Annotated in this window: 60 protein-coding genes and 2 tRNA genes (1 of these 62 only partly in view); 26 read left to right on the top strand and 36 right to left on the bottom strand. The window is 61.9% G+C overall.

Features of this window, described 5'->3' with window-relative positions:
* Positions 1-538, bottom strand: the start of a protein-coding gene (locus HY556_02680; protein MBI4392689.1) for a DEAD/DEAH box helicase. 1,526 nt of this gene lie to the left of the window's left edge; the window shows 538 of its 2,064 coding nt (coding positions 1-538); the start codon lies at positions 536-538; the stop codon falls past the left edge of the window.
* A 96-nt stretch (positions 539-634) separates the two neighbouring features.
* On the opposite strand from HY556_02680, the gene HY556_02675 reads away from it, so the two are divergent.
* Both HY556_02675 and HY556_02670 read left to right on the top strand, forming a co-directional pair.
* Positions 635-781 carry a hypothetical protein gene (locus HY556_02675; GenBank protein MBI4392688.1) on the top strand — a complete coding sequence of 49 codons (147 nt, stop codon included), beginning with the start codon at positions 635-637 and terminating at the stop codon, positions 779-781.
* A gap of 181 nt (positions 782-962) precedes the next feature.
* Complete coding sequence (locus tag HY556_02670; protein MBI4392687.1) at positions 963-2,372, top strand: fibronectin type III domain-containing protein; 1,410 nt, start codon at positions 963-965, stop codon at positions 2,370-2,372.
* A 105-nt stretch (positions 2,373-2,477) separates the two neighbouring features.
* Here the strand turns inward: HY556_02670 and HY556_02665 are convergent, their stop codons facing one another.
* Positions 2,478-2,789 (bottom strand): HU family DNA-binding protein, encoded by a 312-nt coding sequence (locus HY556_02665; GenBank protein MBI4392686.1) that lies wholly within the window; start codon positions 2,787-2,789, stop codon positions 2,478-2,480.
* 141 nt (positions 2,790-2,930) lie between these two features.
* Between HY556_02665 and HY556_02660 the strand changes: the two genes are divergently transcribed.
* From HY556_02660 to HY556_02640, 5 genes are all read left to right on the top strand, one after another.
* Positions 2,931-3,440: a DinB family protein gene (locus HY556_02660; GenBank protein MBI4392685.1), complete on the top strand. Its 510-nt coding sequence runs from the start codon at positions 2,931-2,933 to the stop codon at positions 3,438-3,440.
* A 261-nt stretch (positions 3,441-3,701) separates the two neighbouring features.
* Positions 3,702-4,604, top strand: a complete 903-nt coding sequence (locus HY556_02655) for a DsbA family protein (protein MBI4392684.1) — start codon at positions 3,702-3,704, stop codon at positions 4,602-4,604.
* A 102-nt stretch (positions 4,605-4,706) separates the two neighbouring features.
* Positions 4,707-5,585, top strand: a complete 879-nt coding sequence (locus HY556_02650) for a carbon-nitrogen hydrolase (GenBank protein ID MBI4392683.1) — start codon at positions 4,707-4,709, stop codon at positions 5,583-5,585.
* A gap of 76 nt (positions 5,586-5,661) precedes the next feature.
* A complete protein-coding gene (locus HY556_02645; protein ID MBI4392682.1) occupies positions 5,662-6,672 on the top strand; it encodes an agmatine deiminase family protein in 1,011 nt (336 codons plus the stop codon).
* Between the two features lie 257 nt (positions 6,673-6,929).
* Positions 6,930-7,220, top strand: coding sequence for a hypothetical protein (locus HY556_02640; GenBank protein ID MBI4392681.1), 291 nt, complete (start codon positions 6,930-6,932; stop codon positions 7,218-7,220).
* A gap of 75 nt (positions 7,221-7,295) precedes the next feature.
* Here the strand turns inward: HY556_02640 and HY556_02635 are convergent, their stop codons facing one another.
* The 5 genes from HY556_02635 to moaA form a co-directional block, all read right to left on the bottom strand.
* Positions 7,296-8,804, bottom strand: coding sequence for an exo-alpha-sialidase (locus HY556_02635; protein ID MBI4392680.1), 1,509 nt, complete (start codon positions 8,802-8,804; stop codon positions 7,296-7,298).
* Positions 8,805-8,853: 49 nt separating this feature from the next.
* Positions 8,854-9,558, bottom strand: coding sequence for a lipoate--protein ligase family protein (locus tag HY556_02630; protein MBI4392679.1), 705 nt, complete (start codon positions 9,556-9,558; stop codon positions 8,854-8,856).
* 10 nt (positions 9,559-9,568) lie between these two features.
* Entirely contained in the window at positions 9,569-9,976 is a 408-nt protein-coding gene (locus tag HY556_02625; GenBank protein ID MBI4392678.1) for a hypothetical protein, read from the bottom strand.
* Positions 9,977-10,158: 182 nt separating this feature from the next.
* A complete protein-coding gene (locus HY556_02620) occupies positions 10,159-10,512 on the bottom strand; it encodes an iron-sulfur cluster assembly accessory protein (GenBank protein MBI4392677.1) in 354 nt (117 codons plus the stop codon).
* 172 nt (positions 10,513-10,684) lie between these two features.
* Complete coding sequence (gene moaA, locus HY556_02615) at positions 10,685-11,656, bottom strand: GTP 3',8-cyclase MoaA (GenBank protein MBI4392676.1); 972 nt, start codon at positions 11,654-11,656, stop codon at positions 10,685-10,687.
* Positions 11,657-11,922: 266 nt separating this feature from the next.
* On the opposite strand from moaA, the gene HY556_02610 reads away from it, so the two are divergent.
* From HY556_02610 to HY556_02595, 4 genes are all read left to right on the top strand, one after another.
* Entirely contained in the window at positions 11,923-12,879 is a 957-nt protein-coding gene (locus HY556_02610; protein MBI4392675.1) for a hypothetical protein, read from the top strand.
* A gap of 1 nt (position 12,880) precedes the next feature.
* The gene (locus HY556_02605) at positions 12,881-14,029 is read left to right on the top strand and encodes a hypothetical protein (GenBank protein ID MBI4392674.1); all 1,149 of its coding nucleotides are present in this window, start codon (positions 12,881-12,883) and stop codon (positions 14,027-14,029) included.
* Between the two features lie 116 nt (positions 14,030-14,145).
* The gene (locus HY556_02600; GenBank protein MBI4392673.1) at positions 14,146-15,306 is read left to right on the top strand and encodes a hypothetical protein; all 1,161 of its coding nucleotides are present in this window, start codon (positions 14,146-14,148) and stop codon (positions 15,304-15,306) included.
* Between the two features lie 155 nt (positions 15,307-15,461).
* Positions 15,462-15,968 carry a hypothetical protein gene (locus HY556_02595; GenBank protein MBI4392672.1) on the top strand — a complete coding sequence of 169 codons (507 nt, stop codon included), beginning with the start codon at positions 15,462-15,464 and terminating at the stop codon, positions 15,966-15,968.
* A gap of 108 nt (positions 15,969-16,076) precedes the next feature.
* Here the strand turns inward: HY556_02595 and HY556_02590 are convergent, their stop codons facing one another.
* Both HY556_02590 and HY556_02585 read right to left on the bottom strand, forming a co-directional pair.
* On the bottom strand, positions 16,077-16,349 hold the full coding sequence (locus HY556_02590; GenBank protein MBI4392671.1) for a hypothetical protein: 273 nt from the start codon (positions 16,347-16,349) through the stop codon (positions 16,077-16,079).
* A 197-nt stretch (positions 16,350-16,546) separates the two neighbouring features.
* Positions 16,547-17,110: a thioredoxin family protein gene (locus HY556_02585; protein ID MBI4392670.1), complete on the bottom strand. Its 564-nt coding sequence runs from the start codon at positions 17,108-17,110 to the stop codon at positions 16,547-16,549.
* A gap of 60 nt (positions 17,111-17,170) precedes the next feature.
* Between HY556_02585 and HY556_02580 the strand changes: the two genes are divergently transcribed.
* On the top strand, positions 17,171-17,452 hold the full coding sequence (locus tag HY556_02580; GenBank protein ID MBI4392669.1) for a NifU family protein: 282 nt from the start codon (positions 17,171-17,173) through the stop codon (positions 17,450-17,452).
* A 677-nt stretch (positions 17,453-18,129) separates the two neighbouring features.
* Here the strand turns inward: HY556_02580 and HY556_02575 are convergent.
* Positions 18,130-20,169 carry a sodium-translocating pyrophosphatase gene (locus HY556_02575; GenBank protein MBI4392668.1) on the bottom strand — a complete coding sequence of 680 codons (2,040 nt, stop codon included), beginning with the start codon at positions 20,167-20,169 and terminating at the stop codon, positions 18,130-18,132.
* 213 nt (positions 20,170-20,382) lie between these two features.
* Here HY556_02575 and HY556_02570 point away from each other — a divergent pair, with 213 nt between their 5' ends.
* From HY556_02570 to HY556_02555, 4 genes are all read left to right on the top strand, one after another.
* Positions 20,383-21,243, top strand: a complete 861-nt coding sequence (locus HY556_02570) for a transketolase (GenBank protein ID MBI4392667.1) — start codon at positions 20,383-20,385, stop codon at positions 21,241-21,243.
* A 13-nt stretch (positions 21,244-21,256) separates the two neighbouring features.
* On the top strand, positions 21,257-22,111 hold the full coding sequence (locus tag HY556_02565) for a deoxyribonuclease IV (GenBank protein ID MBI4392666.1): 855 nt from the start codon (positions 21,257-21,259) through the stop codon (positions 22,109-22,111).
* Between the two features lie 148 nt (positions 22,112-22,259).
* Entirely contained in the window at positions 22,260-23,372 is a 1,113-nt protein-coding gene (locus HY556_02560) for a hypothetical protein (protein ID MBI4392665.1), read from the top strand.
* Positions 23,373-23,467: 95 nt separating this feature from the next.
* A complete protein-coding gene (locus tag HY556_02555) occupies positions 23,468-24,349 on the top strand; it encodes a universal stress protein (protein MBI4392664.1) in 882 nt (293 codons plus the stop codon).
* A 60-nt stretch (positions 24,350-24,409) separates the two neighbouring features.
* Here HY556_02555 and HY556_02550 read toward each other — a convergent pair whose 3' ends face one another.
* Together HY556_02550 and HY556_02545 are read right to left on the bottom strand one after the other, a co-directional pair.
* On the bottom strand, positions 24,410-26,257 hold the full coding sequence (locus tag HY556_02550; GenBank protein MBI4392663.1) for a hypothetical protein: 1,848 nt from the start codon (positions 26,255-26,257) through the stop codon (positions 24,410-24,412).
* A gap of 34 nt (positions 26,258-26,291) precedes the next feature.
* On the bottom strand, positions 26,292-27,785 hold the full coding sequence (locus tag HY556_02545) for an ATP-binding protein (GenBank protein MBI4392662.1): 1,494 nt from the start codon (positions 27,783-27,785) through the stop codon (positions 26,292-26,294).
* A 107-nt stretch (positions 27,786-27,892) separates the two neighbouring features.
* Here HY556_02545 and HY556_02540 point away from each other — a divergent pair, with 107 nt between their 5' ends.
* From HY556_02540 to HY556_02515, 6 genes are all read left to right on the top strand, one after another.
* On the top strand, positions 27,893-28,666 hold the full coding sequence (locus HY556_02540) for a hypothetical protein (protein ID MBI4392661.1): 774 nt from the start codon (positions 27,893-27,895) through the stop codon (positions 28,664-28,666).
* A gap of 408 nt (positions 28,667-29,074) precedes the next feature.
* A tRNA-Arg gene (locus HY556_02535) sits at positions 29,075-29,148 on the top strand.
* Between the two features lie 147 nt (positions 29,149-29,295).
* Positions 29,296-31,275: a DUF2075 domain-containing protein gene (locus HY556_02530; GenBank protein ID MBI4392660.1), complete on the top strand. Its 1,980-nt coding sequence runs from the start codon at positions 29,296-29,298 to the stop codon at positions 31,273-31,275.
* A 269-nt stretch (positions 31,276-31,544) separates the two neighbouring features.
* Positions 31,545-32,093 carry a PD-(D/E)XK nuclease family protein gene (locus tag HY556_02525; protein MBI4392659.1) on the top strand — a complete coding sequence of 183 codons (549 nt, stop codon included), beginning with the start codon at positions 31,545-31,547 and terminating at the stop codon, positions 32,091-32,093.
* An 83-nt stretch (positions 32,094-32,176) separates the two neighbouring features.
* Entirely contained in the window at positions 32,177-32,896 is a 720-nt protein-coding gene (locus tag HY556_02520) for a hypothetical protein (protein MBI4392658.1), read from the top strand.
* Positions 32,871-33,686 carry a nucleotidyl transferase AbiEii/AbiGii toxin family protein gene (locus HY556_02515; protein MBI4392657.1) on the top strand — a complete coding sequence of 272 codons (816 nt, stop codon included), beginning with the start codon at positions 32,871-32,873 and terminating at the stop codon, positions 33,684-33,686. Before HY556_02520 ends, HY556_02515 begins: the two co-directional genes overlap by 26 nt.
* Before the next feature lie 214 nt (positions 33,687-33,900).
* Here the strand turns inward: HY556_02515 and HY556_02510 are convergent, their stop codons facing one another.
* The gene (locus HY556_02510; protein MBI4392656.1) at positions 33,901-34,179 is read right to left on the bottom strand and encodes a hypothetical protein; all 279 of its coding nucleotides are present in this window, start codon (positions 34,177-34,179) and stop codon (positions 33,901-33,903) included.
* Between the two features lie 61 nt (positions 34,180-34,240).
* On the opposite strand from HY556_02510, the gene HY556_02505 reads away from it, so the two are divergent.
* Positions 34,241-34,558 (top strand): helix-turn-helix transcriptional regulator, encoded by a 318-nt coding sequence (locus HY556_02505; protein ID MBI4392655.1) that lies wholly within the window; start codon positions 34,241-34,243, stop codon positions 34,556-34,558.
* 195 nt (positions 34,559-34,753) lie between these two features.
* On the opposite strand, the gene HY556_02500 is transcribed toward HY556_02505, so the two are convergent.
* Positions 34,754-35,539 (bottom strand): hypothetical protein, encoded by a 786-nt coding sequence (locus HY556_02500; protein ID MBI4392654.1) that lies wholly within the window; start codon positions 35,537-35,539, stop codon positions 34,754-34,756.
* Positions 35,520-36,143 (bottom strand): hypothetical protein, encoded by a 624-nt coding sequence (locus HY556_02495; protein MBI4392653.1) that lies wholly within the window; start codon positions 36,141-36,143, stop codon positions 35,520-35,522. Before HY556_02495 ends, HY556_02500 begins: the two co-directional genes overlap by 20 nt.
* Positions 36,144-36,557: 414 nt before the next feature.
* Here HY556_02495 and HY556_02490 point away from each other — a divergent pair, with 414 nt between their 5' ends.
* The gene (locus HY556_02490) at positions 36,558-37,454 is read left to right on the top strand and encodes a pirin family protein (GenBank protein MBI4392652.1); all 897 of its coding nucleotides are present in this window, start codon (positions 36,558-36,560) and stop codon (positions 37,452-37,454) included.
* Between the two features lie 12 nt (positions 37,455-37,466).
* Here HY556_02490 and HY556_02485 read toward each other — a convergent pair whose 3' ends face one another.
* From HY556_02485 to amrB, 16 genes are all read right to left on the bottom strand, one after another.
* Positions 37,467-38,357 carry a DMT family transporter gene (locus HY556_02485; GenBank protein MBI4392651.1) on the bottom strand — a complete coding sequence of 297 codons (891 nt, stop codon included), beginning with the start codon at positions 38,355-38,357 and terminating at the stop codon, positions 37,467-37,469.
* Between the two features lie 123 nt (positions 38,358-38,480).
* Positions 38,481-38,678: a 30S ribosomal protein S27ae gene (locus HY556_02480; protein ID MBI4392650.1), complete on the bottom strand. Its 198-nt coding sequence runs from the start codon at positions 38,676-38,678 to the stop codon at positions 38,481-38,483.
* A gap of 5 nt (positions 38,679-38,683) precedes the next feature.
* The gene (locus tag HY556_02475; protein MBI4392649.1) at positions 38,684-39,031 is read right to left on the bottom strand and encodes a 30S ribosomal protein S24e; all 348 of its coding nucleotides are present in this window, start codon (positions 39,029-39,031) and stop codon (positions 38,684-38,686) included.
* Entirely contained in the window at positions 39,031-39,513 is a 483-nt protein-coding gene (locus HY556_02470; GenBank protein MBI4392648.1) for a DUF359 domain-containing protein, read from the bottom strand. The genes HY556_02475 and HY556_02470 overlap by 1 nt, the downstream gene beginning before the upstream one ends.
* A 25-nt stretch (positions 39,514-39,538) precedes the next feature.
* Positions 39,539-39,718: a DNA-directed RNA polymerase, subunit E'' gene (locus tag HY556_02465; protein ID MBI4392647.1), complete on the bottom strand. Its 180-nt coding sequence runs from the start codon at positions 39,716-39,718 to the stop codon at positions 39,539-39,541.
* A gap of 4 nt (positions 39,719-39,722) precedes the next feature.
* A complete protein-coding gene (locus HY556_02460; GenBank protein ID MBI4392646.1) occupies positions 39,723-40,382 on the bottom strand; it encodes a DNA-directed RNA polymerase in 660 nt (219 codons plus the stop codon).
* 10 nt (positions 40,383-40,392) lie between these two features.
* On the bottom strand, positions 40,393-42,558 hold the full coding sequence (locus HY556_02455) for a sodium/proton-translocating pyrophosphatase (protein ID MBI4392645.1): 2,166 nt from the start codon (positions 42,556-42,558) through the stop codon (positions 40,393-40,395).
* Between the two features lie 60 nt (positions 42,559-42,618).
* Entirely contained in the window at positions 42,619-43,359 is a 741-nt protein-coding gene (locus HY556_02450) for a hypothetical protein (protein MBI4392644.1), read from the bottom strand.
* A 192-nt stretch (positions 43,360-43,551) separates the two neighbouring features.
* Positions 43,552-43,956 (bottom strand): hypothetical protein, encoded by a 405-nt coding sequence (locus tag HY556_02445; GenBank protein ID MBI4392643.1) that lies wholly within the window; start codon positions 43,954-43,956, stop codon positions 43,552-43,554.
* A 9-nt stretch (positions 43,957-43,965) separates the two neighbouring features.
* Entirely contained in the window at positions 43,966-45,285 is a 1,320-nt protein-coding gene (locus HY556_02440) for a translation initiation factor IF-2 subunit gamma (GenBank protein MBI4392642.1), read from the bottom strand.
* A 70-nt stretch (positions 45,286-45,355) separates the two neighbouring features.
* On the bottom strand, positions 45,356-45,772 hold the full coding sequence (locus tag HY556_02435; protein MBI4392641.1) for a 30S ribosomal protein S6e: 417 nt from the start codon (positions 45,770-45,772) through the stop codon (positions 45,356-45,358).
* A 169-nt stretch (positions 45,773-45,941) separates the two neighbouring features.
* Positions 45,942-47,036, bottom strand: a complete 1,095-nt coding sequence (locus HY556_02430) for a type 2 isopentenyl-diphosphate Delta-isomerase (GenBank protein ID MBI4392640.1) — start codon at positions 47,034-47,036, stop codon at positions 45,942-45,944.
* Between the two features lie 243 nt (positions 47,037-47,279).
* A complete protein-coding gene (locus HY556_02425; protein ID MBI4392639.1) occupies positions 47,280-48,050 on the bottom strand; it encodes an isopentenyl phosphate kinase family protein in 771 nt (256 codons plus the stop codon).
* 55 nt (positions 48,051-48,105) lie between these two features.
* Positions 48,106-49,035 carry a mevalonate kinase gene (gene mvk, locus HY556_02420; GenBank protein MBI4392638.1) on the bottom strand — a complete coding sequence of 310 codons (930 nt, stop codon included), beginning with the start codon at positions 49,033-49,035 and terminating at the stop codon, positions 48,106-48,108.
* 199 nt (positions 49,036-49,234) lie between these two features.
* A complete protein-coding gene (locus tag HY556_02415) occupies positions 49,235-49,816 on the bottom strand; it encodes a hypothetical protein (protein MBI4392637.1) in 582 nt (193 codons plus the stop codon).
* A gap of 72 nt (positions 49,817-49,888) precedes the next feature.
* Positions 49,889-50,836 (bottom strand): AmmeMemoRadiSam system protein B, encoded by a 948-nt coding sequence (amrB, locus tag HY556_02410; protein MBI4392636.1) that lies wholly within the window; start codon positions 50,834-50,836, stop codon positions 49,889-49,891.
* Here amrB and HY556_02405 point away from each other — a divergent pair.
* Positions 50,816-51,148, top strand: a complete 333-nt coding sequence (locus HY556_02405) for a MarR family transcriptional regulator (GenBank protein MBI4392635.1) — start codon at positions 50,816-50,818, stop codon at positions 51,146-51,148. The two genes, amrB and HY556_02405, sit on opposite strands and share 21 nt — an antisense overlap.
* Positions 51,149-51,182: 34 nt before the next feature.
* Here the strand turns inward: HY556_02405 and HY556_02400 are convergent, their stop codons facing one another.
* From HY556_02400 to HY556_02390, 3 genes are all read right to left on the bottom strand, one after another.
* Positions 51,183-51,821, bottom strand: a complete 639-nt coding sequence (locus HY556_02400) for a 30S ribosomal protein S2 (protein ID MBI4392634.1) — start codon at positions 51,819-51,821, stop codon at positions 51,183-51,185.
* 200 nt (positions 51,822-52,021) lie between these two features.
* Positions 52,022-53,257 (bottom strand): phosphopyruvate hydratase, encoded by a 1,236-nt coding sequence (gene eno / locus HY556_02395; protein ID MBI4392633.1) that lies wholly within the window; start codon positions 53,255-53,257, stop codon positions 52,022-52,024.
* Entirely contained in the window at positions 53,254-53,463 is a 210-nt protein-coding gene (locus HY556_02390; protein MBI4392632.1) for a hypothetical protein, read from the bottom strand. The genes eno and HY556_02390 overlap by 4 nt, the downstream gene beginning before the upstream one ends.
* Positions 53,464-53,771: 308 nt before the next feature.
* On the opposite strand from HY556_02390, the gene HY556_02385 reads away from it, so the two are divergent.
* A tRNA-Pro gene (locus HY556_02385) sits at positions 53,772-53,844 on the top strand.
* On the opposite strand, the gene HY556_02380 is transcribed toward HY556_02385, so the two are convergent.
* The gene (locus HY556_02380) at positions 53,826-55,133 is read right to left on the bottom strand and encodes a site-specific integrase (protein MBI4392631.1); all 1,308 of its coding nucleotides are present in this window, start codon (positions 55,131-55,133) and stop codon (positions 53,826-53,828) included. The genes HY556_02385 and HY556_02380 overlap by 19 nt on opposite strands.
* 130 nt (positions 55,134-55,263) lie before the next feature.
* Complete coding sequence (locus HY556_02375; GenBank protein MBI4392630.1) at positions 55,264-55,566, bottom strand: hypothetical protein; 303 nt, start codon at positions 55,564-55,566, stop codon at positions 55,264-55,266.
* Positions 55,567-56,250 lie beyond the last annotated feature (684 nt).

Genomic DNA, 56,250 nt, shown 5'->3' with positions numbered 1-56,250 from the left:
CCTCCGCCTCGGAGACGGCCGCCGCCTTCCGGTTCGCCTCACGGGCGATCTCCATGGCGCTCGCAAGTGCTTTGAGGTCGGCTTGACCGTCTTTGGCGAAAACGGGATTCGCTAGCACCCACGCGTCGAACGTCGCATAGGCGTTAGCCAGCGCGCTTCCACCCACGGCGGGGTCGGACTTGGCCGCTTCGATGAACGCGGCCGGGTCGAGCGGTCGCTCGGATTCATAAGTGAGTCTTGGGCCGGTGATGCTGGCGACGACCGCCTCGCCCGCTTCGGGCGCCAATTCCCAACGCGTCAACTTCGAGGCGCGTTCCAAGCGGGGAAAGTCGACGGCCTTGATCCACCGTCTCCAAGTGAGCGTCCCCGGCACCTGCTCGCTTTCAGTCCTGCAGCCCATGGTCTGAAGTAGTTTCCAAAGGCGCGTTTCTTCGCCCGAGATCTCTTCCAGGCGAAGGATGAGGCGGTCCCCCTCAGGGCGGTAACGAAGACGCACGGGGAGGGCGAAGACGCCGAGCGTGATGAAGGTTCCCAGCATGATTCCCGCAATCCCATCGGGGGGAAGTCGGGACGCACGAGGAGCGCCGGGACGTGAAGTTAATAGACCAGAAGCCCTACCATGTGCCGTGGCACCATGAGTTGGCGATCCAAAGACCACGTCCGGACCGAGATGTTCGACGCCAAGTGTTCCAAGTGCGGCGAGATGACGCGTGTGCCTTTCGACCCGAAGACGGGGCGTGTCGTGATGTGCTCCAATTGCCGGCTCATCTACATGCCGTGATGCGTTTGGCGGCCCGAGCCCGCCCTTGACCAATTGGTCTTTGGTGTGCCGCGAAACGCCATGTGGATTTCCAGGGAGCGCTCCGGTCCAACGGCGAACCTGCCTCGTCATAGGAATTCACTAGCAACCCGTGGTTTGCATCGGGCGTCGGATTCAAGGCGGTCGGGTCGTATCCAAGGCCATGGCGGTCTCCCCCCGACTCGTCCTCTTCGTCGTCGCCTTGCTTCTCGTCCCGCTCGCGCCAAGCGTGCCTGCGACCGGCGGTTGCCCCGAAGGCGCACCGGTGAACGATTGCTTCGACGCACCCATAGACCACTTCGGCATGCCCCTTTACGGCGACAACGCGGGGGCGACCACCGAACCGGGGGAGCCGGCCCCGTGCGGAAACGCCGGAAAGACCCTGTGGTTCCGGGCCGAACCGATCTCCGAAGGCCAGATGCATGTCCAACTCGACGCGCAATGGTACGCGACGCTCGCCGTCTACACGGGCGCCGCCGTCGATTCCCTTTCACTTCTCACCTGCGCCACGTCCTGGGAGGACGAAGGAATCCACTCGCCCGAGGTCTGGTTCGACTGCACTATCGGAGAGACCTATCGGATCCAAGTGGGCGGGATGGACGCCTCCACGATCGACTTCGCGCTCTACGCGGGTGGATGCGCCTTGGAGCCCACGGTGCCGACGGAACCTCGCTGGAGCGGTGCTTTCACGCCCGTCGGCGGCAACCGCAACATCAGCATGAGTTGGGTCGGGCCCTGGTGGGACGGAGGCGACACGGTGAACCTCACGCACTACAACGTCTACCGGGCACCCACCTGTGCGGGCGCGTTCTCGCTAATCGGCAGCCCCGTGAACCGGGGCTATCGTGACGATGGACTCGAGCCGGCCTCGACGTGGTGTTACAGGTTGACGGCGGTCAACTCTGTCGGCGAGAGCGAGCCGACCACGAGCCGCTCCGCGACCGTCTGGGACTATTCGCGTCCCCCGGCGAGCATCATTGTCGCTCCATGCGGTGACGGCGAATTGAAGGTGACCTGGAGCGCGTCACCGGACCAGATTCCCTCGAAGCCCCCCTTCCTCGGCTACAGCGTCTACGGCGCTGAAGCGGCCGAGGGACCCTTTGCACTTATCGGATCGACGGCCACCAGCACCACGAATCTCACTGAAGGCGGCCTCGGGCAAGGCGTCACGCGTTTCTATCGCGTCACCTCGTTGACCGTCGTCGGCGAGGGGGCCGCGAGCGCAGTCGCAAGCTCCACGACGTGGCTTCCGCCGGGGCCACCGCGCGACGTCATCGCCCGCTTCTCCGCAGTAGGGATTCCGCCGCTCGGCGTCACGGTATCATGGTCGCCACCCGTTTACGCCCCTGGACTCACGGGTTACGAGATCTATCGTGCGTCAAGCGGTATGGCGCAAGGCCAACTGGTGGGGCTAACCGCCCCGGACGACACGTCGTTCACCGATGGAGGCCGCGGCCCCTTCCTCACATACTACTACTTCGTGAAGGCGGTGAATCCCGCGGGAAGGAGCGGTGAGTCGACGAGATCCTGCATCGTCGTCCCCTTCGAGACGGCGTCCGCGCGTTGCGAGTAGGAACGAAACGCGGCGGCGAAGAATGGGGGAAAAAGAAAAAATATCGGGCGGGGCAAGTGCCCCACCGCGGTGGTTGAACGATTTGTAACGCGAGGTCTGTTTCCTTTACTTGCCGCCGAAGCCCTGCTTGAAACCTTTCCCGGGCCTGAACTTGACCTTCGTCTGTGCGGGCTTCGACTTCGTCACGTAGGGTTCCTTCGTGAAGGGGTTGATGGCCTTCTGGCCTCCCTTCTGGGCGGGCTTCACGGTCTTCGCGAAGATGCCGATGCCCGTGATGGACACGCGGTCGTTCTTCTTCAAGAGGGCCGCGATGCCGTCGAACGTGGTCTTGATGCCTTCGCGCGCGTCGCGGGGCTTCATTCCGGTCTTCTTCGACACGTATTCTGCAAGGTCTGAGATCTTCGCTGTTTTTGCCATGGTGTCTTCCTCCGACAAGGCGCAAAACACCTGTTTGCATTTGAATTCGACGGCGGTACAGCCCTTCCGACGCGTGGAAGAGGACCGGGGGCCGGGGCTGGTGTCGGTAACCATGATTACCCACGTGCGTGTTCCAAGGTCATGGCCATATCCGTCCACCGGATGCTCGCCTTCTCGGACGCCTTGCAGGACAAGTGGTGGCCCGCCATGAGAGCGGCCCCCGCCGAACTCCTCGTAAGCCCCGTGGATTTCTCGTTCATGACGCCGCTTGGCATCATGACGCACATCGCGAACATCGAGAACTACTACAACGACGCGTTGGAGGGTGAGAAGATGATGGTCGCCCGCCACTCGACCAAAGAGTGGGGGGAACTCGTGCCCGTCGAGGCGTACTGGCGCGCGGCCCGCTCGCGCACCCACAAGAACGTTGACGGGCTCTCGGAAACCGACCTCCTGCGACAGATACCCATCGAAGTCGAGGGGTTCGCGAAGAAGGACTTCACGGTACAGGATTTGGTCTTCACCATCTTCACCCACGAACAGTGGCACCGGGGCGAGGTGCTAGCGGCGTTCTGGTCGAAGAACGTGGAACCGCCGAAGGTCGACTACCCGCGCTACGCGACCCCGTTGGGTAGACCCGCCATGGGATAGACGACGCGAACGCGGGGAACGACCCGGGACGTTAGCCCGGTCGGGCCCGCGTCGTCGCGGGTGGACCCGTGACAAAAGGCGATTCTATCGTGGCCATCGAATAGTGGGACCTCGGCGCCGCAGGGTTGTGCCTTCGCCGCGGCGCGATCCTCGCGGTTCATCGTGGCGGCATGAGCGTCGCCGCGCCATCCTGGCAGCACTACCTTCCGGTGTCATCCTCGTAACCGAAGCCTCTATTAGGCGTCGCGGCTAGCTGCTCATGTGGATAAGATGACGCCTCCGGAAAGTGGCGCCGAGATCGCGACACCCAGCCAGTGGGCGCTCGGGTACTTGAAGGAGATGAACGACGACCCCGAGCCCGTGCCGCGGGGAAAAGTCCGGGTCGAACTCCTGACCGACCCGTGGAGCATCTGGTGCTGGGGTTTCGAACCCGTCCGGCGCACGATCGAACTCCGTTACCCCGGGATAGAATTCCGCTCGGTCGTCGGCGGCATGTTCGAATCCATGCCGGACCCCAAGGTGGTGGGCTTCGACATAGAACGATTCTTTGCGACGGTGCAGCGCACGACCGGCATGCCCATCCGCCTCGACGCGGTCCGCACCGATCGGCCCGAGAGCACGTATCCGGCATGCATCTTCACCCACGCGGTCCGCCTCTTGTCGCCCGGGGCGGAAGCACAATACCTCCGGGCGCTACGCGAGGCAGCTTATCTGGACGGGCGCAACATCTCACGTGCCCAAGTGGGGCTCGAGGTCGCCGAATCAATCGGCATCGATGCCGCGGCCTTCACGGAGGCGATGGAGTCCGGGGAGCCCACTCGCGAATTCGAAGAGCGGGTCCGCCGCTTCCAGGCAAGCGGGCTCGAATCGTATCCGACCATCATGGTGCGTAGCGGTGACAAGACGGGCAACATCGTGGGTTTCCAGAGTCTTCCGGCGCTCCTTTCGACTCTTGAGACCTTCGCCGGCAAGCTACTCGTCGCGCGCGAGGCACCCCGGTTGCCGGATTTCATCGGTGAGACCGAGCGGATAGCGACCCGCGAAGTCGCAGAGGTCCTCGGCACAAGCATCGAAGAGGCCTACGAGATGCTTCGCGACCTGGAGGACGCCGGGGAACTGCATTCGGAACGCCACCCCACCGGCGACGTATGGGAACGTCAATGAGACGGGCGTCGAGCAACGGACGGACGCGGTCCTGAGACGGGGCCCAAGAACGGGCGTGACTTTGGGAACACTTTAAAGATGGATTCGACGGTAACAGGCGCGATGCATAAGCCGCGACCGACCTCGGTCACGATCGGACTCGTCCAGGCGAAGGCCGGCACCGACCCCGTGAAGAACATGGAACGCTCGATGCAGGCCGTGCGCGATGCGGCCCGTCGCGGGGCCGAGATCATCTGCCTCCAAGAGCTCTACCGCTCGCTCTACTTCCCACAGACGCACGACCCATCGTTTTTCGACCTCGCCGAGACGATCCCAGGACCGTCGACGGAGGCCTTCTCAAGGCTAGCCGCCGAACTCGGCGTCGTCCTCATCGTGCCCCTTTTCGAGAAGCGGGCCCCGGGGCTCTACCACAACAGCGCCGTGGCCATCGACGCGGACGGGAAGATGCTCGGCACGTACAGGAAGATGCACATACCCGACGACCCGGGGTTCCAGGAAAAGTACTATTTCGCCCCCGGGGACGCCGGCTACCGGGCCTTTGACACGCGATTCGGACGCATCGGCATCCTCATCTGTTGGGACCAGTGGTATCCGGAGGCGGCGCGACTCACGGCGCTACAGGGCGCCGAGGTGCTGTTCTATCCCACGGCGATAGGCCATTCCGAAGCCGACCGCAGTGTCGCCGACACCCAGCGGGAAGCCTGGGAGACCATCCAGCGTTCGCACGCGATCGCCAACGGTGTCTTCGTCGCGGCGGCGAACCGCGTGGGCCAGGAAGGGTCGACGACGTTCTGGGGCGCGAGCTTCGTCGCGGGCCCGTTGGGACAGGTGATCGCCCGGGCAAGTGGCGACAAGGAGGAGACGATCGTGGCGCGTTGCGACCTTGCCGACATCCAGAGGACGCGGCACGGTTGGCCGTTCCTGCGCGACAGGCGCATAGATTCCTATTCGAGGATCTCGTCGAGGTACGGCGATGAGTAGGCGACCGTCGGGCGGGAAACGGTCAATACAAGGATCCGTTGGTGCCCCGCAGACGCCCGCCTCCCTCGGATTCTCGATGCCGGCCGAGTGGGGACCACATGAGGCCACGTGGTTGTCGTGGCCGCACGATCCCGTCACGTGGCCTGAGCGCGTCCCGCAAGTGGAGAAGGTGTTTCAACAGATGATCAAGGCGCTTTCTCCAAACGAGCGGGTGGATCTCCTGGTCCACGATTCGACGACGCACGAAAAAGTCGCCTCGTGGCTCAAGAAGGATGCGGTGAAGAACGTCCGCATCCACGACATCGGCACCGCCGATTCCTGGATCCGCGATTACGGGCCCATTTTCCTCACACGAGAGGGGCAAGGAAGGCGCGAGGCATGTTACACGGATTGGATCTTCAACGCCTGGGGCGACAAGTACGAGGAATTGAAGCGCGACGACGACATCCCAAAACGTCTGAAGGCGACGATAGGCGAGGCGGAGCTTTTCGAGCCCGGCATCGTCCTCGAGGGGGGAAGCATCGACGTGAACGGCGAGGGGACGCTGCTCACGACGGAACAGTGCCTTCTCAACAAGAACCGCAACCCGACCCTCGGGAGCGGCGAGATCGAGGGATACCTCCGCGCTTTCCTAGGCGTTTCGAACATCCTCTGGCTCTCGGACGGGATCGAAGGCGACGATACGGACGGGCACATCGACGACATAGCTCGTTTTGTAGACCCTAACACCGTCCTCGCGGCCTCGGAGCCCGATGAGGAAGACGCCAATCACCGTCCGCTTGCCGAGAACCTCAAACGCCTGAGGGCGATGAGCGATCAAGACGGGAGGAGGCTACGCGTGGTGGAACTCCCGATGCCCGGTTGGCACGGCGACGATGAGGGGCGTCTTCCGGCAAGCTACGCGAATTTCTACATCGCGAACGGCGTCGTATTGCTCCCGGTCTTTGGTCACGCCAACGACCACAAGGCGGAGTCCATCGTGGGGACGCTTTTTCCCGACCGTCGGATCGTCCCCATAGATTGCAGGGACCTCGTATTTGGTTTCGGCGCGATCCACTGCGTGACGCAGCAGCAACCCGCGATTTGAAGTGGCAAGTAGTGCTCGACAGGAGGGAACAACCGCCAAAGGGGCCACATGGCGGAGTGGCCACGTAAGACACGATGCGATGATGCGCCATGGGGATCCCCCCATCCGGGCGCGAGGGACGCGTACCTTGAACGTCCACCGCGCCTTTCCGCTTCTAGTGATGGACAAGCCAAAGAATCGACGCATGCCGAAAAGAGCGGGCCTTTCACGCCAAAGACGGGAATACCGACGCATTGCTCGCTTCACGGGTGATTCCCATGTCGGTGCACTGGTTCGTGGATCTGAACGCAGAGGAAGAGAAGATCGTGCCGAAACTCGATGAGATCGTGCGAAAGGGAACGACGGCGAACCACGGGAAGGTCCTCGGGGGCCCGTACCACCCGCAGACGAGTTCGCTCCTTTACATCTCCGAGTACAACACCGCAGAGGACTTCCAGCGGGCCGGCAAATGGACGCTTGACGAGATCAACAAGGCGGGGCTAGGGGAATCGATAACGCCGGTGAAATACGAGATCGCGGTGAAGTGCGGCGAGGTGGGCGGGCCCTAGACGGGGCACGACCCTGGCGTTCCTTCACATGGGGCCCGTTCGACGGGCGAACCTTTTCCTTTCCTGTTCCGTTGTTCAGCGTAGCTGGAGACGGGACGCATAGAGGAAGGCCGCGGTATCGTGGCCACCGGTCACCGTGCCCCGGGTCGAGCCGGCGGCGGCCTGAGGCCCCGCACCAGCGTCGAGGATGGACGAGGCGAACACGAGGTGGACCCAGCCACCATCCCGGGTGATCGCGATCCCCGGGTAGTCGAGAAGCTCCCGATCGCGAGGACACGCGGCTCCCATCGGACAGAATCGGCCGACCTTCACGGGCCATGGACTGGCAGGTATCGGTGGGGTGATATCCGGCGTGCCTGTCGCATTGTCGACGATGACGGCATAGGCGGACCATTTCGTTTCGTCCGGCGCATCGAAGGCGTAGTGGCGCCCCTCGGCTCCATAATATCCGATGGCGACACGGCCGCCCGAGCTTACGTCGATCCAAGGAAGGACCGCCGTCTGGGTCTCCGGCGTCACGGCGATTGGCTTCGAGAAAGTGGCGCCCTCGTCGGAACTCCAGGCCAGGTACAGGCGTGAGCCGATGCCGCTCGGGCCCCGCTCCATGTACGTGGCGTAGATCCTGCCCGCCCCGTCTAATGCCGCCTGCATGGGCCAAAGGCCGCCGACGCCGTTTTGGATGTCGGCGATCTTCCGAGGTGTGAAAGTGGCGCCTTCGTCCTTTGAGACGGCGACGAATCCCGTCGCGGTGCCGTTCCACGGGTCGCTCGCCCGATACTCAACATAAGGGAAGAAGACCGTGCCGTCAGCGTCTATCCTGTGCTTGGCGATGAAGGCGAAGCGCGTGCCGTCATCCGGAGGCGTCCATGCCCTTATGGGCGCGCCGAATGTCCTTCCTGCATCGGTGCTTCGAAGGATGAAGAGGCCGTTGTCGGGCGAATCGCGATCGGCGGTGCCGAGGTCTGCGCCGCGGGCGTAAGTGAGGAACAATTCTCCCGCAGTGTCCCCCGCCGTGAGGTACTGGCGGTCATTGCCTCGGACATCCGTCTGGACGAGGAAGTTCCCTGCTCCGAACGTCCGGCCGCCGTCGGTGCTCGCTTGGACGACGAAGCCCGTAGGGGTCCCGAAGAGGCCCGTAGGGTCGTCGGGAAGCGCCGGCCCAGTGTAGCGCGTCACCCAGAAGTCCGTGACGTATACGACGCCGTCCGGTCCTTGGGCCACGTCCGCGTCGCATGAACAGTATGTCGAGTTCGGGTCGCCGCCTTCGACGGTTTTCAGGGCCGCGTATGTGACGCCGTTGTCGCGCGATACCCAAAGAGGAGCTTGGGATTCCTCGACGTTCGGGTTCTTCACGAGGCTTCCGACCCCAATGACGTAGATCCCGTCGGAGCCCACGATGACGTTCGGTTCCGCGGAGACGTGCGCGGAGGGGAGGCGCAGCGGCGTTTGGAAAGTGAGGGTATTTGGTAGACTCGGCGTCGAAGGGTCGGCCGGATCCTCGTTCGACGTGCACCCGGCCAAGAGCAGGACACCGATGAAGATGACGCCGACGTCCATGTTGCCGCGTGGCAATCCCCGATACACGCTTCGCCACGGAGCTTGCATGTTCATAAAGTTTCGCGATTCCGGGGCGTCAGGCGAAGGCGATCGGTGCCTTCGACAATTCGAGGTCTACGCCGAGCGCCGCCTCGTAGCCCCGAAAGACCGCCACTTGGAGCCGGTGCCTGTCGAGCTCGACGCCCTCTTCCTTGAGGCTCGTGACCTTTTCGCGGATCTTCCCGACGTCTTCCCGGAAAACGGCGGCCATCCGGTCCTCGTCGCGATCGATTATCACGGTGCCGTGCTGGAGGATCCCGTCCTGCGTCCGGCGTTGCGCGCCCCCCGAGATCTTCCGCCCGCCGACGGCGATGTAGACGCCTTGCGAGCGCATGTAACAACAGACGTCCTTGCCGCCCTCTCCCGTAAGGTAAGTCGGTTCGAGGCCGATGGTCTCAAACGCCTTGAAGACGCCGGACGATAGGAATTTGAACGAGTCCTGAAGGCCGCTTGGAAGCCCCGGAAAACCGTGAGGGACGACGATGCTGTAGGTGACCTCCGTCTCATTGTGGAGGATCGCGCCTCCCCCGGTGGAGCGGCGCACCACGTCGAAGCCGAACCGTTCGACGGCCCCGTGGTCGAGGCTCGATTCGGGTTGGGCGTAACCGAGGGAGACGCACGCCGGTTCCCACGCGTAAAGCCGCAGCAGAGCCTCGCCTCGAGCGAGGTTGGCCTCGTCGATGGCCATGTTCTCGCTGCCGCGGCGTTTCGTGTCGACGAGGACCTTCAATCGACCGGCCATTTCTTTTCGCCTACTTCGCTACCCGTGGCCTTTGCCGGTCGTCCATCGACGGCGCGTTGCTTCCCGATTCGATGTGGACGTGCTCCGGTTTCCCGAGAAGCTCCGGTTTGAGAAGCCACACTCGGAGGATGCCGTCCATGTGGAGCAGCACGTCCCGCAGGCGATAGATCTTCGTCTTGTCCTTTTCTTCGCTGATGATACCCTTCCACGTGATGTACTTCTCAATGACCCCGGCGGAGATCGCTGGTTCCTCCCAGCCGCGAAGGTTCTGGCTGGAGCCCTCGGTCACGTCGTGGAGCACGATCCAGTCGTTGTCGAACTCCATGAGCGTCCCTTTGAAGGATCGGTCGTCGCTCATGACCACGAGTATCTCGTGGTTCAAGGCGCTGGCAAGGTGCTTCTCGATTATCTCTGACATGCGGGCCCTGACCTTGCGAGTGCGATGCGATATTAATAGATACTTCTCCAATCAGGGCGGCAAGGTTTAGCCTTCCAGTAGAAAACCGACACTTGGGAGGCCAACGGATGACGTAAGCCAGCACGGGATTGATGCGCGTGTCTTGGAGGTGGGCGGGCGAGAACCGGCGACGCGATGGTCGACTAGCGGAACGACTTCCCGCAGCCGCAACTTTCCGTCGCGTTCGGGTTGGAGATCTTGAAGCCGCCGCCCATGAGGGTGTCGATGTAATCGAGCTTGATCCCGTTCAGGATTTCGACGTCCTGCTCATGGACTATGAGCTTGACGCCCGCTTGCTCGATGACCACCTCACCATCGCTTGGGGCGGCCGCGAAGGAAAGGCCATACTGGAAGCCCGAACAGCCGCCGGGAAGCACACTTACTCGTAGCGCCTGATCGGCCTTGCCTTGGGCGGTCATGAGCTTCTTGAGCTCTTCCGACGCCTTCGGGGTGATGTTCAGGTCGACGTGGGTCTTGAGTTCGGTCTTCGCTTCCATGTTACCACCTAGTTAGGAGGCATAGGTCATATAAGTCGGTTACGCCACGAAACTATGGGTCTTGACGCCTCCCCGGCGCGCCGAGGGCCTATCGTCGAACCCGTCGGTCCCAAGGTCTTTTGCCCAAGATTCCAATCCTCAGGCGCCATTGCGCCTGTCCAGCACGGGGGGGCTATCGGGGGATGGAGACGAATTGCTTCTTCACCGGGTGCCGCACGTTCTGGTATGGTGCTTTCAGGTAGGCCCCATAATACGGGATGCGGTTCGCGACGACCCGTCGGAACGCATCCGCGATGCCGACGCGGTCCAACCCACGTAGCGGCACGAGGTCATCGTTGCGGTTGAGACAACCCTTGAGGTGGCCGTCCGCCGTCACGCGAAGCCTCCTGCAATTGAAACAGAACTCCTCGTTCTCCACGGGGTCGACCACCTCCACCTCGGCGCCGCCGATGTGGTAGATGCGGCGGTGGTGCATTGCGCGTATCTCGACGCGATCCGCCCGTCGTTCGAGCTCCTCCTTGACCTCGTCGATGTCCACCATCAACTCCTCGAGTCCGACGAGTTCGGGCATGAATTCGATGAGTTGGAGCTTCAGGCCTTCGGTCTCGCCGATGTATTTGATCATCTCCGGGACGTGCTCCACGGTGCCCTTGAAGACCACCATGTTCACCTTCACGGGCCGGATCCCGACTTCGAGCGAGCGCGCGATCCCCCGGAGCACGGGCCGCAGCGACCCTCGCCTGATGGTCGCGAACTCCGCCGGGTCGAGGCTGTCCATCGAGATGTTGAGGCGGGTGAGGCCTGCCGCCTTGAGTCCGACGGCGCTTGACTCCAGCATCGAGCCGTTCGTCACCATCGAGACCTCCACCATGGGCGCGATGCGTCTTACGATCTCGGCGATGTCGCTACGAACAAGCGGCTCGCCCCCGGACAGCTTCACGTGGGTCACGCCAAAACCGTGGGCCACCTCGACGATGTCGCGGATCTCCTCGGGCGTGAGCTCGTACGCGTGGGCCGCGGAAGCGGGCTTGACCGGCCCTTGGCCTTCGTTGTGGCAGTAGATGCAGCGGAAGTTGCACCGATCCGTCACCGATATCCGGAGGTCCGTCGCCACGCGCCCGTAACCATCCACCAGCGTTTCCATCCGAACTACGGTTAGACTGAGCCGCGTATATGTCGTTTGGCCGACCGGGGCGCCGTTGGTGGACGTCCCCGTCGCGGGAACGGCGAGGCGGCCTCTTCAAACCCGTGTCCCCGAAGCGTCGCCGGCGTAGGACAAGCTTCCCGCGGCTCCCGTTCCAAAAGCCGGTTGCCTGGCAAGGCGCATCTCATGTGTATGCGCTGGGCGCATTTTCCTACCGTCAGGTATTATATAGGAAAATGTCTCTCGCGAAACCAAGGTGTGACACCATGGTCAACGCCATTCTTACAGGCACGTTCCCAAGATCCGAAGAACTGGTCGCAGCGACTCGCGACCACGACCGCAAGCGCATCGACGACGCCCAGTTGGAGGCGGCGTTTGCCAAGGATTTCGATAACGTAACGCGGATCCAGCGAGACGCCGGCTTCGCCTTCGTGACAGACGGGAATCTACGCTGGCAGGACGTGACGCGTCCCTTCGCCGAGAACCTCGACGGGGTCAGCGTCGGCACCCTCACACGGTATTTCGACAACAACTGCTTCTACCGGCAAGCCACGGTCACCGGGAATCTAAGGCCGAAGAAGGCCGGTTTCATCAACAAGTACGTCGAGACCCGGGCTTTCAAACAGGGCGAGAAATGGGGAGTGATCCTTCCCTCGCCGTTCACGTTCGCAGGCCTAGCGCGCGACGAGTACTTCGGATCGCGCGAGAAACTCGCGCTCGCCTTCGGCGACGCGCTTCGCTCCGAAGTGCAAAGCCTCCAATCGGCAGGAGCTTCGTTCATCCAGTTCAACGATCCTGCGGTCGTGAGGCTCGCCCCGTCGAAACGTGAGGTGGCGGCGACCGGCGAGGCCATCGGGGCGGCGCTCCAAGGCTTCAGGGGCACCTCGTCCTACCACACGTACTTTGGCGACGTGACGCCCTGGGCGGCCGAACTTGCGAAGTTCCCCGTCGGTTACATCGGAATAGACCTCCACGCGGCGCACGAGTTCGCAAAGAGCCCGTTTGCCGGCAAGCACCTCATCCTCGGCGTCGTCGACGGGCGCAATTCCCTCGTCGAAGACCCGAAGGCCATCGCAAGCCACGTGAAGACGATCAAACAGGCGAACCCAGGCGTGAATATCCTAATCGGACCGAACTCCGACCTGGAACTCCTTCCAGCGACGGTGGCGGCGAAGAAGGTCGCTGCCCTCGGACAGGCGGCAAAGATCGCGGGCGGTGCTTGAAATGGCGACACCCGGTATCCCGACGCAGGAGATCGGAAGCCTCGCGAAGCCTAATTGGCGTGTCAAGGCCGCAGCGGGAAAACCCATAACGCCTGCCGACATAGCCGAATGCGAACGCTGGGCCAAGATCACCGGCACGGATGCAAGACCGCTCGTCGCCTTACTCAACAAACCGAAGCTCACGGACGCGGAGAAGGACGCGGTTGCCGAGTGGTCGAGCCTTTTCGGGATACGTTACCTCGAATCCGCCGGACTCGACATCGTCTACGACGGCGAACAGCGACGCACCGAGATGTACGAGCACGCCGCGCGCTCCACCAAGGGACTGCGGTTCCTCGGCCACGTGCGAAGCTTCGACAACAAGTACTACCTGAAGGCGGCCATCGTCGAGCGACCGACGCTCCTTTCGCCCTTCCACAACGACGAATTCGAGTACGTGAAGGCCAAGGCGAAGGGGATCGTCAAGGTCCCGATAACGGGCGCTTTCACCATCGCCGACTGGTCGTACAATGAGTACTACCTGAAGAGGGCGGGTGCCACCGGGACGACGAGCGCGACGGCGCGCTACGCGGCGAAACGCGAATTCGCGGTGGACATCGCCAGGAACGTCATACGCCCGAACATCGAGGCCCTCGTCAAAGCGGGTGCCACACGCATCCAGATCGACGAGCCGGCGGTCGCGACGAAGCCCGAGGAAGTGCCCATATTCGTCGAGTCCTTCAACGAGTCGACGAAGGGGATCGCGGGGTGCCGGTTCAGCCTGCACCTTTGCTTCAGCGATTACAAGGCGCTCTACCCGGCGATACTCGACCTCAAGGACTGCAGCGAGTACGCGATGGAGTTCGGCAACCGCGACTCGTGGAAGGCGGGCACGACCAAGGACGTCCGTTGGGGGTACGAGTTCATCGAGCTTATGAAACAGCACGGCGACAAGGCGGACATCGGCCTTGGCGTCCTTGACGTCCATCGCGACGACGTGGAGAAGCCTGAACTTGTGCGTGACCGGATAATCTACGCGGCGAAACTGCTCGGAAAAGAGCGCGTCCTCGCGAACCCCGACTGTGGACTACGCACCAGAAGTTGGGACGTGGCGCACGCGAAGCTCCGGTCGCTCGCAGAGGGCGCGGCCCAGGCACGGAAAGAACTTTGAAGCTCCTGTCGCGCTCTTCCCCCAAGGTTCAGGCATCGTAAAAAACGCCGCCTCGGGGGCAATACGCATAGGCGTTTCCCAGAGTCATTATAAGGATTGGAAGGAATTGGTGCGGTATGCTGGGCAGGGGGCCACCCGCAATCATCGTGGTTGTAGCCATCGCGCTGGTTTCAACCGCCATCTTCGGGCCCGTCACAGGCGCAGGATCGCCCCAGCCCGGTAGCTCCGAGCCCGGGGAATGGATCTTGACGACCTTCTACCCCCCATTCAATGCGGAAGGCGTTTACGTTTTCGATGTAGCGGCGGCTACCTGGAATAGATCAAGGCCTGCCGTCGTATTTCACGATTACAACGACGACAATACTCATCGAATCATGTTCTCCGCGGACCCTCTCGACGGTGCGCCATTCGAAGAAGTCATGAGGTTACCTTCGAACCCCATCAATCCCAACCTTTTCATCGCTCTTGGTCCTCAGGGAGTGCCCCACATCTGGGCATACTATGAGATTCTCAGCCCAATTCTCCCACCCACGTCATTCGTGTACTACTCGACGAAATCGACAGAGGGGAATTGGGTGACCGAGGAGTTGGCGGTCGATCTATTGCCCCTGCGCTTCAAACCGGAAGCCGTCGAGGTTACGCCTGATGGGACGCCCCATGTCTTGGGGATTCGGGGAACTTGGGAAATCCTGAGCCGACTGGACGGAGCGTGGCACGCCGAACCAGTGGGACTCTCCACTTCGTTCCCGGATTTTTCCTCTGGCGAGAACGACCATCTGCATGTCTGTTACGTTGATCATCGCGGAGTCATTCACCGATGGGGACACCCAGGCTCGCTTTGGAATGAGGAAATCGTTTTGGTGCGACCGTTCCATTCTCGCAGGTGCTCCATCACAATGGGCGTCGGCGACCTAATCCACCTCGCGTTCGATGGGACTCCCGTCAGCAACAGCTCGGGCCAACGCGCCCTAATACACGCCATGAAAACCGGTCCGATTTGGGAATTCGATGTGATTCCATCGCCGGCGTTCGGAAGCGCCATCCCCTATCACTCACTCGCGACAAACGAAACGGGAGCGGTGTGGGCGAGCGTATTCATTCCGAGCGAGGGGTCGTCCGTCGCCGGCCAATACGGTGCCTCATGGGAGATGGAATCGTTCCCGAGCCTGACCGAGGTTCGAAGGGATTCGCATCTGACTCCGGGAATCGTACGTCCCTTTCTAACGGTCCAGTGGGGTGAATTACGAATGTGGCATTGGGAGGATGTTCCTGCGTAACTGGCGCTCTAGGGATTGGTCGAGCTTGGCCGGTTTTGCGAACCACAGTCGCCAAAAAGGCGGAAACGGCCCGTTGTGGGCCTACTTGAACCCTGATTAGGGCTCGGTGGGCGGCACAAGAGAGCATTAAAGGGCAGCGACGCCGCTTGCCGCTCGTGGCGATCGACCTCGTCCAGGAACTCCTACGGTTCCAGCTCGGCCAATTCCAAGTATACGGCTTGTTCTTCCTCCTGGGCACGCTCACCGTCGCCGCTTGGAGCGACCTGAAGCACATGTCGGCGCAGAGCGAATTCGTGGAAGTTTGGGGAGCGATCCTTGTGGCGTTTGTCCTCTTGGACCTGAATCGGACCGGATTCGTCGCGGACACCGTCTTTATGGCAAAATGGGGACTCATCGCGGCCCTTTCCATCCTATCGTGGGAAAAGATCGGCGTATTGTTCAAGGTCGCCCCGGCAGACGTGTTCGCGATGGCGGCCACCGCATCGCTCCTGTCGCCCCTTCTCGTCGTCGCATTCTATGGTGTGACCAAATCAATCTCTATCCCGCTAGGTCGGTTGCTTTCGGGCGGGCGCTCGTCCTATCCGTTTTTGCCCGTGGCGTTGATCTCCACGGCGGCAGTGCTCTCCTGCGCGTTTGCCCTTGGATGGGCCGCCAGCATCTGACGTTTTTGGGAAAGCCTTGGCTTGGATTTTGCCGGCCCATCTATCGGCGGAGGCCGCGGCCACGCGCACCATCGTCGGCGGGCGTCCCTTGTTGGGCTCGATCCCACTTCACTGGATCGGCTTTCCGGGCGGCGGTTTCATCGTCGGCGGCCTGGATGGCGCATCTTCCCGACTTCCCGCGGACTCTGAACTGAATAGGTCCACCGAAAGGCCTCCTCCTGCGACCGCGGCGAAAAGCGCGCCGATGATCGCTAGGCCGAAGACCGAAGGCCCGTCGGGCTCACCGAAGTTGAATGCCTGCTGTATCTTCCACAAGGCGTAGATGGCGCCTGACGCGCTCAACAGCCCTGCGAAAAGCGACACCGTCCGTTCATGACGCATAGGTTCACCACGGAGGCTTCGGCGGGATTTCGGCTAATAAGGTTCACGTACAGACGTAGAATTGTAAGGAGCAACCTCCTGAAATCGGCGGAAAAGGGCGAAATATCACCGGGGCAAACCCATGATGTGATCGAGCCATACATACGCGTGACTTTCCGTTTCCGGTCCGCGCACCTGCCGATGCTGTCGTCGCGCCGTCAAAGGAACTTCGGTTCCTTGTCCCACTTTATGGAGCAGCCAAACGCCGGTGTTTCCTCAAGCCCGACGGGTCTTCCGGCGAACAACGCCTCGATCGCCTCCCTTAGTTCGTGGCGCTTCACCTGCGTCGCATCGCGGTTGTCGTCGATCCGGCCTTGGTAGGCGAGCCTTCGGTTGTGGTCGAAGAGGAAGACGTGGGGCGTGCACTGGGCCCCAAAGCTTTCGGCGACCTCCTGGCTTTCGTCTCGCACGTAATGGAACGTGTAACCCTTCGCCTTCGCCCTCTCGACCATGTGAGCGAAATCGTCCTCCGGGTAGTTCTCGATCTCGTTGCTGTTCACCGCGACGAAATCTAGTCCGCGCGCCACGTAGTCGCGGCCGATGGCGATGAGCCGCTCCTCGTACGATTGGACGTACGGGCAGTGGTTGCAGCTGAAGACGACGAGCAACGCCTCGCCCTTGAAATCGGGGAGGGCATGTGTCTTCCCGTCGACGCAAGGAAGGACGAACGGCGGCGCGGCGGAGCCGATCTTCAGTTTGTACCTCTGCGCGATTGTGACCATCCGCGTGTAATCGGGCACAATGGTTATAAACGATAAGCATCAATGGTCGCTTGAGTGACGATGGAGACTACTGCCGAACCTGGAGCACCCCAAGGGGCTCCAAAGCCCAAGAAGAGTTTTCAGGAGCGCGTCGAGGCCGTCATCGAACAGATCCGCCCCGCGGTCAACATGGATGGCGGCGACCTTGAGCTCGTGAAAGCGGACGAAACGAGCGGCACGGTGGACATCCGTATGGTCGGAGCGTGCTCGGGTTGTGGAATGAGCCAGATGACGCTTCGGATGGGCATCGAGCGGATACTCAAGGCCAGGGTGCCGGAAGTCAAGACCGTGAATGCGGAGTAGGAGGTCATGGAAGCCGTCGCTTCTCCTGATAACCGCGCTTAAGAAACGTATCCATGTGAATCTCCAACTCCTTTAGTGCTGCCGAAACATCACGTCGCGCTTTTTCAACAGCCCCATGATCCCCAGCAGCTCGTTCTTCCGGAAGGCAAATCCGCGCTGCCCTACTGAACTTGATGAGCGCCCTTCGCTGAAGGGGAAAACGAGCGAACCGTGGGACGCACAATTCCAACCATGACGGATGCTCTCGGGCCAGAGCCTCGTCCGAAGAGTCTCTAGTTGAGAGATTCGCGAAGGCATGCAACGTGGACGCACGCTCAAGCATTTCTCTAACGTCATCGAAATCAGATTTCAAGACGGTGAGCCCTTGGTCCAAGAGCTCGTGGCGCGCAGCCGAAACGGTTTCGTACCAGACGGCTAGAGCTGAAACGAACACCGCGCCCACAAGGGTTGCGATGCCGACGTCAGAAAGTCCTACTGCCCACCCGGCTCCCGCGCTCGCTAGTGCGAGTATGACTGCAAGCGCAAGTTTCCTATGAGAACCCGGTGGGAGACCAGTGCGCCGATGCAGCCAAGACTTCCCGGACCCTGGGCGCGAACGCCAGTCGTCGTCTGGTAGTTCGTCAGGTAAAGCTATCCAAGCCACGCCTCAGGATAGACGCGCCGCAGGATTAGCCTTCTCATGACCATCCCGGTATGTATGCCGCGATCGTCAACCCGGCGAGCAAGGGCGCGAGGAGCAGACTCACCGTGTTGATGACCTTTATGAGGCTGTTTATCGCGGGTCCCGCAGTGTCCTTCGCAGGGTCGCCGATGGTGTCTCCGATGACCGCGGTCTGATGCGCGGGGCTCTTCTTTCCACCGTGGTTACCCTGTTCGATGTACTTCTTGCCGTTGTCCCATGCCGCGCCCGCGTTGCAGAGCGTGTAGGCTAGAAGCTGTCCGGTGAGGATGCTTCCGACGAGGAAACCTGCCAGGGCGAGAGGTCCCAAGAGAAGCCCGATGACTATTGGTGGGATGACTGCGATGGCGCCGAGCCTTCCAAGTTGCCGGATGGCCGCTTGCGTCGAGATGTCGACACACCTTGCGTAGTCTGGCTTCGCCGTCCCTTCCATGATACCGGGGATCTCACGGAACTGGCGGCGAACTTCCTCGACCATGAGGTTCGCACTTCGGCCCACCGCCTGCATCGCCCACGCGGAAAAGACGAGCGGCACCGTCGCTCCGATGATGAGGCCGACGAGGACGGGCATAGCGAAGAGGTTCACGTCCCCGAGTTTTGCCTCTTGCGTGAACGCCGTGAAGAGGGCGAGGGCACTGATCGACGCGCTAGCGATCGCGACCCCCTTGGTCGTCGCCTTCGTTGTGTTTCCAACAGCGTCGAGCGCGTCGGTGACCTTACGCACGTCGGATGACATTCCGCTCATCTCGGCGATGCCGCCGGCATTATCGCTTATCGGCCCGTAGCTGTCGATGGACATGATGATGCCGGTCACCGAGAGGAGGCCCATGGCGGCAAGTGCAATGCCGTAGATCCCCGCGAGTTGGTAGGAGATGAGGATCGCCGCGGAGATGGTGAGGATCGGGAGTATCGTGCTTCGGAACCCGATCCCGAGGCCGAAAAGGACGTTCGCCGTGGGGCCGCCGTTCGAGAGCTCGGCGAGTTCGCGCACCGGCGGCTTGTCGGTGGACGTGTAGTAAGCCGTGATGTGGCTGATGATGATGGTGGTGAGTATCCCGACGGAGGCCGCGAGGAAGTATTGCACCCCGTTCGGCTGCCCCAGCGTCGCCACGTAGATAAGGATGGCCGAGACGCCCGCGGCGACGTATATCCCCACGTTGAGGGAGGGCCAGATCTTGGCCTCGGTCTTTGGGCGCACGAAGACGCTGCCGAGGATGCTCCCGGCGATGCCGCCGGCCGCGATGATGAGTGGGAGCAGCACCACTTCGTCGCCGACGACGAACCCGTTCAGGGTCTTTCCAACCGTGAGCGCTCCGAGAATCATCGCCGCGATCAAAGTGACGACGTAGGATTCGAAGAGGTCGGCACCCATGCCGGCGCAGTCGCCGACGTTGTCGCCGACGTTGTCCGCGATCACGGCGGGGTTACGGGCGTCGTCCTCCGGTATTCCCGCTTCGAGTTTTCCCACGAGGTCCGCCCCGACATCCGCGACTTTCGTGTAGATTCCGCCGCCCACGCGGGCGAAAAGCGAGATGAGCGAGGCTCCGAACCCGAATCCGATAAGGAGGTTCACGTCGCGAAGCACCATGTAGAGGCCGGCAATCCCGAAGAGCCCTAGCCCTACGATGGCCATGCCCGTGACGGTGCCGCCCGAAAAAGCCAGGTCCATGGCGGGCCCGACGCCGCGTTCGGCGGCGCGCGCGGTGCGGACGTTCGCCCGGATGGCGATGAGCATGCCGGCATACCCTGCGAGCGCCGAAAGGACGGCTCCAAGTATGAAGGCGCCGGCGGCCACGGGACCGAGCGGCGGGTAGACGGCTAAGAGGACGGCCACCGCGACAGCGATGATGGCTATGGTCCTGTACTGGCGCGCAAGGTACGCCATGGAGCCTTCACGGATGGCTTGTGCGATGGCCTTCATCTTGTCGGAGCCCTCGTCCTGCCGGAGTATCCTCATCGTGAGGTAGATCGCGTAGACGAGTGCGACGCCGGCGGCCGCAAGGGACAGTTCCAAGGCGTAGGGGGTGAGGTCGGCCATTCTTTATCTTCCCGTTACGCGCCGCATACTTCGGGGCTTTTTATACTTTTTCCGCAGCGCCGAATCCCGAAGCGACCCCGTTCGGGCCCGTATCTCGAGTGCCGCGGTGCCAGTACGTCGGTCAAGCCCGGTTTTCTCCACGTGGCGCCGGTTTTGGCCCGGACGGGGGACCAAACACATTTAGCGTGATTGGCGTCATCTCCCCCGGCAGCCTTGACTGAACATTCCGCGAAGAAGATCAAGGGACTCGAATCGAAGGCCGTCGAGATCCGCAAGCACGTGATCAAGATGGTCCATGCGGCCGGTTCGGGGCACCCCGGTGGGTCCCTTTCCTCGACCGATTTCATCACGGCGCTCTACTTTGAGAAACTCCGCCACGACCCCAAGGACCCCCAATGGCCCGACCGCGACCGCGTCATCATGAGCAAGGGGCACTCGTGCGCCGCCTGGTATGCAGCCCTGGCGATGAACGGGTACTTTCCCGTCGAGGACCTCGTGACGTACCGGAAGATCAACAGTCATCTCCAGGGCCACCCGTCGATGCGAAAGACCCCAGGTGTGGACATGAGCACGGGAAGCGAAGGCAATGGCCTTCCTGCCGCCGTCGGGATGGCGCTCGCGGGGAAACTCGACAAGAAGGATTACCAGGTCTATTGCATCGTCGGCGACGGCGAGTGCGACGAGGGGCTCATCTGGGAGGCCGCGATGGCGGCCGCTCATTACAAGCTGGATAACCTTACCGTGTTCCTTGACCGGAACATGCTGCAGATCGACGGCCCGACGGAGGAGATAATGTCGATCGAGCCCATCGGCGACAAGTGGCGCTCGTTCCGCTGGAACGTCTTGGAGATCGATGGCCACGACATGCACGCTGTCCTTGAGGCCGTGGACAAGGCCAAGGCGCACAAGGGCGGCCCCACCTGCATCTATGCCCACACAGTGAAAGGCAAGGGCGTCTCCTTCATGCAAGGTTCGCTGTCTTTCCACGGCAAGGCGCCAAGCGATGCGGAATTGCACAAGGCATTGACGGAGTTGGAGCAGCAGGAGCACCAGATAGCCGCGAGGACGGTCTAAGGGCGGTCCTTGCATGGTGCTTCTAGGTGCCCACACTTCGATCGCGGGCGGTGTCGCCACGGCCCTCGTCAAAGCGAAGGAGCTGGACTGCGAATCAGTGCAGATCTTCACCAAGAACCAGCGCCAATGGGAGGCAAGGCCCTACGAGCCAGAAGATATCGCCCTCTGGAGGAAACTGCTGAAAGAGACAGGCATCAAGAGGCCGGTCGCGCATGCCGGCTACCTCATCAACATGGCCTCGCCCGACACGGGGCTACGAGCGAAATCCGTCGCTGCGTTCATCGACGAGATCCGCCGGTCTGAGCTGCTTGGTCTCCATGGCTTGATATTCCACCCGGGAAGCCACACGGGCGCGGGGGAAGAAGTCGGGTTTGAAAACGTCTCGGTGAGCGTCAACGAAGCGCTTGCGGCGACAAAAGGGGGGAAGACCATTGTGCTTCTCGAGAACGCCGCGGGCCAGGGGACGAATGTGGGCCGCAGGTTCGAGGACCTCGCGACCATGATCGACAAGATACATGACAAGAAGCGCGTCGGGGTTTGTTTCGACACGTGCCACGCGTTCGCCGCCGGGTACGACCTAAGGACAGAGACGGCGTACGAGAAGACGATGGGGTCCTTCGATGCCTTGCTAGGCACGAAGCTCATCCAGGCGTTCCATCTCAATGATTCGAAGGGCCCGTTCGACGGTCGGCTCGACCGCCACGAGCACATCGGCGAAGGCGGCATCGGGAAGGAAGGGTTTCGTACGCTCCTCAACGACGCGAGGTTCAAGGATACGCCCGGCAACATCGAGACGGACCCCGAAGAGGACGAGCGCATGCCGGGCTTTCGACGCGACCTAGCCGCCCTGAGAGCCCTTCGTCGCTAGCGGCTGCTTGAAAACGGGCCGGAGCGCGACGGCTTCTGCACGCTTCGCGGCTACCCGAGGCGAGAATCGATGTCCCTGCTCCGTGGAGGATGTTCAAGGCATCCGACTAGACTGGTTTTATAGGAAGGCCGGTATAAGCACCTTCAAGATGAGATCCAGCGCCCTCGTAGCCTGTCTCATTATGGTCCCGGCGGTCCTTTCCGGGTGCATCGACACGGGGGACGTGACCACCGGGGACCTCGTCACGACGCCACCATTGGCGACGGATATCGCCGGCGGGCCCGTCCACAATTTCACCGACGAGGCCGGTAACGAATTCTTTGTAGAACGGCCTTTCACGGCCTACTTCACGCCCGACCACGGCTTTGACAGCGTAAGACCCGAAAGACAGGTCGCCGTCGCCGTCGACGGCGTCCAGGAGTTCACTTCCGGCAATTTCCCGCACCCGTGGTTCACGAGCCCATCGGGGAACAACATCCATTACATCGAGCCCTTGAAGGCCACCATGACCTTCACGACCGACAAGATCGTGACTTTCCCGCCTCTCGATCCGACGAATCCCCGGCCGGTAGCGTTCGTCTTCAGCGGCTTCGAGGACAGCTACGTGGCGGGGGCCACGTTCGACCTGCCGCAGACACTCGCCCCGGGGCAACTGGTGACCGTGACCGCAAGCCTCGAACTTCCCCGAGGGGGCTTCATGCACGAGAAGGGGAACCGGGGAAACATCGGTCTCGCCGTCCTTTCGACCTCGGCCGGCAGCGGCGCCCAAGGAGCACAGCTGCAACTCGTCACGGGCGGTCCGCAGGCATCCTCGGTGACGGGTGTGTACATGCTGATGCCGTTCAACACGACGGACACCTACTCGCAATCCGGAAACGTCGCCAAGAGCGTGAACGCGACCGACCAACAACCGATGCTCCTACACGAGTTCCAAGTGACGAACGAGACGCGGCGGGCCTCCTTCGGTCTCACCTACCGGGGCCCATCGAAGGTCATTCCCTCCATGTGGGTCACGGGGCCCGACGGTCGCATGGTGATGGGCACGTTCTCGCCCGTACAGGCGCAGAAGATGACCCTCTACCGGCCGAACTTCAACGAGGCGGGTTTCGGGAAGTACAAGGTGTTCTTCTCCTGGGACACGACGTTCGGGGGCGAACCCACCATGAATTTCGGCTTCGAGCACGACGTACTCACGCATCTGCCGCCGGCGCCGCCGTCGGGTGGGCCCAACCAGACGACGTCGAGACCCAGCACGTTCTGAAAGGTTTGCTGGCTTCAGAAGATCGGGTAAGCCACCTGGGGCCGATGTTGGTGCTTCGTCGTCCCCGTTAATAATCAGGACGGGGATTCGCTGCCGTGCTCTTTCGCCGCATCCTCGTCCCCGCCGTTTCTCCGCGCCTTTTGCGCACCGTCGAGGGTCTCCTGCCGCGCCTTGTGCGCGGCGACGGCGAAGTGATGCTCCTCAACGTCATCACCCTCCCGACCGAGAGGCGACCGGGGTACGTCGCCGACCGCGTCGAAGAGGCGGGGGAACTCTTGGAGGAACTGTCCGCCTCGATCGAGGCCCGGGGGGCCGTCGTCCGGTCCAAGATAATGCTTGCCCGCTCCGAAGCCGCCGCCATCATTCACGAATCCAAGGCCGGCGGCCACGACCTCGTGGTCCTCGGATCGACGGGAAAGGACAGGGGCGAGCGGCTCCTACTTGGAAACCTCGTCGACGACGTCGTCCGTGGCAGTCCCACTAACGTGATGGTCGTCGACTACAAGAAGCACACACAGGTCGATGCTACGCGCGTCCTCGTCCCGACGGCCGGTTACGACCACTCCGTGTTGGCCACTCAAGTGGCCGCCGCACTAGCGAGTCCACGGGGGGATGAGCCCCGCTCTAGACCGGGCGACGCAGCTCGCGCGGCGTCCGTCCGGAAAGGTTCGGTGACCCTTTTCCACGCGGCGTCGCGCGGCGCCCCGTCAACTCGCGTGAACGAGGTCCTTCGATCATGTGCGATGATCCTCGACGCCGAGGACGTACCCTATGAGGAGGCGGTGACCGAATCCAGCGACGCCGCCCGGTCGATCCTTTCCTACGCCCGCAAGGCCCGATCCACGATGCTTGTGCTGGGCGCGACTCGGAAGCCAAGTGCGCATCAGTTCCTTTGGGGGAGTACGGTGGATCGAGTGCTCAAACGCTCCCCATGCCCTTGCCTCGTCGTAAAGGTCGGGACCGGTGGACGGCATTGACGTCGGTCGCGTAGGCCCGCCCCGAAGCGGCCGGCGCACAGGTCCCCTTCGCTCAAGGGTTCAGGCCGGTATTTCCTGCCACTGCCTCGTCGCACGACTGAATTCGGCGAGGCTCCTTTGGGCCAAGTCGCCCGGGTCGACGCGAAGGACACGGCCCTTGCCTTGTGAGGCTATGGATTCCGCCGCCTCGACGTACGTGGGGTCCTTGGCCTCCAAGAGCACCTGGACGAAGTAGGCGCCCGGAAGAGAGCGGAGTCGGCGCGATGAATCGAGCGCCGAGCGCATCGCTTTCTCGGGAAAGCCCGCAAGATCCTCGCCGCCCTCCGTGTGCGCCTCGGGGAGGCCGTCGGTCACGAGGTAGAGGAGTTGCCTGTCCTTGCCTTCCCGCTCCAAGAGGTCCGACGCCATCCTCAGTGCCCTCCCCGTGTTCGTGAAGCCCCGTGGCTTGAGGTTCCACGCCTCGAGAAGGTCGATCCTACGCACGTCCGTCCTCATCACGAGGACGTCGACGATGTTACGCGGGTTCGATCGTTTTACGGCGCTGTGGAGCGCCAGGACCGCTCTTTTTGCCGCGAGTATCCGTCCGTTCTCTTCCATGCTGGCGCTCGCGTCCATGACTAGGACCGCGTGTGTGACGGCGGAGCGTATCTCGCGGTGGATGATGACGTCGTCGTCGAACATGTGCTTCACGCGCGGGTGGTTCAACCTCGCGGAAACGAGGGATTCGGCTATGTCCATCCTCGACATGTCTTCGCGCGAGAGAAGCGGCGAGCGCTCGTAATCGCCTTCACCCTCCGCCGTCCGACCGAAGCCGCTTCGTTTGCCGCTCCTGGCGGACTTCGTCTCCGCTGCGAGTACGAGGTCTGCGAACCTGTCGATGAGCCGGTGCGTGATCGTGATGTTGCCTTCGGTCTCCCGGACGAGGCCCGACGCGAGCAGGTCCTCCACGACCTCTTGGCGTAGTCTCTCCCTGGGCGCGTTCGAGGCGAGTTCCCGTAGTCTCTTTATCGCCGCCTCGCGTTCACGTTCGATGCGGTCAAGCTCGCCTTGGGTCTCGGCTTCCTCGGCACGGCGCCGCTCATCGAGGCCCGCGAGGTTCTTTTCCAACTCCTCCCGTTGCCGCATCATCTCGCGTTCCTTCTCGGTGAGGCCTTTCTCCACCTCGTCCTCGATGAACCGGCGGAGGATGGATTCGTCGTCTTCGAGGCCGAGGAGCTTACGCCACCAGAGAGAGAACCGGTCTCCCGCCCTGAGTTGGCCCATTCGTTGGCGCACCAGTGACCGGACATCGTCGCTTGATCGCAACGCGAGTCCGACCCGTCCCTCGATCTCGGCGTAAGTTCCCGCGAGGCCTCGAAACGCTGCTATTGTGGTGCGCCGTGCCCGTCGTCGTAGGCCTAGGAACGAAAGGAACGATCGCCAAACGCGTCCGATGGCGGCAAGAATTCCCAGAATGAAACCGAGGAGCACGTCGATCGGACCACGTTTCCGTTCTTCGCCTGGGCTTGCCGACAAAGTGAGTCGGACGAGGTCTCCGCCAAGTAGCGCGCCTCGCAATTCAGCGTCCCGGGAGGCAAGAAGCTCTCGAAGCCGCTCTTCTGCCGACTTCTTCGCCTCGCTCACGGTGACGAGTTTCTGGCCCGATTCCGCTTCCGCCCTTTTCCGCCTCTCCTCGAACTCCTCGAGGAGTCGGCGCCGTCTTTCTGCGGCGAACGCCTCCATACGCCGCTTCACGTCCTCGAAATGCGCTCCCAGGCCGCCTTGTTCCTTTCGTTCCTCAAGGAACCTGTCGATCGCACCCGGGCCTTCTTCCGCAAGGCGTCTTACGAGTTCCAATCTCTCTTCGCTCGTGAGGTGGAAGGCGTCCTCCCAGGAAAGACAATCGGGGATGTGGGAGAAGACCGTCAACCCCCAGCGAGAACTCGCCTTCGCATCATGGCCCTCAGATCTTCGCCGGGTCCTTGTCAAAGACCTTGAGTTCGTCGAAGAGCGCTATGGTGCCTGCGACGTTTCCCGGGACGTCAGCCTTTGTGGCGCGCTCCATGCGCCCCACGTGGTCGGCGAACCGCTTGTAGCGCGTGTGCGGGCTGTGGTCTCGTAGCGCCTCCACCTGTTTTTCTGCGTCCATGGTGACTACACTTCGCACCTCCTTCAACACCCTCTCCGCCTCCGCCCGGTCCTTCTTCAACTCGCCCTCGAAGAACAGGCACCAGTGGGTGACGCAGGAACGCTCCAACGAGCGTCGCCAGGTCTTCTCGACGAACTGGTCGACGATGGAACGCGATTCGTCGAGGCTGTCTGAGCCGCGTGCCCTGATGCGGCCCCGCATCGCCTCCTTTATCCCGCGGCCGAAGTCCTCGGCCCTCAAAGCGCTGCTTCCGGCGAGGACGGCAAACGATTCGGAACGGCGTAGGACGTCGATCATGCTCCTGTTGCTTCCCACCTCGTAGAGTTCCGGGAGGCCTTGGCTGGTCTTACGCCACTCCTCGATGAGGTGCACACTCGCCTCGCGAAACACCCATGGGATCTTCACGGCGTTTTGCGCGCTGAACGCCACTTCAACGATCCGCATGTTCTTCGAATGGTCCTTGTTGAAGGGAACCTGGAGATTCACGAGGCGATCGTTCAACGGCTCGCTGATGTTGTCGAGGTCGTCGAGGTTGGACGTAGTGACGGCGATGAAACTCGCCGGGAACGTTTCCCTTGATTTCGCCGGCGTCACGATCCGTTCTTGGAGTGCTTGTAGAAGGACGTTTTGCGTCCCCCTCGGTAACTTCCCGATCTCGTCGATGAGGAGAACGCCCCTGTTTGCCTGCAAAAGTTTCCCAGGCTCCAACACCAAGGGCGACGTGGGGTCGCCCAACTCTTCCAATTTCGAGAGGTTGATAGAACCGGTGAGATTGTCCGGGAACACCTCGGGTGAGCCCTGGACCCGCGCGAAACCATAACCCTCTCTCAAGTGCAGCCGCTTCACGGGCACCTCGTCCGGTTTCACCGCCTTCGGGTCGAATTCGCCGAGTTCTTGGAGTGAAACGCCACCGTACCTCGTCTTGCAGTAGGGGCATGGGGGGGCCGTCTTCGAGAACTTCTCGTCCACCAGCGAGAACGGGTCATCTTGCACGGGGCAGGTCTCCACCGCGACACCTTCTTTGGGATATAGTTGCCACACGTCCTTCGCAAGTGTCGTCTTCCCGCTACCGGGGGGCCCGATGACGAGAAAATTGTTCCCGGAAAGGAGCGCCGACGTCACGGTCTCCAGGACGTCAGAATCGAGTATCGTGTTCGGGAAGAGCGCTTGCATCGACTCTTCGCGGGAGAACCCGTCGGAGTGAAGCTTGCTGAGTGAAGTCAGGATGGTCTCGCGTAGCATCTCGCCTGGGGTCTTCGGCTTCAAGCCCTTTTCGAGAAGGCTACGGGCAGTCTGTTTCGGCGGCATCGACCTGCCAACGGCTAACCCCGCTTTACACTTTAGGCGCCATGGGCGGGTCCCGCGACCGTCCCCCACAAGAAGGTTTAAGGCGACTTCCTGTGCTGGACCAAACGATGGCGGCCCATCGGAGCCCTCTTGCATACCTTGCGTTGGCCCTCATGCTTCTCTCGGGATGCGTGACCCAGCAAAATGACGACCCGGCGGCGGGGACCACGCCACCGACTACCTCAAGCGAGCCATTGGCGCCGATCAAGACCACCTTCACGGACCGACTCGCAGGAACGCCCGTCGCGCCCGGCGAGAAGATCCACGAATTCGACGTCGAGGCGCGCGTCGTCGACATCAAAGCCGACCTCACATGGGCATCGGCGGCATCCGCGCTCTCTTTCTCACTGCTCGACCCCTCGGGAAAGAACCAGGGATCAGGCTTTCCAGAGAGCGACACGAAGAGCTCGGTGGCGACCGTCGAGCCGCCACTACCGGGCAAATGGAAGATAATCGTCCGCACCCAACGGGCAGTCGACGAGGCATACACGGTCGCGATCACTCTCACGCGTGAAGTGGTCACAACCGCCGAACTGAAGGACACCAAATCAATCGCGGCGAGGCAATTCCTCGAAGCCAACCTCGTAATGGAAGAAAACGCGACCCTCACCTACAAGTGGAAAGTAGTCGAGGCGGACGGAATGATATACTTCAACGTCCACAGCCACAAGGACGGCGTGACCACCAACCACGTGGAAAAGACCGCCCATGAAGGGGAGGGGACGTTCACTGCCATGAGGCGGGACATTTTCAGCCTGCTGTGGGAGAACGAAGGGGTGGCGCCATTGAGCGTCGAATACACCGTGGCCGGAGCATTCAGGGTGCACTCGGTGGGCGGGTAACAATAACGCTCGCCAGCATCTAACGACGTCACCTCCATTGGTCGCATCCCCGGAGGAATCTGCCAACCATCTCGAACCGCAGGGACACCGTTATATCTGGGCAGGGAATCCGGCCCTTACACGCGGCTTCGCCTGAGGGCGAACCCGCGTGCCCTCGTGGACTCGGCCCTTCGGGCCTCGTCCCCGGGGCTTCGCGGAGCTTCGCTCCGCTTCAGGCGCCCGTAGTCTAGCTTGGATAGGCACAGCACCCTTTTTGCCGTCAAGCGGCAAAAAGCGGCGCAGGGAAGCGAAGCTTCCCTAGCCCCAGCGGAACTGAAGGTTCCGCTAGGGTGCACGGAAAAACTCCGGCCAGCCGTTCTGAAAAGCAAGGGCAACGTTATATCGAGGTACGGAATCCGCCCCCTTACTGCGCCCGTAGTCTAGCTTGGATAGGACATGAGGTTCCGGACCTCAGGACCCGAGTTCGAATCTCGGCGGGCGCGCTAAGAGCAATTGCGACGCCACCCGCCTCGCCCGATCATGGATCTCGGTATTACGGGGTCCAGGCGACGCAAGCATGACCGGACGTTCCTCCGCGTCATCGCGTCGATCCCAGCCTTCATATCGGCTGCCACCCTTCGACGGGACGGATGGACCGGGCTTTTTACTCCAGCGAAATCACGGACTTCTCCAAGGCCGATGGGAGCGCAATCCTCGACCGTCTGGCCGCTGAGGCAAGCCAAGTCGGCCTTCCACCAACGGAAGCGCAGCTTGCCGCATGGCGTGAAGAGGTGGGTTTTCTTCAGGCGGCACTCGGGAACATGGATGGTGCCATCTTTTTCGAGTACGTGATTCCCAGGATGGGCCGTCGGATTGACGTTGTGCTGGTTCTCGACTCTGTGATCCTCGTTCTGGAATTCAAGGTTGGCGAGAAGACGTTTCCTCGCCATGCCATTGAACAAGTTTGGGATTATGCGCTAGACCTCAAGAATTTCCATGAGGCCAGCCATCACGCCTTCATTGTACCGGTCCTGATCGCGACAGGCGCGAGCGACCCCGAGTCGCCTGTTCTTTCCGAAAGGTTGAACGACGGTCTGTTCGACCCGATTCGCGCAAACCTCCGGACATTCGGACCCACCATGCGTCAAATCCTGGCCCGGGCGCCGGGTCTGCGAATAGACCGGCGGGCATGGACGTCCGGTCGGTATCGGCCGACCCCAACAATCATCGAGGCGGCGTGTGCGCTTTACGGGAATCACTCTGTAACCGAAATCGCGAGAAGCGACGGCGGCGCGGTGAATCTTTCCGCGACATCGCATCTTCTGTCCGAAATAATAGATTCCGCCCGGGGGGAATCGCGCAAGGTGATTTGTTTTGTCACAGGCGTCCCCGGCGCGGGCAAGACGCTCGTCGGACTCAATGTTGCGACCGAGCACATGGATGCCAAGAGCGAATTGCATGCAGTATATCTGTCCGGAAACGGCCCACTCGTCAAGATACTGCGCGAAGCGCTTGCCCGTGACCAGAAGCGACGGTCGGACGAGGCCGGGCACTCGGTCCGACTCGGGGAAACGCGGAGCCGCGTTAAGGCGTTCATTCAAAATATCCACAATTTCCGGGATGAATGCCTGAAGGACGACGGGCCCCCGATCGAGCGCGTCGCAATCTTCGATGAAGCCCAGCGTGCGTGGAACCGGAAGCAAACAGCTGCGTTCATGAGTCGCAAGAAGCAGCGTCCGGGGTTTTCCATGTCAGAGCCGGAATTCCTCATCTCGTGCCTCGATCGGCACCCGGATTGGGCAGTCGTGATTTGTCTCGTAGGCGGAGGCCAAGAAATAAACACGGGCGAGGCCGGGATAAGCGAATGGATTGAATCACTTAATCGATCTTACCCCGATTGGGGCATTTTCATTTCGCCGCGCTTACATGACACCGAATATGCGGCGGGACGAGCGATCGATTCACTTGGCCCGCGACCGAACGTGACGATGAAGTCGGAGCTCCACCTTGCCACGTCGATGCGTTCGTTTCGAGCGGAGAACGTTTCACTGCTCGTGAAGCAGATCTTGGACGTCGATTTGGATGGCGCCCGGCGTTCGATTCGGCAAGCCGACCGCTATCCGATTGTATTGACCCGGAGCTTGGGTACGGCCAAGTCATGGCTGAAAGAGAAGGCCCGAGGGTCGGAGCGGTACGGAATAGTTGTCTCTTCGCAAGCCGAGCGGTTGAAACCGCATGCCATCCACGTTCGATCGCCGGTCGATCCCGTGCATTGGTTTTTAGATGGAAAAGAGGACGTCCGGTCCTCGTACTACTTGGAGGACGTAGCCACGGAATTTCATGTTCAGGGATTAGAACTCGATTGGACGTGCGTTGCATGGGACGCGGACTTACGATACCATGAGAAGGGTTGGGATCATTGGTCGTTTCATGGCGATCAGTGGAAACGGATCAAGTCACCCGAAAGAAAACTCTATCTGAAGAACGCCTACCGCGTACTCATGACGCGTGCCCGGCAAGGGATGATTATTGTTGTCCCAGAAGGGGACGCGGCGGACGCCACGAGAAAGCCGGAATTCTACGATCCGACCTTTGGGTACCTGCAAGACGTAGGATTGCCCGTAGTATGATTTCCGCCGGCAACAAAATTCTTTTTGGCAAAGACACACGATGGACCGACGGCGCTGGCGCCGACGCGTTCTTTACGGGCTCTGGATATCGCCTTCCTCTGGGAAGAGTGTAAGCGCTGCTTCTACCTCAAAGTGGTCCAGGGGATCCGTCGCCCGCCATCGCCCTTCCCCAAGATCTTCACGACCATCGATGCCGTCGCGCAAGCCGGGCTTGCGCACGGCGCGGCGGAACCCAAGGTTCCGCCAGCGCTGCGATGAAGGCGCGTTTCATGGGGACGCGGACGGACGACCTTGGGCTGGGGCTGCCGCCCGGACGGTTCGCCCATGCGGGGCAGTGGGTGGAGAGCCAACCGATAATCATCGGCGAGTCGCGCGGGATAGTCCTGAGAGGCATCTTCGACACCCTGATCAAGTTCGACGACGGGACCTACTGCGTCATCGACTTCAAGACCACGGACCCGAAGGACGCACACATCGCGCTCTACGCGCGGCAATTGCACGCCTACGCGATTGCGCTCGAGAAGCCGGCGGCGAGGCAGTTCGCGGCCGCGCCCGTGAAGCGCATGGGGCTGCTGTGCTTCTCGCCGGCGACATTCGACGCCAACGCGGAGGGCAAGGCGTCCTTGGACGGGTCGCTAACGTGGGTGGAGATGAAGAGGGACGACGAAGCGTTCATGCCCTTCCTCGACGACGTTGCCCATGTCCTGGCCCTCGACCCGCCACCGCCGGCCGGCGCAACCTGCCGATGGTGCGCGCGGGGCAGCCTCTGTTTTGAAGTCTCGACCAAGCCCAAGCGTAGTTATCTGCAAAGTATTTAAATATAAGGAATCACGGATATCTGTGGAGTAGATGAACTGTGTCAAATGCAGATAAGTGGTCTAGTCCAGCCCGCGACACCGTGATGCGCCACCTGCTAGGCGCCGCGGGCCGATCACTCTCGTTACCTCGCTACTCCAGGGAAGCCCTTCGTTCCGTCAACGCGCTCGCCATGACGGCGAAGACCGCCTATTCGTGGGCCCACCAGATCACCCATGAGCTCGCGTCAGCGCGTCTCATCGATCTCGGTCCGCCGATCACCGTCATCGACGCGCCCGCAACATATCGGTGGTGGGCGGACCATAGAAAACCGGCCCGCGGGTTCGGCTTCTTCGTGCCGGATCCCGTAAAGGCGCTCCTCTTGTTGGATAAAGCGCCAGTGCCGCTCCACATGTACGATGGAGAAGACCTCGTGTCGCTTACCGCCATGGCCACCACGTACTACGCCGAGAACGCGTACGCAGGCCACCTCTTTCCGCGACGCATGGATGTGTACATACCCGCCGACCTCGACTACCAGGCAGCAAGCCTCGTCGAGGATGGAGGTTTCGTGTTTCGAGCCAGACGCCTCATCCTCGAAGAGGCGGGCGGACAACTCGGTGGCTCGAACTTCCGCCTGATCCCGGCCCCGTACAGCCTAGTCCGTGACGAGCGCAGCGTCCGAAAGGTCGGCGGGAAAGAGATTCCCGTCGCCCCGCTGCCGCAAGTAATAGTTGATCTCCTCCAGGAAGGCGGCAGCGCCGCCGAGGCCGCCGAACTCCTGATCGAACGTGAGCACCATGTCGCCAACGCCCGTGTACGATAATCTCCTGACCAGGGAGAGCGAAAGACGCCTGAGCGCCCTCGTGAACGATCTCCCCACCCCGGTCGCGCTAGCCGGGGGTCACGCCGTCCGCCTACGTGTAAGAGACGGGTGGCAGAACGCGTTTGGTCAGGAATACTTCGGAAGCCGGGACATCGATCTCGCCTATTTCGTGGACCCGCTGTGGTCCTCCGACGTGTTCTCAAAAAGTGCGGCGGCAAAGGCCCCGCACCGCCTGCGCGAACTGGGGTTCGAGCCTTCGGGCGCTTTCCGTTTCCGGCTGGTGTTGGATGAACAGGGGGAGGCCTTGGGCGTCGAGCCCAAGGTGGGCATCGAGGACGTGCACTACCATCTGCTCTACGTGGACCCGATGGTCACCGCGAGGCACCCACTCTCTCGCAAGATTCTCGGTTTCGACCCAATCGACGAGCCCCTTCTTGCCACGGCCTTCACCGAGGAGGATCCCGACCCGCGGGCCTCCGGCTTTGCGCCAAGCGTGTGCCTTCCCTCCACGCCGCTCCTCGTCGCCACCAAACTCCACAGTTTCCCCGACCGGACCAAGGACGACAAAGCGGTGAAGGACCTTTGCGATCTGTTTGCCCTTGCCGCCCACGGAGGCTCCGACGCGCTCGCCATGCGAAAGGCCGTGCACCGGCTCTTACCCGACGCCTCGACCAGGGTCCGGACCGTCCTCGGCAGCCAATACTTGACAAAGGCTCTTGGTCATCTGGACGTTTCCCTCAACGACTATCGGGCCGTCGTCGCTCCACTGGCCTTAGCGCCAAAACAGTAAACAACCGATGGAACGACGCACTTGGTTTACCGGCAAATCCAAGCGATAATCTCGGCGGGCGCGTTATAAACTAAACGTGATAATATTTTTCCAAGAAGAAGCGCGGAAACACATTACGCCCTCGGCTGAAAAGGCGTTCGAACTTGGATTTGCCCGTAACACGGCATCCATCGGCGGGACGGAATCCGATGTCCGACGTTGCGCCGCGCCAGCATCATTTCGGCAGCCACGCGAAATCCTTGTGCTCGCGTATCCTGTCGTAGACGTCGAGCCGGAGTCGGGTGTTGACGTAGACCGCCTTCCCATGGGCTGTGCTTTTTGGCACCAGAACGCCATCCCGGATGAGTTTCTCCACGGAGTCTCGGATTTCGCCCAATTCATGACTGGGGAAGCCCTTCACCAGGTTGTCAATGAGGATGTGGCCGGCGCCGACGCGGCCGTGTCGGTAGAGTTTGAAACAGATGGCGGCCTCTCGCGCATCGAGCCTTCGCACGACGGGACAAGGGCGTACATCTAAATAGTTTGACGTATACAGTGCTTTACGTTGATGTAATATGGGTTTTGCAGAGATGTTCGGGGAGAGTCCGCGGAACAGGCTCCTCGACTTTCTGGGAGACCACCCGAGCATGGACTACCCGATCACAGAACTCGCGGAAGCGACGGGAATATCGAGACCCACGATCTACGCGGACCTGTCGGAACTCTTGGCCCAGGGCTTGGTCGTGGAAACCAGGGTACTGGGTCGGTCTAGGCTGTTCAAGTTGAACACGGACCACGCGGTCGTAAGGGAGGTCCTTGTGGCGGATATTGATCGTATCCGGAATCCGATTCCGGCGGGCTCGGGCAGGAGCGACCGAAAGGGTCGTCGTTAGGTTCCGAACCGCGATCATGAAAGGGACGCGGCCTATCGTCTTTGTCGTGGCGTTACGGGCAAATCCAAGCGATAATCTCGGCGGGCGCGTCATAAAGTAGTACGGATAATATTTTTCATGAGGGAAACCCGTGAATCAATCCGAATTCCGCGCAAAACCTGGTCGAACTCGGACTTGCCCGTAGCTCGCTCTTTTTCATGATTTGGGCAGCTCGTTCTCCAGATCTCGTAGCAGCGTCTCGGTGGCCCGGTCGCCTCCGGCCAGGTCGAGCGCGAAATTCATCAGCTGTGGGGCCACGTTTTCAAGCGGCGCCCGGAGAGCTTCGCGAAGCCCGAATTCTGCCGAGATTTCGAGAGAGTCCGACAGCTTGCACGCGGCCGAGCAAAGGAAGGCGATGTCATAGAGATCCTTGCCCGCCTTCCGATAGTAGTAGGACTCCGCTTTCGCCCTGACGATACCGCGTTCACTCGGGTGGAGCCCCGACATGACGAGCGGGTCGCGTAGTGCTTGCCACGCCATGTCGCGGTCGTGGAACGACTTCAATTTCATGAAAGCCAATGCGGAAGCCGTTGGCACGCGGGCTTGAACGGTCTCTGTCTCAAGGACCAACTTTCGTCGAAGGACGCGCCCGGCAAGCAGGCCTCGTGGAACGTAACCGAGGTCTGGTTCCCCGAAATCCGGGTCCTGTCCAAGAATGGAATTGAAGCCGTCGAGGCTCAATGCCTCCAACTGCGCGCCTTGCCCCGTCGTGATGCCTGTCTCGGAAGCCAGCCGCTCGACTACGACATGCCCAGTAGCGTCGGGAAAGAAGACGTCTGTATCCGCACTCGGCACACGGGACCCATAGGCGTACACGGCCCAACCACCGCCGAGGACGTACTCCGTCTCCCATTCCTCGAGGCGCGATATCACGAGGCGGACGACCTCGTACGCCCGGGGGTCCACGAGCTCGCGGTGCGCATCACCTGGCCGCCGCCCCATGCGTCACCTTCGCCCTGTCTAACAAAACTCGTTCCAGGAACTGCGCATGTGCTCCACCCTCGGGGTGAGCCCGGCAATCAATGAGCGTCTGGAAGAGGTCGGTGATGGGGACGCCATCTCTCTCCCGCGTCGGGACCTCGCCGAGATTCTCGGCGTAGAGGTTCACGCGGTAGCGGCCTACCGTTGTGAGGGCTCTCACGCGCGGGGCATCGGCCCGTCGGACGTAGACGTCGATTGCATAGCGCGGCTCAAAGAATGTCCACTCGTTCGCGGCGGACAGCATGCAGAGCGCGTGCGGAATGCGTCGTTGGCTCAAGACCTGAGAGAAGCCGCGAGCATCCAAGGCAACCGCGCCTTCATGTACGGGCTGGATGCGGGCGATGCGATGGGCCGCGAGCACTTGCAAGAGCCTCACGCGATCGATCCGATGGCCGCCGTCCACAGGGGTCATGACTCGGTGGAACCGCAAGTGGCGGATCCATTGGTGCACCGTCGACGCTGTGGTGCCGGGTTCGTGCCAGAGACGGGTCGATCGGACGGGCGCATCCGTTTCCAGGAAGAGGCGCTCGCAGTAGTGAATGAACCCGCGCGAGCGTCCAGCCATAATACGTCTTAGGACGTAATAATATATAAAGAATACGCCTTAAGGCGGAAAACCCTTCCACGAACAGTCTCGGAATCGCGCAATTGGCGAGCGCCGACCAGGGGCGCGGACCAAGCAAAGTGAATTTCCGGGCGACGCCACCGCTGCACCCCAACCCGCCATCAGAGTCCGGATGTCCATGCCGGCAAATCCACGCGATAATCTCGACGGGCGCGCTCACTATCAGGAATCTTGCAGAGTTCGAGCGCACGCATGGCCGCGGCCACGTAACGTTGGAGACTTCTGGCCTCCGTAGGGGAGCTCGGGGCTCCCGTCGGCCTAGCAGAACCTTGGGTTCCGCTCCGGTCCTCGGCGCGCCCCCACCCTTCCAGTAACTCAGCCTCTATATACCGTGTCCGCCGAATCCCTATTGTTATGGCCGCTGCGAAGAAACCGACCCGCCCCGTCGCTGAGATCCTCCCCGCTCGCGCCGCAATCGAAGGCGCCGGTGTCCGCCTCAAGCGCGCCTTCGGCCACGACCAGGTCCCTCGTCTCGACCCATTCCTTCTCCTCGACGATTTCCGCTCGCAAAACCCCCTCGATTACGTCGCGGGGTTCCCGTGGCATCCCCACCGCGGGATGGAGACGGTGACGTACATGCTCGACGGTCGGGTGGATCACGAGGACAGTATGGGGAACAAGGGCACGATCGGCGCGGGCGACGTCCAATGGATGACGGCGGGTAGCGGCATTGTCCATCAGGAGATGCCAAGACCGGCCTCTGGCACCGGCATGGGCGGGTTCCAATTGTGGGTGAACCTTCCGGCGCGAAAGAAGATGATGCCGCCGCGTTATCAGGAGATCAAGGCGCCCGAGATCCCCATCATCGCGACGCCCGAGAAGAGGGCGCGAGTGATCGCCGGCGAGTTGGCGGGCGTCAAGGGGCCGGTCCGGGACATCGTCGTGGACCCCTCGTATCTTGACGTGACCCTCGGACCTGGCGCGACGTTCGAACACGCGATCCCGAAGAGTCACACAACGCTTGCTTACGTTCTAGAAGGAAGCGTCGATTTTGGCGAAGGCAAGGAGTCCGTCGTCCCGCAAGAGCACTTGGCGATCCTCGGAGCAGGAGACACCGTTCGCGCGACGGCAAGACCGAGGCCGACACGTTTCCTCCTGGTCTCTGGAAAACCCTTGGGCGAGCCGGTCGCTTGGTGGGGTCCCATCGTCATGAACACGAAGCGGGAGATCGAGACGGCGCTCGAGGAGTACCGCGAGGGGACGTTCATCAAGGAGACAGGCTCGGGCGCCTCGCGACCGCGTAGGACGTGAGGGGACTCCGCCTTAAGGGATCGGCGGCCCGGGTGGAGCGCCTTTCTTCTCAGTCGCTACGATCGCGACGGCGGCCAAGATGAGGCCGGCGCCCGCGTATTGGGCGATCGTGAGGTTCTCCCCAAGGACGAGGAATGCGAGGATCAGCGTGCTCACGGGCTCAAGGGTGCTCACAAGCGCCGCCTTCGGGGCGCCGACGAGGGGGAGCCCCACGTAGAAGGTCCCGATGCTCAAGGCCGTGCTGACCACACCGAGCACCACGAGCTCGGACCAGACGCTTGCGCTCGTTGGGCCGTGTAGGCCACCGCTTGCCAGGGCGGTCGCCGCGAACATGGTGGTCGCCCCGAGCATGAGAAACCAGGCCACCGAAAGGCCGTCCCCGGATCCGATTATCCTGCGCCCGGCGACGATGGTGGACGCGTAAAGGAGCGCGGAGGCAAGGCCCAAAACGACCCCCACGATGGGCGCTTCGCCTCCCGGGGCGAACGCCATCAAGGCGAGCCCCAAGACCGAGAGCGCGAGAGCCGCCAAGCCACGCCGCGTCAAAGTCTCGCCGAAAAGTATCGCGGAGAAGGCCGCGACGAAGACGGGACTCAGGAAAAGGAGGAAACTCGCGATGGCCGCCGGAAGATAACGAAGTGACTCCGTGTACACGCCCGATGTGCCGTACTGCCCGACGGCGCCAAGCGCAAACGCATACGCGATCGTGCGGCGCCGTAGCTTCTTTCCCCTGCCGAACAAGACCAAGGGCGCCACCGCTAGCCCCGCGATGAGCCAGCGCCAGAATAGAAGGCACAGGACGTCGAGGCCACCTTCGAGCACGAGTTTGCTCAAGACGGCGACGCCACCGAAAGACACCGCGGAGACGACGATGAGAACGATGCCGTTCCGTTCAATGCGCACGGGTCCTTCGAAGCGCGACGGGCTCTTAGAGGTGACGACAACGCCGAGCCCGTAAGCGTCCGCTGGGAAGTGAGACTCGAAGGAAAAAAGGAGGCCCGCCGAAGCGGGCCCAGATATGCTGGTCTATTGTTTCTTGAACTCGGTGTAGCCGCAGTTCCCGCATGAATTGCGGTCCTTGTGCTCCGCCAGGAACACGCCGGGGCCGCACTTGGGGCAGGATTTCCGCGTCCGGACGAGCTTGTTCCCCTCTATCTTGTAGAGTTGGGCCTTTCCGCCCTGGATCTGCTTTGTCGCAGGGCCTTTCTTCGGTGGGGGTGCCATCTATCTCACTTCCTCGCCGGTTTCGCGGGTGCCGCCGCCGCGGGCGCCGCTGCTTTCTTCTTCTCTGGCAGGCCTTCGAACTTGTTGCGCTTCAACAGGTAATGGCGTTCGAGGTCAGCTGCGGCCTTGGGGCTCGGGTAGACCTTGGCGTAGCCGACCGTCTCTGCTTTCCCAAACTCGCTTTCCATCTCGTCGACCACGACGTTGGCCTTGTTGGTGTTCAAGAGACCTGCAAGCTTCTCGCGCACCTCGTCCCGCTTCGGAGTCGTGCCCTTCGCGTGTTTCACCACGAAGTGCACCTCCTTGCGGTTCAAGAGCACGTTCTCCTTCTGGTTCTGTATCTCTATCTCCATCATTCCACTTCCATTCGTTGTAATATGGATCTCACCCGCGCTCTCACGGCCGCGTCCACCGTGATGAGGACGACCCCCATCTCCGGTTGCCCGTAGGCGATGACCGTCCCGTTGGGCGCGAGCATCAGCGCGGGAAGGGCCGCGAGGTCCTCCTCGCCGTCGACTTCGATCACCGTGTGGCCGTTTCCCGATAGCGACGAGGCGACCGCCTGCCACAACTCATCGGTTATCCGGGCCGCGGGGTTTTGCACCTTCACCGTCGTCGCTTGGAGCCCCGCGAGCCGGGCGCGGAGCCGCTCCATGTCGCCGCTTCGCCTCGTCTTGAAGTCGACGACCATGACGCGAGGCACGAGGCCCCCTTCGAGGAAGGACTCCGTGGTCACGTCGCCCACGGCGACGAGCCACGCGGTCTTCTTGACGGCCTCTACCGCTTCCTCGGTCGTGTACACGCGCCCGAGAGGCTTCGTGAGTTCGTCACGCATCCCATCGGGGAGTCGGTACAGGTGTTCACCTTACTTTGAGAGCGTATTTTCCGGGTGCGTCGATGTTCATCTTCTTGGCGAGCACACTGCGTTTCGCATCGATGACGACGACGTATCCGGCCCAGTCCTTGCTGAGGTTCGTCCCCCGGCAGGACGGGCACGATTCGCCTTCCGTGATGAAATGGCAGTCCCGGCAGGCCTTCATCGCCTTAGGCCTCCTTCTCCTTCGTCTCGGCCACCGACGCCTCTTTTGGGGCCTCAGCGGGCTTTGGCTTTTTCGCCTGGCCGCCCTTCGGTTTCTCCGGCAGGGGTTGACCGCTCTTCTTGGCGCGGTCCTCGTCGAGCCACTCCTGCTTTCCAAGGCCCGGTTGGCGCATCGTGAGACCGATCTTCGATTCGCGAGGCGAGAGTTCGTTGAGGCTCACCGTCACCAAGCGGGCCCGGATCTGGTCCCCGATCGAAAGCGTGCGGGCGGTCTCCTTCCCGATGAGACGTTCGTTCTTCGTGTCGACGTTGAGGTAATCGTTCATTATCTGGCTCATGTGCAGAAGTCCGTCGAGCGGCCCGAAACGCACGAACGCCCCGAACTCCACGACTTCGCAGATGGTGCCCTCGACGATCTCACCGACCTCGGGCTTGAAGACGACCGCGTCGTACTTGACGCGCTGGTATACTGCGCCGTCGCCGTGTATCACGCGGCCCTCGCCCTGTCGAACGATGTTCATCGCGACCACCACGAGGCCGTGGCGCTTGGTCATCCTGCCCTCGAAACTGCGCCGCACGAGGAGCTTCGTCACCTCTATGGGGTCGTTTCCGAGTTCTGACGGGGGGATGCGTACGGTGTCTTCCATTGGGACTATCGAGTACATTTCTTGGCACCTACCTGATGAGGCTCTGAGAGAGGAAGAAGGGAAGCAGGATGATGGCGGTGAGCGCCGTCACGCGGATGAGAACGTTCAGCGCCGGCCCGGCGGCGTCCTTGAACGAATCGCCCACGGTGTCGCCGACGACCGACGCCTTGTGCTGCGGCGAATCGGTCTTCGAAAACTCCAGGGATTGCCGGGCGCTGTCCCAGCCGGCCCCTGAAAGGATGAGCATCATGGCGAGAAGAAGCCCGGTGGCCGTGACGCCGGCTATGAGGCCCGCAAGCGCCGTCGGGGGAAGCGCCATGCCGATGAGAAGCGGGATGCCCAAAGCGATCACGGCCGGGACGCTGAGCTGCGCGAGGCTTGCCTCTGAACCCGCCTTGACCACCGCGTCGTAGTCGGGCTTCTCGGAGCCGCCGAGGATGTTCGGCCGCTCCCTCAATTGGCGCCTCGATTCCGTGACGATCCCGACGGCCGTCCTGGAGGCCGCCTGGGTGACGTGGGCCGTGACGAGGAAAGGCATCATTCCGCCGATGAAGAGACCGACGAGGGCGTAAGGGTCGCTGATGTTCACGGTCAAAGCCCCTCCAGTCATCACCTTGGCGCAGGAGACGTAGTTGTACACCACGGCCGCCGCTCCTGCGGGTTGCGTGCCGCAGGCCTCGCCGACGCGCCAGCCGAAGAAAAGGACGAGTGAGAGCGCCGCAAACAACGAGGAGGCGACGACGATGGAGCGGGCGTAGGGAAGCGCACCCTTGCCGCTCGCCGTGAGCGCTTCGCGCGCCTGCCCCCCCTTGTTCCCGGAAAGCGCCCATAGGCCGTTCGCGCAATCCGTTATCGCGGCGTTGATGGAAATGCCCAACGTGATCGCCGTGATCGAAAGTAGACCAACGCCAGAAAGCGCGATGCCGAGTATGCCCGCTTGGAGCGAGTTGGCGGCCGAGTAGCTCACGCCCGCCGCGTAGGCCGCTATGACGACGATGAGGAGTATCATCGTCGGCGAACCCGTCGCTTCGAGGCCGTTGCCGAGCCCCGCGATGATGTTGGTGGCGCTTCCAGTCTTACTGGATTCGGCGATCTCCGCGACTTTCTTGCCCGACGGCGTCGTGTACTTCTCGGAGAGGAGTGCCGTGACCATCCCGCCGAGGATGCCAAGGAGGAAGGCGATGTAGAGGCCGATGTTCTCGGTCCCGACCGCGACGCTCACGACGAAGTAGCCCCCCACGCCTGAAACGAGCCCGCCCACCACGTACGCCCGGGTCATCCTCGTGCCGGCGACGGTGTCGCCCTTGCCCGACGCGAAGACGAGCGTCGCGATGATGGAAGCGATGACTCCGCTCGCCCCAAGGAGGAGCGGCAGGCTCGCCCACGCGTCGATCTCCGCGGGAACGCTTGCGGCCCCGATCGCGAGCGCGACCCCGAGGGCCATCGCGGCCACCAGCGACGTCGCGTAGACTTCGGCGAATTCGCAGGCGGCCGCCGCGGCGGAACCCAATTGGTCGCCGCATGCATCTGCGAACGCAGCGGGGTTTCGAGGGTCGTCGGGGGCGAGGCCCGCTTCGACCTGGCCGACGAGGTCCGCCCCTATGTCGGCGCTTTTCGTGAATATCCCGCCACCGAGCCGGTTGAGAAGCGCCACCGTAGCTGCACCCAGGGCAAAGCCGAGAAGAGCGTCGATCGTCGGTAGCCCGGCACCCGTAAGTGCGCTTCCTCCGAGAAGGAACAACGTGGCGGCGACAACGACGAGCGTGAGGCCCGTCGAAAGGAGTCCTATCGCCGTCCCCGCCCTCAGCGCTTGACGCAGCGCTTCGGGCGTTTGGTCCTTTGAAAGGAGCGCGACGCGGTACACGGCGCCCGCTGTCAGGTTCAAGGCCGCAAGCCCCACGAGAAGCGTCGTGGCCGCGCCTATCAAGACGGCGAGACCAGCTTCGGGGGTCGCAAAGACACCCACGATGCCGGCTAGAAGAGCGCAAGTGACCGCAATGATTTGTCCTTGGCGAAGGTAGAGCCACCTGACTTGGGTCGCGACGGCGCTCGACACGGCCGCGAGCGCCGCATTGTCCTTCCCGCGACTGGCGGGTCGCGAGAGCGTCAAGGCGAAGCCGCTAGCGACGAGGCCGGCAGCGACAGCCGACCCTATGGAGATGAGTAAGGCGTTTTGAAGGACCATCCGGACCACGCTTGCCCCAAGCTTTATAGTACAGGCCTGAAGGCGCGCCTTGCATACCGGTAATGGTATTTAAGGCTTCGCGGGTCCCGAAGTGGTGCTTCTAGTGTTCGACGATTCTTGCCGGCTAGCGCGTTTTTTCTCGAGCTCGGCCTTGAGGGTAAGAAGACGCTTCCGCCTGCCTTCCGCGTCGTCCTGGGGCTTGGCGCTTGCCGGGGGTCGCTTCTCACGCGCGCCCTTTGTTCTTTCGATGATTGCGGGCCTCGTCTTCGCCAATTCCTTCTTCGTCGCCTCCAGGCGCAACTCGCGCTCGATCGCCTCGATCTCCTCCAATTCATCGAGTTGTTCTTCCTGGACGACGATGTCCGCTGGAGCACCCTCCGCCGTGAGTTCCTCGGCCAAGTAGGCGCCGAACTCGAGTTCGAGTTCGCTCGACATTTTCGTCGATTCCCGCCGGGCCCAATAAGCGCCTCCAAGTACCAGTGCCATCACTACGGCCGAGATCACCCAAAGGTTCGGCGCCGGGACCGTGACGAGGAACGCCACGACGACCGCGAGTTCTGTGAAGACCACCGCCCAGAACAAACGTTCGGGAAGGAGTGCGAAGAGGCGCACCTGAAGATGCACGTCCTTCTCGCCGTGGTACTGGTAGGTGCCGACGTAGCCGGCGCGCGTGAACGCCCCGTTCTCCGCTTTCAACCCCTCGAACTCGGTCTCCGATTCCGTCCACGACGTGACGACGGCGCCCCGGGCCTCGACTGCGGCCTTCACCGTCTTGGCGACCGCTTCCTGATCGACGGCCTCGACTAGCATGCGCCTCATGGCTCCCCACGGCTCGCAACCAGCGTTTCCACGGCGTTGAGTGGGAAGGGCCGTATAAAAAGAGTGTGATTGGATGGCTTGAAGCGGCGATCGCGCGAGCGGGTGCCCATCTGGCTCTCCACGTCACCCTCTTGACAAAACGGGACCCCCATGCGTCCCTGCCAGCGGCCGATGCCGACCGTCCTATACGCCCGTGTGCCCTTCCAAGGTGAGGAACGCCTTGCTCCTCATGTGCACGTTCGGCACGTTCTTGGCCCGCAGACGCGCTCGCAGGATCTTGTCGTTCGTGACGACGATCGCGTCGAGGCTCTCGGCGAGTTTCAGAATGGCCGTGTCGCCTTCGCCCTTCGATTCTGTGATCTTGAAGTTCTTCGCAAGTTCGAGCGCGAGCTTGGCTTCCTGCTTGTCCTTGCCGACCGATTCACCGGCAAGTGCTGTGAGCTCCTCGACCACGACGGAGGGGATGATTATCTCGTAGGGGAAATCGAAGATGCGGCCAAGCTCGGCCTCGATGTCGATGTGGAACTGGAACTGCATCATGAGCGCGTTACTGTCGAGGATGACCGGGCGTTTCGATTTCGTCGTCATGTCGCGGCCTCAATGCTTCTTCGACTGCGCCTTCTTCTCCTTGGGCGCCGTGTCGTTCGCCGCCGGGCCGGGGGCCTTCTCTTCGAGGCCGGGGGCGCTCTTGATTATCCCGTACCCGATGAGGCGCCATCGCGTGCCGATGCGGCGCGAGATCGCGAGTCGTTGTCCTTTCCTTGCGACGACTGGAAGCTTCAACACGACCTCCGCCTCGCTCTCCCGGGCGCTCGTTATGACGCCGACCGTGGTCGCGGTGGCGATGTTTAGCATCAGCGGTTCGCGCGTCTTCAACGCCTCTACCTTCAGTTCCTCGGCGGATCCGACGACGCGCTCCAGAAGGTGCGTATCCATCGTGAAGCTCTCCAGGATCGGCGGGAGCGAGCCCGGTGTCCCGGCCACTTTTCCGACCATGTTGTCGCTTTTTGTGAGCGCGGGGTCAAGTAGTGTCCCTATCCCCGCGAGCCCACCCGGGTTCACGGACTTGTAGCTCTTGCCACCGGCGACAAGGCCCGTTATCTCCGTGTGTATGGGTTCCCACCGCGTCCTCCCGTGCTCTTCGAGTTTACGCCCGGGTACTATCTCGATCTTGTCGCCCACGCTGAACTTGCCTTGGACGATGGAACCGCCTATGACGCCGCCACGGATCTCTTCCGGCTTGATGCCGGGAAGGTTGATGTCGAACGACCTCGCGACGTAGACGAGCGGAGGCCTTGTCGCGTCGTGCTTTGGCGTCGGGATGAGTTTCTCGATCTGCTGGATGAGGACGTCGATGTTTATCTTCTGCTGCGCCGAGACCGGGATTATGGGTGCCTTCTCGGCGACCGTGCCTTTCACGAACTGCTCTATCTGCCTGTGGTTCTCGAGCGCTTTCTCCTCAGAGACCAGGTCGATCTTGTTCTGGACGATGATGATGTTCCTGATGCCGATGATGTCGAGCGCCATCAGGTGCTCCTTCGTCTGCGGCTGCGGGCACGCCTCGTTGGCGCCGATGACGAGTATGGCGCCGTCCATGAGGGCCGCCCCCGTGAGCATGTTCGCCATCAACGTCTCATGCCCCGGGCTGTCGACGAAGGAGACCGTGCGGATGAGGTCTGTTTTTTCGCCGCACTTCGGGCACTTCTGCTCGGTCGTGAAACAGTCGGGCTCGGCGTCCTTAGGGCAGCGATAGAACGCGGCGTCGGCGTAGCCGAGCTTGATCGAGATGCCGCGCTTGATTTCCTCGCTGTGCCTGTCGGTCCACTCGCCGCTCAGCGCTTGGGTGAGCGTCGTCTTTCCGTGGTCGACGTGACCGATCATTCCGATGTTCACTTCGGGTTGGCGAGAGACCTTCACGGTTACGCCACCGTTTCCTGATTGCAAATAGTTATTTCCAAACTACAGCCCCAAAGGTATGTACTTGTACCTATCTCTTCTTCGGTTCGGGTGTGGCGCCTTCGGCGGGCTTCGTGATGAGTTCGCCTATGGGCTTGGGCCCGTGCGTCGCGACGACCACGTTGATCTGCAGTGTGTCGACGCCGATCTCGCCGCCTCGGAACGTCTTCTTGCGGCGGACACCGCGGTTCTCCGGGTGGAAGCCGATGCTTTCGGAGACCAGGAGCCGCTTCCTTCCTGCGGTCGGGACGTCCTTTCTCATCGGGAAGCCGTCCTTGTCGCTTCCGCCCGTGATCTTGAGCTTGTAACCGGGTAGCCCCACGAACATGCCCTCGACCTCGTCGCCGATCTTCTTTCGCACAAGGAGGTTCGCGTGCTGGCCCGTGACCGGCACTTGGTACGATTTCCCGTCTTTCGGGTCTGACACCACTACTCTGAATTCGACCATGTTATCACTGTGAACCGCGCCCGACAAGACCTGGGAAACATGCCGGAATCTGACGGTGGGCGCGAAGATGGGGAAACTTACTTATATAGGTTTGCCGCGCCCGTGGACGCGACCAGGCCAGGCCGACGGGTCACCGTCAAATGCGAAAGATCCTGCCCGCCGAAAGATCCTAGCGACGTCGCGCGGCCAAGTTCTGTGAATCGTGTCCCAACGCCCGCATCCACTCTGCGACTCGCCCCGTGCATACGACCTGTGCCCGTTTCGCGTTCGCGGACGTGTTCGTACCGGTGAGCATGAAGGCCGTCCTCATCTCGGCGAGGAACATCGTGAGGAAACCAAGGATGTCCTTCTTCCCCTTGACGGCGTATGGAAGCGTCGCGCCCGCAGCACCCACAAGAGTCGCTCCGAGGGCGAGTGCTTTGAACGCGTCCTCGCCGTTTCGGACGCCGCCGGTCGCCACCATGGGAAGACCTACTTCTGATTCGAGGATCGAGACCGGAGTGGGGATGCCCCAATCGCGGAAGAGTTCGCCGATCCGCGTCTGCTCCTTGGCACCTTCCTTCTTCGCGCGGACAAGCTCGACGGCCGCGAACGTGGTCCCGGAAAGGCCGCCGACGTCGATCGCCGCCACACCGCATTTTTTCAACCGCTCGGCAGCGCGGCGACTGATGCCAGCGCCCGTCTCCTTCGCGATGACAGGCACCCCGACACCTTCAACGATGCCACTTATCGCTTCGATGACGCCCTCGGCGTTCATGTCGCCCTCGGGCTGCACCGCTTCCTGAAGGTAATTGAGGTGGATGATGAGGGCGTCCGCGTCGATCATCGAGACGAGGTTCGCGGCGTCTTTCGCGTCGAGCGGCTTCTTTCCGCTTTTTTGCGGGATGAGTTGCGGAGCGCCGATGTTCGCGGCGAGGAACGGGACGTCGTACTCCTTGACCGTGTCGTACGTGTGGCGCACGGTCTTGTCCGTGAGGGCCACACGTTGGCTTCCAAGGCCAAGGCCAAGCCCGAGTTCCGCGGCGGCGTAGGCGAGGTTGTTATTGATGGATTCCGCGCCCGGGTAACCACCCGTCATGGACGCGATCATCATCGGCGCCTTGAGTCGTTTTCCAAGGAAACGCGTTCCAAGGTCGATCTTGTCAAGGTCCACTTCAGGAAGCGGTTCATGGACGAGGAACACGTCGTCCCACGAATCCCAGCGGGCCCGGACGTCCTCCTTGAGGATGATGTCCACATGGTCCTTCTTCCTCGATTGCGTCATCCTGTCGGGTAACCGTACGCGGCGGCAATATTTAGGCGTGATGTAGTTGGCGCAAAGGCGTCCCATGTGGAAGACCTCGGCCCGACGCGGCTTTCGGGAGCGAGGAGGCAAACGCCGATGACGAACGAAATCGAATCCCACAAGAGTCAAAAGCACCCGGACCAACGGCGCAAGACGGGTCCGCGTGGACGGGTCCGACGCCGCGCGGCTCGCCGCCCGCGGTTTTCCGCGCATCGGCGTCGTTCAGGCGTGTATCTCGGTCGCCAGCGCGTCCTTTCCCGCGAGGATCGACTTCAACCGCCCGGGTTTGTTCCCGTTCACGACGAGCACACGTGCACCCCTCCTGGCGATGCGGCCCATCTCCGTGGCCTTTCCTGCCATGCCTCGCGTGACATCCACCTTCGTCGAGCCGCCGATGGCCAATAGGCCGAGAGTCTTCGCGCTCACAGCGAGGATCAAGGAAGCACCTCGTTTGAGGGGACTCTTGTCGAATATCCCGTCCACGTCGGTCACGAAGACGACGAGGCGCGGACGGAAACGGTCGGAGAGCCGTTCGACGATTGCGTCGCCCGATAGGATCGAGAACACTTGTCTACTGTCTTGGATGACGTCGCCAAAGCTCACTGGGACCATGCCGAGTTCGAGAGCGTGTTCGAAGGGTCGCGTGTCGATGGTCACGGTCCCGGCCGAGCGTCGCCGGGCCACAGCCGCCGGTGGTATCGACACCGGGCGCAGGCCAGCGTCGAGAAGCGCATCAAGGACCAGAAGGTCCAATTGGCGAAGGTCCCGATGGATCCTCGGAAGCGCCAGGAGCTGGCGCCTGTTGCGGTAGCCCCGGGCGATCTCCGCCCGTTTCGCCTCGTGGTGGCCGAAGGAGCCGGCCCCGTGTACAACGATGAGCTCCTCCCTTGCGCCCGCGAGCTCCTTTGCAAGCCGCTTCATCGCGGCGGGCTTGAAGCTGCGTGGGCGCGACTTGTCCGTGATGACGCTGCCGCCGAGCTTCACGATGATCATCGGCACCCCACCGGCGGCGGGCCGGTCGTTACCGCGATCATGGTCGCTATCGCGATCATTGCACCGTGACCCCCGCTTTGTTCACTTTGACGATGTGCGGTTCGCCGCCGCGAAGCAGGATGGCGGCGGCCGTCTCCTCCGGCTTCTCGGTGAGCGCTATCATGCAGCCCCCGCCGCCGGCGCCCGTGAGCTTCGCTCCGAACGAGTGCGGCCGCGCGGCCTCGACTAGCGCATCAAGCCGCGGCGTGGATACGCCGAGGATGTGGAGAAGGTCGTGGTCCCTGTTCATCAAGGCCCCGAGCCTCTTCAGGTCACCGTCGGCAAGCGCGCTTTTGCCTTGGCGCGTCACCGTCCCGATGTCCTTGATCACGTCTCGCCCGAGGGCGTTTTTCTCCACGAAGCGTGCGACCTTCGCCACTTGGTCCGCCGTCCGCCCGCGTTCGCCCGTGTACCCGACGACGAGCGTGATGTCGGGGCACGGCGTCTCGTGGAGGTTCCAAGTACGCTCGCCCCGGGATATGCGCCACAGGAATTTCTCGCCGCGATCCTTCGACACCAACACGGCCCCCCCATGAGTCGACGTGGACGTGTCGGTGGGGCTCGCTCGCCCGTCTTGCGCTGCGGATTCGACCTCGTAGGACCGCCTTGCCACGGCCTCCTCGCTGAAATCGTCGCGTAGCTTCGAGAGGGCGGCGACGAACGCGACCGTGAGTGCGGCGGAGGACCCGAGTCCTCCGGCCGAGGGAAGGCCAGATTCGACCTTGATGTCGAGGCCCCGTTCGTCCCAAAGAAGTTTCACGGCCTCGTAGAGGTACGCGTGCGCCTTATGGTTCAGGGGCCGCTCGTTCACTTGGCTTCGCTCGCCCCCGACGTCCACGGTGACCGTGGTCTCAAGGTCCAACGCCACCGCGATGGCGGGCTCGCCGAAAACGACCGCGTGTTCGCCGAGGAGGATCGCCTTTCCAGGTGCCTTGGCCGTGACCACGGCCGCGTATTGGCAGGACGATTTAATAAAGGTCGGTGAAGTAGCGCCGGCGCCTACAGCCGCCCCAAGAGGAGCGAGGCAAGCCGGGCGCCAAGGTCAGGCGATCCCAGGGCACGTAACGCATGGACAGGGGATCGGTGGAGTCTTCTCCGCCGGCTCTATGGTCGCGTCGTCGCGGGCGCCAGGCGCCGACAATGCACTATGCGGGGCCAGGTCGCGAGGATTGCCTGGAGCGCGCGGACGTCTTAGTCGGCGGCAGGAACGCGCACCCGCCGAACTGCAAGGCGTTCACGACGAAATCGATGTTGTTCGGGCTCGCGGCAAAGCGCAAGACCGCGTCGTCGGTCGTGAGTTCCACGACGAAATAGGTTTGCGGCATCAGGGGATCGACGCGCAATTGGCCCGTGGCAAGCTGCTGCACCTGCACCGATTCGCCGGTAGACGTGCCAACGACGACCACGCGTTTCACGCGTTCCGGGGAGATGCGGCGCCGCCAGGAGGCGAACGGCTGGACGAGGATCATGCCGCTCGTGATCACGGCGTGTTTGACTTGGCCGCGAAGCTTCGTGAATGCGTAAACGATGGCGGAAACGGTGACCAACGCGACGCCCGCCATAAGGTAGAGGTCGGGCGCGTAGCCGCCGGGTTGGGCGACGTAGAGGCCCAAGGCCCCTAGAAGCGCCAAGGGAAGCGTCGGGTTCGTGCCGATGTCGAGGATACGGTTGAGCATTCCGGGTTCCATCTTGAAGACATATTCCTCTTGTTTTTGACCAGAACCCATGCTCTCCTGTCAATGTGTGTGGGTGTGGGCAATTAAAAGTTGTGTCAGGGGAAACCGGACAAACGCGTCCCTTCAACCAAACGCCATCGACGCATATCCCACGACCCTGGGCATGGGCTTCACGTCGCCCGAGTGGGCTCGGGCAAGAAGCCGTCCATTTTCCGGTTTGACCGCGGCAAGCATCGCCGCAGCCGCCCCCTGGCCGCACATCGAGGGGTCGCCTTCCCCCAGGACGTCAAAGAGCGAGTCGGCGCTCCCCGTGAGGAGCGCCTCGATCGTCACCGAATCGGCGGCCGTCGCACGGTTCGGAGGAAGGTAATGGGACAGGTCCGTGCTGGCGATCACGATGGTCCCAGGATCACCAAGGTGTGGGGCGATGGCCTCGCCGATGGCCTTGGAGATCTCCCTCGTCTGTTGTGTCACGAGGATCGGTACGATCTTGGCTTCGGGGAACAGGCGGACGATGAATGGAACTTGCACCTCAAGCGAATGCTCCTCGGCGTGGCTTCCGGAATCCTCGCTGATGAACTGACTGATCAACCGTTCGCCGAACCGGAAATCGTTCCTCGCGGTCCCCGTCGCAACTGCGAAGTCGTCGAGAGATACCTCCGCGGCGGCCCCCACGCCGCTGTGGTTGGGGCCGATCAGGATGAGCCTGTTCGGGGCGTGGTCCTCCGCCAGCGTCTTGTAGGCATGCGCCGCCACGTGGCCACTATACTCGAGACCGGCATGGGGCACGAGGAGGCCGCGAATGCGCTTTCCCCCTGGCCACGCGCCCGGATTCGCGCCGGGGCCAAGGCGATGGTCGAGAGAGCTTTCGACGAGGGCGGCCAGCGCCGCCTTTTCGTGCGGGTAGAAAGTGCCGGCGACCGCGGGTTGACGGAGCACGATGCCAGGATTCGCTGCCTCATAGAAAAGGGGGAGGGTCAGACCCTCCCCAAGTGGTGTTCGGCGGCTGCGCTCGATCTGTCGTATCGCACAGCCCTTCACCACGCTGCAGTGCTGGAAGAGTTCCATCATGTCGTGTTCTTCAGGGACGGCTCCAGGACGCGCTTGTTCACCATTGGTCGCACATTCGGCGTTCTCGAGACGCGAGCAAGGGTCGCAAGGCGCTCCGGACGCGCCATCGCGGTGATGAGCACGCTAGAGCACACACCTGGCCTCACGCTTTCAGAACTCGCAAGGCGGCTCGGGATCCCCAAAAGCGGCGCGAAATGGCAGGTCGACCGGCTGGAGCGGCTTGGACTCCTGACGCGGACAAAGGGACGCAACGGCCATTCGCTGTCCTTGAACGTGCCGCTTGCGATACGCGGCGCACAAGCTGGCACATGACAACGGCCAGAAAGACTCGGGGCAGGACGGAGCCCTACAGTTGAGCCTCGAAATCGTCTATTTGTAGGTCGAAATCCTTGTCTTCTTTGATGTCGCCGCGGGCTTTCAGGATCTCGCGCGTGAGGAGCCAGTAGACCAAGGCCAACGACCGCTTCCCCTTGTTGTTCGTCGGGATGACGAGGTCGAGGTTACGCGTCTCGTTGTTGGTGTCGCAAAGCGCCGCGATGGGGATGCCGATGTTCAACGCCTCGCGCATCGCTTGAGCGTCGCCCGCGGGGTCGTTGAGAAGGACGGCCTGGGGCTCGATGAACTGGGCGGTGCGTGGGTTCGTGAGGGAACCTGGCATGAAGCGGCCCGCGTTCGCGATCGCTCCGATGCGCGTCGCCATGACCTTGATCGGCTTCTGACCGTACTGACGTGCAGACACGAGAAGGACCTTTCCAGGAGGGTAACGTGCGAGGAACTTCGCGACGGCCCGGATGCGCTCGTCCGTCTTCTTGATGTCAAGCACGAAAAGGCCATCGTTACGGACCTTGTAGATGAAGGGCGCCATGTCGGCGTTCTTCTGCTGCGTTCCGATGTGGATACCGCACGAGAGGTAGACGTCCTCTGACACGAGCGATTCCGCTTCCTTCAGGCCTTGTTCCTCGCCGTATTTCAGTTCCGATTCCATGGTCAATCACCATTCGTCCGGTGGCCGGACTTTGATCGTGAGGGCGCTCCCAAGCGGTGACGGCAGGCCGCGGCCCCTTCCGTCGGTCCTCCCATTCGCGGGAGACCGGGGATGGTGCCAGAGCAATTCCCCTTCATAAAGGTAACTGCGCGACCGAAAGTCTTTGATCCGAGTACGTACTTGTAGATACAAGGGGAATCCTAGTGACTACTCATCTTGGATGGCCTCGGCGGCGCCCCCAACTCTTCCTCGATCCGGATAAGCTCGTTCAGTTTCGCGATGCGTTCCCCGCCGACCGCGCCCGTCTTTATCGCGACGCATCCCAAAGCGACTCCTATGTGGGCGATCGTGTCGTCCGTCGTTTCCCCCGAGCGGTGGCTGATGATCGTCTTGTACCCGTGCGAATGGGCGAGGCGGACCGCGTCCACCGTGCGCGAAAGAGTCCCGACTTGGTTCACCTTGATGAGCACCGCGTTGGCAGCGCCCATCGAGATGCCCTTCTCGATGCGCGTCGGGTTCGTGACGAACAGGTCGTCGCCGACGACTAGGCACTTCTTGCCGACGCGGCGCGTGAGTTCGGCGAAGCCGTCGAAGTCCTCCTCCGCGAGCGGATCCTCGATGGAGTAGAGATCGAACTCCTTCACGAGTCTCTCCATGAAGTCGATCTGTTTCTCGCGACTTCTCGTGGTGTCCCGGTACTTGTATTTCCCGTGACGATACAACTCGGTCGCGGCGACGTCGAGGCACGGCCTCACCGGGAAGCCGAACTGCGCCTTCGCGTCGTCGCACGCTTGCGAGACGATCGCGAGCGCCTCTTCGTTGCCGACCTTGGCCACCCACGCGCCCTCGTCGCCTTTGCCGATCGCCTCGCCAGGGAGCTTGGCCTTCAGGACCTCCTTCACCCGCTTATGGACGAAGGCGTTCGCGTGCACGGAATCGGCGACACTTGGGCCGAGTGAGATCGCCATGAATTCCTGGATGTCCGTCCCGCCGACCGCGTGGGCGCCGCCTCCGAGGACGTTTCCCATGGGGCGCGGCAACTGGCCCACCATCGACCCGCCGATATAGAGGTAAAGGGGGATGCCGAGGGAATCCGCGGCCGCCTTCGCAAACGCCAGGGACGTCGCCGTCGCCACGTTTCCCCCGACGTGTGAAAAATCAGGCGTACCGTCGATCTCCGCAAGCTTAGCGTCGAGTTCCCGTTGGTCGCTCGCGTGTCGCCCTACGAGTTTCGGGAAAAGTGCTGCGTTCGCGCGCTCGATGGCCGCATCGATTCCCTGCTTTGGCCACGCGGCGACCTCATGAGCACCGGTCGAGGCGCCCGACGGGGCTGCGGCTCGCCCAAAGCCTGATTCAGTGAAAACGTCAACTTCGACCGTCGGGTTTCCCCGGCTGTCGATTATCTTTCGGATCCGGATGTCCCGTATCTCAGTCACAGACCGCGAGCGCCGACCGACTTCAAGCCTCTTGCGGCGCGGCGGACGACGGAAAAGTCGCTCAAACCGGCGCCGACCGACTGCTCCTCTTCCTCCTCCAGCCGCTCCTCTAGTGAAATCGCCGCCCCATTGACTGTGACGATCGGCTTTGTTTCGACTGGGCGGACAGAACGGATTCGGATCGGTTCCATTTCAAGCAACTCCAATACCGCGCCCGAACGCGGGAACCCTGATTACCGATTGTGGCTATTTATGGCTTTCCACGTGAGACCTTTCGAAACCGGCTAAGAGCGAATGGAGGAAAGGCGAAAGCGTACTGGACCACTGGGCAAGTCGACGCCCCCGACTTGGACTGAAGAGGTTCTTATAGTCGGATTCGGCTACGGCGAATCCTCGGGCCTTGAATGGACCGCAAGATCGATTCGGGCCGCGGCTGCGGGGGACGAATCGGCGCTCGTGGAACGCTTCGCGCTCCCCGGCGCAGCCGATTCGGCGACTCCGTCGCCTCATCGTCGGGTCTGTGGGGTAGCCTGGTATCCTACGTGCTTGGGGTGCACGCGACTCCGTTTCAAATACGGACAGACCCATCCAAGGTTGAAGGAGTGGAACGTGCCACTCCCCCCAATTTTCGGGGGGTGAGTGAAGCATTCCGCCTCCGGCGAGCCTCAACGAAGGCCCGCACACCGGCTGCTCTTGGAGCATCCGTTCGCGTCTCGATCTTTCGAGGCGTGACGAAAGCCCTCGTGAGCCATTCGGCTCCGTGGATGGTCCTTTGCACGTCCACGAATTGGTCGTAATAGCGCCGCATCGTGGACAGGTTCTCGTGACCGACCCAATTAGCCACCGAGACCCAGTCGTACTCGAAGCGCCCATTGTCCCGTTCTATCGCGGTCTCGATCAGGCGCGCGTTGATATTCCACGTGCGCCCGAGGTAACCGTGATACCAGGGGTATTTTGGGGCGACGAGTTTCCGGAGGAATCCTGCCAACGTCGACTTGGAGGTGAAGGGAGTCCCGTCTGCTTGCAGGAAAAACGCCTCCTGCGTCCAATCGGGATCGACCTTCGGTCTCCAATGCGTTACGTAGTTGGCGAGGCTCAACCGGTTCGGAGCACAGCACAAGTAGCGCGGCTCGATCACTATCTGCCGGAGCCGTCCACCCTTCTTCGGTTCTCGAACCGTCAAAAGATGATTCTCCGGGTCGTAGTCATTGAGTCGCAGCGACCATGCCTCGCTCGGGAACCTGACCCCAAAAGCGAAGTCGAAAAACAATAGGTGCCTTGCCAACGAGAGTTCGTAACTCCGTTTCGCGTCACGAATCCCGAAATCGTCGTGGAGTAAAGCATGGATGCTCTCCGGGCTCGGTAGCATTTCTTTCGGCTTCCCGAGCACATGCGGCTGTCGTGGAAGCACGCTCTTCGCCGGAATCCGGAGCATCTTCAGGTACGAGCCGAAGGCCACGTAATCGTTCTTGATGGCCGCCGAACTCGCGCCAGCTTCCTTTCGCGCGTTGATGAAGTCGCAGAATGACTCTATGACCTCATCCACGCTCCCGGTCAACTTCACGCGAGAATCGACGTGGGTTCCTCTCGGGTGGCTACTGAGTCCCGCCATCCGTTTCAGGTGGCGGAATCTTTCACCCGTTGTTCCGGGTTGAAGTCCATCGTGTTCGCGTAGGAAGCCGTAGAATAGCGTCCAGTTCATCTCCTCGATTCTTCGTTCGTTCGTAACGTTGGCCCATAGTCTGTTCAATTCAGCACGAAGCCCGGACCCTGTCGGAGTCCAGGCGTACTTCATTTCGTCGCTCGCGCCCGGTAGGGCGCTTGCTTGACCACCTCCGAAGGGAGAATCGGCGAGGTCCCCATTGAGTGTTTCCATACAAGCGGGCTCCAAGGCGCCTGTTGAGAGCGGTGGGTCGCCCTCGTCGGTATCCGTGGAACGGTTCGCGCGTGGGTCTACGTGGGCCACGAAGCCTCCCTCTGGTTCCGGCTCCTTCCAACCCGCCGACCTACTCCTCCTTTGCTCCCGTGCAGGATTCCTTCTTCGGTTGCTTGAGGACTTTCTCGACAAGATACCGCGTCCACGCGGAATCCGGGCGATCTAGCAGGATGCAACGAGCCGACTCGGTCGCCGTTCCATCGGGGCCCGGTCCTCGCGTGCAGTCCCACATTAGTGCGGGACCGAATTTCTCCACGAGTTTCGCTTCGACCTCCGGGGTCGCTTGCTCCTTCGTAAGTTCCACGAGGGTGGAACCCGTCGGATACGTTCGCGCGGCTTGCCTTTTCTTTCTGACACGACTTTCGTTTGCCATCGTGCTAATGGGGACGGGCTTTCTTCTTCAAGGTTCCCGAAAGAGGTCGTTCTCTGTAACGTGAAAAAAACTGCAAGTTTCGTGTATGCATCGTTTTAGGCCCGATCCCGAGGAGGCCGCTCGTGAGCAATCATGGGCTCTTGTCCAGCCCGCTGGCGCACGAATAGCGACATCATGGGCGCCTCTCCATTGGCCGGAACATTCGGAGCATCAACGAAACGGATTTTGTCGCCTGAACCGCTCCAAAACATTCGTACAAGAGGCGTATCGGCGGAAAAATGGGCGACACTTTTCGAGGAGCATCGGCGGAGAGCATCACGCCGGACGACGAAGAGCATCCCGCCGGGATTACACGCTCCTAAGGAGTGAGCACTGCCATTTGCCGGAATAGTGCTCCCTAATCCGCTAAGATGTGAATCTTCTGTTCCGCAGATGTCAAAGGGACAAGGACGCGTTCCACGGGTTTGCGAATAGCGCCCGAGAATGCGCGCTCGTTCGGTATTTTCTTCAAGTAACGGTTTGAGCAGGCAAGGCGAGTCGAGAGTGAAAACGCCGCCTGAAAAGTGCTCAGTTCCGCCGAAGTAAAAATGCCCACCCCCCGCTTGCCCGGCCAATGGCCGAGGCGAGAGGATGATTGGGTTCGAGGTGTGGATAATGATTCGGCAACTGAGAGAACAAGGAATG

This window comes from Euryarchaeota archaeon, assembly GCA_016207515.1.
Taxonomy (GTDB): domain Archaea; phylum Thermoplasmatota; class SW-10-69-26; order JACQPN01; family JACQPN01; genus JACQPN01.
Note: the sequence above shows the minus strand (reverse complement) of the source record. Positions and strands in the feature narration are given on the sequence as shown.

Bases quoted from the DNA above. Each gene is read 5' to 3' on its own strand.
- HY556_02675 (MBI4392688.1), top strand. From the start codon at position 635: ATGAGTTGGCGATCCAAAGACCACGTCCGGACCGAGATGTTCGACGCC.
- HY556_02670 (MBI4392687.1), top strand. From the start codon at position 963: ATGGCGGTCTCCCCCCGACTCGTCCTCTTCGTCGTCGCCTTGCTTCTC.
- HY556_02665 (MBI4392686.1), bottom strand. From the start codon at position 2,789: ATGGCAAAAACAGCGAAGATCTCAGACCTTGCAGAATACGTGTCGAAG.
- HY556_02660 (MBI4392685.1), top strand. From the start codon at position 2,931: ATGGCCATATCCGTCCACCGGATGCTCGCCTTCTCGGACGCCTTGCAG.
- HY556_02650 (MBI4392683.1), top strand. From the start codon at position 4,707: ATGCATAAGCCGCGACCGACCTCGGTCACGATCGGACTCGTCCAGGCG.
- HY556_02645 (MBI4392682.1), top strand. From the start codon at position 5,662: ATGCCGGCCGAGTGGGGACCACATGAGGCCACGTGGTTGTCGTGGCCG.
- HY556_02640 (MBI4392681.1), top strand. From the start codon at position 6,930: ATGTCGGTGCACTGGTTCGTGGATCTGAACGCAGAGGAAGAGAAGATC.
- HY556_02630 (MBI4392679.1), bottom strand. From the start codon at position 9,558: ATGGCCGGTCGATTGAAGGTCCTCGTCGACACGAAACGCCGCGGCAGC.
- HY556_02625 (MBI4392678.1), bottom strand. From the start codon at position 9,976: ATGTCAGAGATAATCGAGAAGCACCTTGCCAGCGCCTTGAACCACGAG.
- HY556_02620 (MBI4392677.1), bottom strand. From the start codon at position 10,512: ATGGAAGCGAAGACCGAACTCAAGACCCACGTCGACCTGAACATCACC.
- moaA (MBI4392676.1), bottom strand. From the start codon at position 11,656: ATGGAAACGCTGGTGGATGGTTACGGGCGCGTGGCGACGGACCTCCGG.
- HY556_02610 (MBI4392675.1), top strand. From the start codon at position 11,923: ATGGTCAACGCCATTCTTACAGGCACGTTCCCAAGATCCGAAGAACTG.
- HY556_02605 (MBI4392674.1), top strand. From the start codon at position 12,881: ATGGCGACACCCGGTATCCCGACGCAGGAGATCGGAAGCCTCGCGAAG.
- HY556_02600 (MBI4392673.1), top strand. From the start codon at position 14,146: ATGCTGGGCAGGGGGCCACCCGCAATCATCGTGGTTGTAGCCATCGCG.
- HY556_02590 (MBI4392671.1), bottom strand. From the start codon at position 16,349: ATGCGTCATGAACGGACGGTGTCGCTTTTCGCAGGGCTGTTGAGCGCG.
- HY556_02585 (MBI4392670.1), bottom strand. From the start codon at position 17,110: ATGGTCACAATCGCGCAGAGGTACAAACTGAAGATCGGCTCCGCCGCG.
- HY556_02580 (MBI4392669.1), top strand. From the start codon at position 17,171: ATGGAGACTACTGCCGAACCTGGAGCACCCCAAGGGGCTCCAAAGCCC.
- HY556_02575 (MBI4392668.1), bottom strand. From the start codon at position 20,169: ATGGCCGACCTCACCCCCTACGCCTTGGAACTGTCCCTTGCGGCCGCC.
- HY556_02565 (MBI4392666.1), top strand. From the start codon at position 21,257: ATGGTGCTTCTAGGTGCCCACACTTCGATCGCGGGCGGTGTCGCCACG.
- HY556_02560 (MBI4392665.1), top strand. From the start codon at position 22,260: ATGAGATCCAGCGCCCTCGTAGCCTGTCTCATTATGGTCCCGGCGGTC.
- HY556_02545 (MBI4392662.1), bottom strand. From the start codon at position 27,785: ATGCCGCCGAAACAGACTGCCCGTAGCCTTCTCGAAAAGGGCTTGAAG.
- HY556_02540 (MBI4392661.1), top strand. From the start codon at position 27,893: ATGGCGGCCCATCGGAGCCCTCTTGCATACCTTGCGTTGGCCCTCATG.
- HY556_02530 (MBI4392660.1), top strand. From the start codon at position 29,296: ATGGACCGGGCTTTTTACTCCAGCGAAATCACGGACTTCTCCAAGGCC.
- HY556_02525 (MBI4392659.1), top strand. From the start codon at position 31,545: ATGGGGACGCGGACGGACGACCTTGGGCTGGGGCTGCCGCCCGGACGG.
- HY556_02520 (MBI4392658.1), top strand. From the start codon at position 32,177: ATGCGCCACCTGCTAGGCGCCGCGGGCCGATCACTCTCGTTACCTCGC.
- HY556_02515 (MBI4392657.1), top strand. From the start codon at position 32,871: ATGTCGCCAACGCCCGTGTACGATAATCTCCTGACCAGGGAGAGCGAA.
- HY556_02505 (MBI4392655.1), top strand. From the start codon at position 34,241: ATGGGTTTTGCAGAGATGTTCGGGGAGAGTCCGCGGAACAGGCTCCTC.
- HY556_02500 (MBI4392654.1), bottom strand. From the start codon at position 35,539: ATGGGGCGGCGGCCAGGTGATGCGCACCGCGAGCTCGTGGACCCCCGG.
- HY556_02495 (MBI4392653.1), bottom strand. From the start codon at position 36,143: ATGGCTGGACGCTCGCGCGGGTTCATTCACTACTGCGAGCGCCTCTTC.
- HY556_02490 (MBI4392652.1), top strand. From the start codon at position 36,558: ATGGCCGCTGCGAAGAAACCGACCCGCCCCGTCGCTGAGATCCTCCCC.
- HY556_02480 (MBI4392650.1), bottom strand. From the start codon at position 38,678: ATGGCACCCCCACCGAAGAAAGGCCCTGCGACAAAGCAGATCCAGGGC.
- HY556_02475 (MBI4392649.1), bottom strand. From the start codon at position 39,031: ATGGAGATAGAGATACAGAACCAGAAGGAGAACGTGCTCTTGAACCGC.
- HY556_02470 (MBI4392648.1), bottom strand. From the start codon at position 39,513: ATGCGTGACGAACTCACGAAGCCTCTCGGGCGCGTGTACACGACCGAG.
- HY556_02465 (MBI4392647.1), bottom strand. From the start codon at position 39,718: ATGAAGGCCTGCCGGGACTGCCATTTCATCACGGAAGGCGAATCGTGC.
- HY556_02460 (MBI4392646.1), bottom strand. From the start codon at position 40,382: ATGTACTCGATAGTCCCAATGGAAGACACCGTACGCATCCCCCCGTCA.
- HY556_02450 (MBI4392644.1), bottom strand. From the start codon at position 43,359: ATGCTAGTCGAGGCCGTCGATCAGGAAGCGGTCGCCAAGACGGTGAAG.
- HY556_02445 (MBI4392643.1), bottom strand. From the start codon at position 43,956: ATGACGACGAAATCGAAACGCCCGGTCATCCTCGACAGTAACGCGCTC.
- HY556_02435 (MBI4392641.1), bottom strand. From the start codon at position 45,772: ATGGTCGAATTCAGAGTAGTGGTGTCAGACCCGAAAGACGGGAAATCG.
- HY556_02430 (MBI4392640.1), bottom strand. From the start codon at position 47,036: ATGACGCAATCGAGGAAGAAGGACCATGTGGACATCATCCTCAAGGAG.
- HY556_02425 (MBI4392639.1), bottom strand. From the start codon at position 48,050: ATGATCATCGTGAAGCTCGGCGGCAGCGTCATCACGGACAAGTCGCGC.
- HY556_02415 (MBI4392637.1), bottom strand. From the start codon at position 49,816: ATGGGTTCTGGTCAAAAACAAGAGGAATATGTCTTCAAGATGGAACCC.
- amrB (MBI4392636.1), bottom strand. From the start codon at position 50,836: ATGATGGAACTCTTCCAGCACTGCAGCGTGGTGAAGGGCTGTGCGATA.
- HY556_02400 (MBI4392634.1), bottom strand. From the start codon at position 51,821: ATGGAATCGGAACTGAAATACGGCGAGGAACAAGGCCTGAAGGAAGCG.
- HY556_02380 (MBI4392631.1), bottom strand. From the start codon at position 55,133: ATGGAAACACTCAATGGGGACCTCGCCGATTCTCCCTTCGGAGGTGGT.
- HY556_02375 (MBI4392630.1), bottom strand. From the start codon at position 55,566: ATGGCAAACGAAAGTCGTGTCAGAAAGAAAAGGCAAGCCGCGCGAACG.